This window comes from Candidatus Omnitrophota bacterium (genome assembly GCA_014728045.1).
Classification (GTDB): Bacteria; Omnitrophota; Gorgyraeia; order Tantalellales; family Tantalellaceae; genus WJMH01.
Genome location: WJMH01000015.1, coordinates 1 through 57,671, shown reverse-complemented (window position 1 = coordinate 57,671; position 57,671 = coordinate 1). Strand labels below are relative to the sequence as shown.

The window sequence follows — 57,671 nt, the reverse complement described above, 5'->3', positions numbered from 1 at the left end:
CAATAACATATACCTCTTCAACGCCAAGGTGGAAGGCGAAGAGAATTATCTGTTGGGATTCAATACGGGCGACGACCCCGGGCTTGATCCGGCCATCGCAGGGAACATCGGCCTTTCAGCCGAACTTGTCGAGACGCTTGATGAGATGGAGCTGGCAGAATTCATCTTTCATGAGATGTATGAGATGGATTACGGTCACGAGGAGATCTACGGTAAGACCGACAGGGCAAATTCTCTTCAGGGCAAGATCTTCGGAAGGAACACCCTGAAGGACAAGTTCCGCAACTTCATAAACATGGAAGCGCGTAAATTCCAGCTTGCAAGTCTCACCGAAATAGGCATGATGCCGGGCGAAGCCGCCGAGATGGTAGCGTCCGGCGAGACCGGTGAAGCCCCTCAAGGGGACAATGCCGCAACGCGCCAGGTGTTAGCGATAGGCGCGGGAGAAGAGATCGAAAGAAGGAGCGACCCGGTGCGGATGGTCGTTGGGGTGGTGTACAACCTGGAAGACCACCAGACGTACCAGAGCGTTGAGAGCGGCGTGCGTGAAATGAACTCCGAACTCAAGGCAAAGTTCGGTGAAAAACCCGATAACCAGCAGATAATAACCTATAAGATAATACCCGGTGACACTGACGCGACGGCCAAGGAATACCTTAAGGCACTTGAGAGGGCGACCCGGACACTGCCCGAAGGCGGCAGGATAGTTTCATACACACCCCAGATGGAAGGCCTCGAGATGGCAGAGGTGGTGAACGAAAACGATCTCTTCAAGGAATACAGAGCCAACGAGAACGTAACCTTCGTAAAAGATGCCTATACCGACGGTCTGGACCCGGAGACGGGGAGAATGAGGCCCCCGGACATAGCGGTGCGGTTCGTTCTCGCCAGGCAGATAGCATTCTGTCTTAACGCTACCAACCCGGATGCCAGGCGTATGGGTATTGATTATATCAAGGACCTTCTTACACGTATCTCCGGAAAAGAGGCTGCCGATCAGCTTGCCGGGGTAGAGGATATCAATACTTTACTGGACAAGCTCTTTCTGAAGATACGCGCTGTAGATTACGAGCAGATACGCGACTGGCAGATGATGCAGGAAGCGGTCGCGGTATCGCTCTAATATAATAATAATTCCTATTTTATCTCACCTTTCTTACCAGGGGTATTTTCCGCTCATCGAGCAAAACACGCCTTCATATCCTCGTTAAAATTAAAAAAGCCAGTTATTTGTATTGAATAATTCAGCTATAAATGTTATTATCTTTCATGTCAACATAAAGTTAAGAAATCAAAAAGCATAATACGACTACTTTGTTAAAGCTTACAAAAGGCTACGGGGGGGTAGGTGTAGGTATTGTCGATATGAGGGAATTATCAAAAAATAAATCTGTAAGATCAATAGCGTTCGTTCTTTGCATCCTCCTGGTATGGCAGGGGGTGGTGTGGGCCAATCCGGATATAACTCGGAAAAGCGATCTTCAGCCGCAGACATTCTTTGATCCTTCCAAGCAGGGTGAAAGTTATTTCATGGTGATGACCAGGTATGTCATCGACGCGCTTATTGCATTCGAGGCCGATCCGGCCAACCGGAACCTGTTCAGTATAAAGGATTGCGCGCAGCTGGCGCTTGATCAGGTAAAAAACACCAAGAACATCCCGGCGGGATTCCTTCAGCGGTGGCCGCTCGTTACCGGTTCAGAGGCCTCCGGTGAGGTATCGATCGGGATCGGTCCTTACAGGATAAGATATTTCAACCCTAAAATACCCGGGTCCAGTGACCCGGGTTCTTCTTGCCAAGTCCAGAGCCAGGAGAAAGTAGGCGAATACCTGATGCGGCAGCTGGTACTCGAGCCTCCTGACGAACGCGGGTTCGTCACCAGGGTCGAGAACAAGAATGAAGCCCACCGGATACATGAAGCTCTGGTCGAGAACGTCAATCCGCCGGCGGATCTGAGGCACCGCCTGATCAAACGGGTCAAAGGGATTGAGAAGAAGCTCGACAAAAGGATACAGAAAGCTCAGATAGACGCGTGGACCAGAAAGAAACTGCAGCAGGTCGTGGAACTTTCCGCATCTTCAAAGTTCCTTGAGTTCAGCGCGGTGGTCCTGACCGACAGGCAGGAGCCGACCAGGCCCCATAACTGGCTTCTCGGGTTCAATACCACTTCAGGGTCCGGCGTCGAACTGACGGGGTTTACTGCCCACACCGGACCGATCGATACGCTTTTCTCGAAACTGAAAGATGATTATCCCGATACAATAGGACTCTGCACGCAGGTACTGGACCTCATAGAGATGGACGAACCCCTGCTGCAGGAATATATTTTTCACGAAATGATATGTCCTTATTTCGGGCATGAAAGGGCGCGTGCCATACAGGTGAAGCTTTTCCCGGAGAATTACGAGGCGATCGAAGGCGACCGCATCGCGGGACACCGGGACGGGGAACTCTCCATCGTGCTCAAAAACGTCCTCTGGGACAGGTGTGACCCGTTCCCGGACCAGGCCAGAAGCAGCACCGAGATCGGCGAACAGCTCGAGAAGTTCAAGCAGCAGGATTTCCTCAAGAAGACGGGACCTCAGGATGCCTCGCATTTCTTTACCTTATATAAGCAGTATTTCGAATGGATCAAGCGCCAGTACATGCTCAAGCAGTCGCGTCTTTTCCCGGGTAGCCGCAAGATGGCTATGAAGACGCTCCGAGCGCTCGCGGAAGAGTACCGGTATATTTTCGCAAGGCTCAGCTGGATCTGGGAGATGGAAGTCGCCTGGGAAAAGGGCACGAAGATACTCGGACAGAAAGGCATGGACGATAAGCTCACGCCGGATGAGATGGAGAAGCTGAGGGAGGTTATACAGCAGCTTCTCGCAAAGCATGAAAGCTTCATGAAAAAGAACTCCGCCTCTGACCTTTTGAAGGAGGATGAAGGCATAAGGGCCGTTATCAGCAAGCTGCGTGCCATACTCGGCACCGAAGAAAGCCCCGCTGAAGAGAAACCGTCCTCGGAAAGCGCTAAGGCGCCTGAGAAAGAAAAGGCCCCCGAAGAAGATAGCCCCGAAAAGAAAGAGGCCTCCTTGAGGATAAGACTTTCCTTCTGGGACAGGGTCAGAGCGATAAACTGGAAGAGCGTCCTGATCACTTTCACGAGCGCTCTTCTTCTTTCAGGTATACTTTACATGGTGATGCCGGTAAATATCATCACCGTGGGTATAGCTATCGTCGTTCCGGTCACGCTTTTCGCGGCGCTTCTTATAAAGAACTGGACGGGATGGAAGAATTTCTTGCTGGTCGCGGGACTTACTGTCATAATATCTGTAGGGCTTTCCATGTTCCTGCCGATACCGTGGTTCGGCCTTTCTCTGGCAGTGGTCGTAATGGTAAGGCTCATCGCTAACAGGAAAAAGATGAGCTCCCGCGCGAGGGCGGCAGAAGAGGTCAAAAAGCCTGATGAGCCAGAGAAAGAGAAAAAACCCGAGGAAAAAGATATGGACGATCCGAAAAAGCGGGAAGAAGCGATAAAGGCCATGAAATACGCCTACCGGGCCGTGCATATATCGTTCGATCTATTGCAGTACATAATGAGGATGATCAAGCTCATGTTCGGGGTCCGCCAGAAGGACGCCGGGAAGGAAACCGGCAGTTCCGGAGAAAAGGACAAAAAGAAAAAAGACAGGATCCTCGCCGCAGAACCTCCCCTTGATACCCGTAACGTGCTGGACGCGGTCTTCAGGCTTGATTCAAGGAATTACACCGGTGACATCTCAAAGATCAAGGAAGAACTTCGTCCCATAGTTTTCAGCATCCTGCGCGAACTTGAATGGGGTTTCAGCCTCAATTTCGAGATACAGAGGCTGAAGAATTGGGTCTCGGAAGATTACGAGGAACTGGCCCGGGCCCTGCAGGAGATAGCTCAGGAGGTTTCCCAGAGGATAGCTTCCCGCTCCACCGGCGAGGAGAGCAGGAAAGAGATGCTCGCCATAAACCAGCTTATCGCGGAGTTCTGCCAGATCGCTCCCGGCAGCTTCCTTAAAGTCAGGCAGTACCTTACGCTGCTGATAGTCAGGGATGATGTCAAGAGCAAACAGATGAACGGAAGCGACGTGGCCGCCGATCATTATACGCTCGCCAGGGCCGAATTCTTCTGGCATTTTCACGATGCAGCCCTGGAGGCTTTCCAGCAGGCCGTGAACATGCTGCCCGAGGGTGACCCCAGGGTCAAGGAATACTACCTGAGCTACGGAATAGCGGAACATTACGTCAAGAACTTTGATTCGGCTCTGGAAAAGTACAAGACCTCTCTTAAGCTGAGAGAACAGGACATGAAGGCCCGAAAGCCCATAGAGGAGATCCTGCCCCGGGAGATGGTCGGCGTAGGGGAGCTTACCAATACCGATCGCAGGAGGTTCAAGGAGATAAACAGCCTCAGGTACAAGCTTACCCAGGAACTGATCTTTAAAGCCACCCAGAGAAGGACGCTCAAGGGTGATATCTTCAACCCCGAGGGCGAGAAGGGTGCCGGTAACGCACCATCGGCCGTTTATCTTATCAAGAGGATCGTCGACCCGGATTCCTCTTTCTGGCAGTACGCGATAGGGGCCGGACCGAGGACCGAGGAGAAGATCTTCACTCTAATTCCCTTTGCCGTTCTTTCCTCGCTGGTATCCGCCAGCGTGATAGGAATAGGCACCCTGATAATCGGCATGGCTGCTGTTTACTCGCTCTTCGTGGCCATGCATACGCCCAATATCTTCAGGGCCCACAAAGGCAGCAGCCTTTGGGAGAGGATCAGGTACGCCTTCAAGGCGCCTGTATATGTCACCGGTTTCAACCTGATGATCGTCTCCATGCTCGGTGGAGGACTTGCGCATTCCGCGCACGCCCAGTGGCCGACGGGAGCACTGATATTCACGACGGTGCTTTTTAACATTATATCCTACGCGATGGCGCTTCTGCGCCACGAGAACGTCAATAACGATGCCGTGGCCGCCGGACCCATCAGTTCGGATGAGAAACCCGGCACTTTTAACAGCGCGGCCCCGGCGACGGTCAGGCTGCTTAAGAGGATAGTCGATCCTGACCTTGCCATGTGGGAATATTCCCTTGAGGTCGGGCCGAGGGTGGAGGAGAGGATCTTCACGCTTCTTCCATTTGCCGTACTTTCTTCGCTCGTATCGGCCAGCGTCATAGGCATATTCACCCTTATAGCCGGCATGTCGGGAATGTATGCTCTGTTCGTAGCGCTTCATACCCCGAACCTTTTCAGGGCGCCGAAGGGCAAGACCTTATGGGGCCGGCTCAAGTACGCTTACAAAGCGCCTGTTTACGTTGCCGGCTTCAACCTGATGATCGTTTCCATGCTCGGTGGCGGACTTGCGCATTCCGCGCACGTCCAGTGGCCTGCGGGGGCGCTTGTAGTCACGACGGTGCTTTTTAACATTATTTCCTACGCTATGGCACGTTTGCGTCACGAGAACATCAACCAGGATGTATACGGGGATACCCCCACGGTAGATAATCCCGATTACGCGCCCGCCTCTCTGGCCGATGCCGGTAAAGACAGATCACCGCAAGATGATCCCGGGAAGACCAGGCACATACCCATAAAGTTCGAAGTATCCGAGAGCGAGGACATACCCGTGAAAAAATTCGAGGACCTTTCTATCAGGTCCGCCAGGAACGCGGCACGGCTTAAAGAGAAGCTCGCTAACGGGGAAGGGGCGGATATCCTTTTTACCTGCGTGCTTAACGCTCAGAGAAGCTTCCTCATGGAGGTCATAGCCAAGGATATCATATCCCGTAATCCCGTCTTCAGCAATGTAAACGCCTTATCCTGCGGATTGCGCGTGGCCGATCCTTCTTCGGGTAAACCCCACAGGCAGCTGGTCACAGCCTGCATCCGGAAGGGGATGGCCCCCGGATTCGTCGAAGATTTCCTCACCAGGCAGATAACGGCCGGGACCGCCGAGGGTTCCGAATTCATCGTGGCTCCTTCCGGCTTCATCGCCGAGACTCTCGAAAAGGAATTCCCTGAGCACGCGGGCAAGATCGTCTTTTTATCGGACATCTCGCCGTCCCTTGCAGAAGGACTTAAGAAACATATACCAGATCCTTCTGACAAATATCCAAGATATGTTCCCGATTACGAACACATAAAAGATGCGCTGGCGCCGGGTGAGTATATAGACACTTTACACGAGGCACTCAGCAGGGACCTTTTCGGTATCGAAGAGGGTATAAGTAGCGGCACGGGTTCGGTGCCGGACCTCGAGAAGCTTATCCCCTCCTTCGTGAACGCGCTCATAGCCGCTATCAGCAAAAAGGAAAGGGTCGTGCTGGCCCTTGATCTCGACCTGGGAAGCGGCGAGATAAACGACTGCCTGAGGGATCTGGCTAAATTCCTGCCGACGATAGTGGATAACAACGAGGACCTGGAAAGGTTCTTCAAGAATCTGGAGATCATAAAGGGAGAGGGCCGCAACCTGGCCCGCCGGGTTTCGAACATAACCGATCCTTCCAAAGGAGCGGTGGACCCGGACAACCTCATTGTCATTACCAGCAATAAGAACACCGCCTACTACAGCTCCTTTCAGGGGAGGTCAGTGATAGCGGGGATAGACGATAGTGAATTCCCGGAGGCGGCATACCTGCCTCTCCTGGACATAATGCTCTTCGCGATCGGCAAGTACCTGCAGTGGGATCCGGAGACCCTCAAGCGCAATTACCGGATGATACCCAATGTCGTCTCCTCCAGGGACCTTTCCGCGGAGGAGTGCCGCATGCTTTTCGGAAGTGACAGGATGGTGGTCATAAAGCTCGTCCCGGATGCCGAGGAGCTGGACAAGGAAAGGCTCAGGGATCTGATGGACAGCATCAAGACCATGCTGGCCAGAGCATGATGAGTTCTTCTTACTGTTTACCGAATATCTCCATCATAGCGCGCGCTTTGTGAAGTGTTTCTTCGTATTCCTCCTCAGGATCTGAATCGGCTACTATGCCGCCCCCTGTCTGGAAATAAACCCGCCCCTGTTTAAGCAACATCGTTCTAATGGCCATATTGAGGTCCATGGTCCCGTGAAAGCTCATGTAACCTATAGACCCGGTGTACACGCTCCTCGCGGTGGGTTCGAGCTCGTCTATTATTTCCATGGCGCGCACCTTCGGGCACCCGCTGATCGAGCCCCCCGGGAAAGAGGCTTTCACGATCTGGCCAAGGCTTGTATCTTTAGCCAGCAGACCCCTTACCACCGAGATCGTCTGGAATACCGTGGGATAGGTCTCGACCCTGCGGTGCTCTGTCACCCTGATCGATCCGGGCACGCAGACCTTTCCCAGGTCGTTCCTTTCAAGGTCCACTATCATCGCAAGTTCCGCGGCGTCCTTGGAGCTATTGACGAGGTCTTCCCTCATTTTCCTGTCGCTCGCTTCACAGGATCCGCGGCTTCGCGTGCCTTTCATGGGCCTGGTCTCCACCTGTCCGTCCGCCACGCGGAGGAACCTTTCCGGGGAGGAGGAGAGGACCTTCGCTTCGGGAAGGTTAAGATACGCGCTGAAGGGCGCGGGATTTTTCCTGTTAAGTCTCTGGTAGAGGGAATAACCCCCCAGAGGCCACCGTGCCGTAAAGCGCTGTGAAAGGCATGCCTGGTAGATATCACCAGCGCGTATGTAATCCAGCACTTTTTCAACTTTCTTCAGGTAATCCTTCCGGGAGATATCGGCGCACAGGCCGGGGAAAGCCTTTGAGCTATCTATCAGGGTAGATCCTTCTTTCCGCGTTCCATTCATGATGGCCTTGTAATTCTCGAGCAACTGGCGGGTTTCACCGCCGTCGGAGGTTATCGAGATATGTATGCATCCAGGGTCCTTCCTGTCATGAATAAGTATCGTCCTAAAGAAGCAAAAACAGCTTTCCGGCAGAGCCAGGTCATCCACAGCCCTTCTTGGCAGATCCTCGATCAGGTCTTTGAGGTCGTAGGAGAAATAACCCATCCCTCCGGAGATGAGCGGGAAAGAGGTGGGGTTATCCACCCGGTATGTGTTCAGGATTCTCTTAAGGCATTCAAAGACATCGCCTTCGCCGATCCGGGTCTTCCTGCCGGTCTCAACCGTTATCTTACGTCCTTTACTGCGCATGACCAGAAAAGGGTCGATACCGAGAAAAGAGTATCTTCCCGCGTCCGTCCGGAGAGAACTGTGAAGGAGAGACGTGTAGGGGCGCTCCGCGAAATACGAAAAGACCTCTTCCACCGGACGCCAGAGGGGTATCCTTTCGATAAGGCAGCTTCTATTTATCGGTGGCAAGTATTTTTCCATTATTATAACTCGATGAAGTTCTTAACTATTACTGATCCTTCCTCCGTGAGAAAGGACTCGGGGTGGAATTGTAACCCCACCAGGGGCAGCTCCAGGTGTTCAACTCCCATTACGATATCATCCTGAGTGCGGGCGGTGACCCTGAGGCAATCGGGTATCCGCTCGGCGTGAAGGGAGTGGTACCTAGCTCCCCGGAAAGGGGAGGGCACCCCTTTGAATATACCCTTTCGGTCATGTTCTATGAGCGAGGTCTTCCCGTGTACGATCTTTTTAACCCGGTCTATCCTGCCGCCGCAGGCTTGAACTATGCACTGAAGCCCTAGGCATACGCCCAGTATCGGTTTCAGGGACGAGAAGCTTCTTATGACCTCAACGGATATTCCCGCGCTTTCGGGAGTTTTGGGCCCGGGCGAGATTATTATCTTCTCAGGGGCAAGCTTCTCGATCTCGCCAAGGCTTATTCGGTCGTTCCTTCTGACCAGAAGGTCCACCCCCTGTTCAGCGAAAGCCTGGTAAAGGTTGTAGGTAAAGGAATCGTAATTGTCGATAAGTAGGTACATTCTCTCAGGTCCAGCTTCTGAGTTTTTTCACGATAGAGCGGGTTACTTCATCCGGCGTGGATGCCCCCGCCATTATGCCCACTTTCCGGGCGCCCCGGAACCATTCTTTTTTGAGGTCCTTTGATGACGATATCCAGTGAGTACGTTTTTTTATTTTCCGGGCTATCTGGTAGAGCCTCTTGGTATTGGCGCTGGTTCGGGATCCCACGATGAGCACTACGTCATTCTCCCGGGGCAGTTTCTTTATCTGCTGCTGTTTTACCACCGTGGTGCGGCAGGTCGTGTCATGCAGCTGCACCCGGGGGATGATACTCTTGAGCTTTTCCATGATCGCCTGTATGTTCTCTTTCGTCTGGGTGGACTGGGTTATTACGGCAGCTTTGCGGACCCCGGAAAATGCTTTGGCCGGAACGGCTTCCGGGGACTCTATGATCACAGGTTCATTATCGAGCTGCCCGGCTATACCCTTGACCTCGTCGTGCCCCGCGTCCCCTATGATGATTATCTTGTGGGTCTTCTCGAGCTTCCTGCCTATCTTGTAGATATCCTTCACCATGGGGCAGGTAGCGTCCACGATCCTGAAACCGGCTTTCCCGGCCTCAAGGAAGGTCTGCCGTGGAGCGCCGTGCGCCCTGATGACAAGCACGGAGCCTTCGGGAGGCCTTTTTATTTTCCGCAGCTTCTTTATGCCTTTTTTGGCGAGGGTTTCAACCACATGCTCGTTATGTACTATGTCGCCGAGTATGTAGACCGCCTCGTCCCCGCCAGCAAGCTCCATGCACATGTCGATGGCGCGCTTTACCCCGAAACAGAAACCAGAACTTTTTGCTATGTTTATCTCCATGGTTCAGTCCTGCTTATTTTGAGAAAGTGACGGTTTTGGAATAGAAAGACCTGATGAACTGCCTCAGGGTTTTTTTCGGGCCGGACCTCATCTTAAGGCCGGCGCAGACGGTGCCAGCCTCCAGCAGCAGAGAAAGCACCTTGTTCGCGCAGTACCTGTCGCTTCCGGAGGAGGTGATGAGTCTGCGGAACTTAAGAAGGTCCGAGCGCGTCTTTTTGTCCTTTTCAAGGAGTTCTTTAAGGAGACGCCTGTCTTTTCCTTTCAGCGTGTTGTAGGTTTTCCAGACCATGAGGGTCTTCTTGGATTCGGCAAGATCTGAGAGCACGGGTTTACCGATCTTTTCGCTGGTGGAGAAGGTGTCCAGGAGGTCATCATATATCTGGAACGCCTGCCCGAGCGTAACCCCAAGGCCTGAAAGCTTCTTCCGCTCACTTTCCGGCGCGCCTGCGAGTATGGCCCCGATGAGAAGGGGCGCCTCGAAAGTATACCGCGCCGTCTTGAGCTCGTAGGCCCTCAGTATATCCTCTTTTTTCATGGAGCAGATGCTTCTGGTGTCGTTCACCACGTCGATGAACTCGCCTATACCTGTAAGGCGGGCGGCTTCAGTGAACTTTTCAAGCGCCTTCTGCTTCCTGAGTGGGGTCTCATCCACCGTCATGAGAGCGTCAACGGCCAGGGCGAATATTATGTCCCCGGCAACTATACTGAGGTCGGAGCCGATCTTATCCCCGGCGCTTCTTGAAAGTTCTTTATTGAAGAAGCGGTGAAGGGAAGGCTTGCCGCGCCTTACAGCAGAATTATCTATTACATCGTCATGCACCAGCAAAAAATCATGCAATAGTTCCACCGAAAGAGCGCTTCTGGCGAGTTTCCCGGCGGGGATGCGTTTCTTTTTCGTGTAGCCCCTGTAAGCTGTCATGAAAAGAACCGGGCGTATCCTTTTGCCGGGCCTGAGCATGAAATCCTTAATGCCTTTATAGAGGAGGCGATAGCCTTCCGAGCCCTTGAGCTGTCCGGAGAGGTCCAAAAGCGCTTTATCTATGTCTTTGGCGAGTTTACTGAACATGCGATTTAATTTATCATAACTGGTCCCGGTCAGCAACAGAAATTCTTTTTGTATATGGAAAGTAATGTAGTATATTACTTTTAACAGGGTTTTTCGGATAAATTTTCACTTTAAGCAAGGAGAATCGATATGTTCTCTGGAATGAAACTTGTTATGGCTTTCCCGCGCGGGATAGTAGCCGGGCTCATGGTGCTTTCGCTATGCGCCGGGCGTGCGTGGACACAGTCTGAGACCGATCTTATTGAAGGTGATTTCCCTTGGGTCAGCATGGTGCTGCCCGAAAGGGACCTTATTTACCATCCCGAGGAGGCGGTAGATCTGATGGGCTTGAAAAAAGGGGACCGGGTGGCTGATGTAGGCGCTGGAGCCGGTTACTGGACTTTTCCCCTGGCTAAAGCGGTAGGGCCCACAGGGAAGGTCTATGCGATCGATATCGACGCCGATTATTTCCCGGAGCTTTATGAATATTTCGGCAAAAAGGTCCTGAACGACACGATGAACGTCCACGACAACATAAGGATAATGAGGACGCTCGAGGACGATATAGGTATGCCTCCGGAGACGCTGGACGCGGCGTTCCTCTGCCAGATGGGGATACTGCGCGCCGCGGAAGAGGACGCCTATTCCAGTAACATGGATACCTATTCGTACAATGTGACCAAAATGCGGATATCCCGGAGGGTTGTTGAAAGCATTTTTAGAGCCCTTAAACCCGGGGGCGAACTTATCGTCATAGATATGTTCGATTCTCCTCTTATCCGGTCGAACAGGTTTTATTCGAAGAGCCTGGGCCAATACAGGGCTTTTGTAGCGGCAAAGAGCAAGAGCCTGGTGAAAGAGAACTTCGAGCGCATGGGTTTTATCTTCGAGAAGGAGTACGACCTATATTCTGATGAGGAACACAAACAGGATGTTCGCGAGTTCCAAAGTCTTCCGGTATACAGGAAGTTGTCACCGAAGGCCAGATTGTTCTACGTCAACGACATGTTCTTCTTTATCTTCAAGAAACCTGTGAAGGCGTCAGTTCCAGCCCGAGTAACGATCTCTGCCGACAGGGGGACCTACCGGGCGGGAGAGACCATAAGGATAAAAGCTGAGTACCGTAACCTGCCGGAAGAGGGGATAAGGCTGACCCTGGAGGACAGGTACCGGAGACTTACTTATGGTGAGGAAAGGGGAAGGTTCTTGAACGTATCGGTCGTGCCACGGGTCTATCACGCAGATGGAGAGCCGGTTGAATCGATCGCTCTGGGTGATGCCTCCGGGGGAAACAAGTTCTTCCCGGTAGGGCCCGAAGGTGAACAGCCCGAATGGAAGATACGCTCGGGTGAATGGAAGGACCCTGTTACCGGAAAGATCGTTTACAGGGGCGCGGGGTTCACCGCGCAGATCGGGCCATCTGGTTCCACCCTGTACTGCCTTGACCGGGTACCGGGGGAATATACCGTGACCCTCACCAGGGAAATGAAGACCTATTTCAATGGTGGCGAACCCATTATCAAAAAAGTGGTATCCAATCCTGTTTCTTTCAGGATAATTCCCGGGGAAGATTGACGTAGGATTAAAGGAGAGCCGAATGACACGACACATAAAGAGAACATTGGTCCTCGCCGGCCTGGTTTATTGCATTTTCGTCTGCTCTTTTTCCCATTCGCTCCAGCAGAATGACCGCCCTGAGAGGGGATCGTATGTTTTCGGCTGGGAAGAGCTTATCCGCCCGGAGAGGGACTTATTGCATTATCCGGAGAAAGTGATCAGGCTTTTAGATATCTCCCGGGTGAAAAGATCCTCGATCTTGACCCCGGCCCGGGGTACTGGACCTTCAAACTGGCAAAAGCGGCGGGGCCGGAGGGCCATGTTTACGGCATCCAGGTATACCCCGAGACAAGCCGTAGCATGGATGAGTACATGCAATCAGCCCTCAAGGACGATGAGCTTAACCCGTATGATAATGTTACCCTCATGAAAAAAAGCTACAAGGAGCAGCTCCTTCCGCCACACACCGCGGACATGGCCTTTCTCAGCCTTTGCGGTTACTTTCTGGGAGATCCGGACGCGCAGAGGAGGTACCACGACAGATTCTACCGGAGGGACAGAGTTCTCGTTGAGAATATATACAGATCCCTCAAGCCGGGGGGGAAGGGCGGTCGTCATCGATATCATCAACACGCCGTTCGTCCATTCGTTCATGCGCAAATATAACAGGAAAAACCTGCCTTTTGTGTCCATGGCCCTAGAGGTCGATACCGTTGTGGATAATTACGAGTCAGTGGGGTTCCGCCTGAAAGAGAGTTTTGACATATTCATGACCGCATCTCACCGGGAGGACGTGGAGGATTTCAGCAGTTCGGCGTTTTTCAGGTCGATCCCGCGCCGTGAACGGCAGGTATTCGCCAACGAGATGTTCTTTCTGGTGTTCGAAAAACCTGTATCGGACCGAGGCGGGAAATAAGCCTTTAGGGCTGCCAGTCATCATAGGGATAGAGCTGCCCCCGGGCGTAGTTCTCCCTGGGGAAGGGTATATAGTCGGGGTGGTGGAACTGTTCGCAGACCTCGTCCGCGAAAAAAGCCCCCAGTTCGGTCAACCTGAGGAGCTTTTCGTTTTCGTACAACAGGCCGAACCTTTTGAGTTTCTCTATTTTCTTCCGGAAGACCTCATCCAGACTTGCGCCTGTTCTCATTTCGTAAAGGCTCTTGTAGATCTCCCGGTTCTTAAGAGGCAGGACCAGGGCCCACCTGAGCTGGTCGTCCCTTGTCCTTACCAGGCCGCGGTTAACGGGAAGGCGCTCCCGCGAGACCATGTCGTAATATTCCTTGAAGTTCTGCGTGTTGAGCGCGAACCTGTCCCGGAGGCTGCTGAAGGCGGTAAGGCCGAAGCCGACTTCGTCACGCAGTTTACAGCACTGGTTGTCCGCGTAATGGGAGTAATCATCTCTTTTTTTCGTGAACACCCTTCTGAGGTTCTCGCTGTAACCGTTCTCGTTGAGTATGGAAATGGCTATCTGCTTCATCATTATAGCTTCCTCGGGGCTGGGGAAGCTTTCGGTGTTCTGTATGTATTTGCGCTTGACCGGACCCTCGAAATCACCGTAGGGAACGACCTTGAGCCGGTAGAGCTGCACTTCTTCAGTATCCAGCCCGACAGCCCGCTCCATCATCTCGGTCCAGTTCTCCAGGCTCTGGCCTTCGTAGCCGAAGATGAATTCTATGTTGTTGGTGAATCCGGCCCTGCGGGAGGCTTCGACCGATTCGACGGCTTCCTTCGCGGTGTGGGGGCGGTTCATTTTATCCAGCACCTCATCATCAAGCGACTGTAGACCTATGGTCAGCCTGCTCACTCCGAAATCACGCATCAGCTTGAGCCGCTGGGCTCCTTCCTCCCCGAGCAGAGTGGGAGGGTCCACGTCGTAAGTGAACTGGGTGAGTGAGCTGGTGTCCAGACGGGAAGTAAAGAACTCCAGGAACCTCTCAAGCTGGGCGGGGCTCAGGTAGGTCGGTGTCCCCCCGCCGACGAGTATGGACCTGGCCTTTATTTTCTCGAGGCCCAGAAGGCGCATGTAGATATCCATTTCCTTCTCCAGCGCGTCGAGGTACCTGTCCTTCTCTTCTTCGAGTTCGCCCACTTTCACCGGGTAGTGGCAGAACGTGCAGTGCTGTATGCAGAAGGGCAGGTGAGCGTAAAGGTCGAACAGACCGTCGGGAGGGTTTGTATAGGTCCTGAAAAGATCCTTCTCGCTTATCGGAGGATACATTGTTATGGGAGGGTAGTGCACAGAAGGGAAAAAGTCCCCGTCAAGGGGGATAAGCCCCTCTTGCTGGAAGCGCTTAAAGTCCTCCCGGCGCTGCCGGGCCATTTTCATGATATCTTCTCGTATTTGCGCCATGCTTTAGAATATACTCAACTATAAAGGAAAATCAAGATTATTCCCGCGACCGCGACCGCGGCGCCGAGCACCGCGCGTAGTGAGACCTTTTCCCTGAAGAAGAAAGCGACCAAGGGCAGCACGAAAAGGGGGCTGGTGGAATTAAGGGGTACCGCTATCGTCGCGTTGGCGTATTTAAGGGCGATCACCGAGAAAAGAAGGCCTATGCCTATCGCCACGAATACCGCGTATGAGAGGTTGAACGCGAGCCGGGGGTTTTCCCGGAAGGGTGCGATCCATTTCTTTATCCGCAGGCCCGCAAAGCCCCATATGAGAAGACCAATGCTCCCGAAAAAGAGTTTGACCATCGTAGCTTCTACGGGCGAGGCTTCGACCAGTCCTATCTTCGCGAATATTATGCCCACCGAGGTGCATGTTACAGAGAGAGCGCCGAACTTGATGCCCGCCAGCCAGTTATGTTTGAGCTTTTCACGAGGGGTCCTTTCCCAGAGGACCCACTGGACTCCGCCTATCGTCAATACGATACCGGTCCATACCGGCAGGGAAGGGCGTTCGCCGAGGAACACTACAGCAAGCAGGACCGTCATTACCGGGCAGAGGGTCTCCATAAGAACGGCAAGCCTCGGACCGAGCCTGACCAGCCCCATCAGGAAGAAGGTGTCCCCCAGGGCGATACCCAGGATGCCGCTTACCCCCAGATAAAGCAGGGACTTCGCCGGCATCGTCTCGATCCCGATGAAAGAGACCAAAAGCAACAGGTATACCATCCCCACCAGCGCCCTGCCCAGGTTCATGGCCGCGGGAAGGACCTTTTCGCCGAGCTTCTTGAAGAGTATCGGGTCGAAAGCCCACGCGGCGGCAGAGATAAGAGCGGCCGTGCATCCTATTATGGTATGACTCAGATCCATGATTTTCCTGAAACCTTTTTCTTAAGTATAGTTGCTTATGCCCGCCTGAGTCAACCTGAGCCGACGAAATTTGTTGAAGCGGCACCTGTTATATGCTATTTTCATATTATATGAAAAGCTTCTTTTCGGGGGAAAGGTCAGTCGCGGAGAAACTGCTGAACATGGAACGGTTAAGGTCTATCAGGGACATACCCGGCAAATACCTTCCCGGCTTCATCCATGAACAGACATCTCTTATCAGGTCCAGGGTCAACCTTTTCTGCGCCCTGGTGGTTTTCCTTTACTTTTTCACGGTCGCGGCAAGCCTGGTGATGTATCCGGAGCAGGTGATTATCCTGGATATCCTCCTCGGGGTACTGCTTCTTCTGGCCGCAGCGGTCATTTTTTATTTCAACCAGAAGGCTACCAGCCTTACCTCCGCCAGGTTCAACGCTTATATTTTTACCGCGCTCATGCTGGCGGTCCTGGTCAAACTGAGCGTGGTCTACAGGGATGACCCTGTAGTGGCCGCGGCCACCTTCGTCTTCACGGTCTTTTTCGTATCTGTGACCATCCCCTGGAAACCGCTGGAAGTTATCGCAATAGGTCTTATGCACCTGGTGGCCTACTCGGCTTCTTTTCTGAGGATAAGGAGCCTGGCGGGGACCGACCTTGAACAGTTCGGGCTTATGCCTTACCTCGACGGGTTCATTTTCATAATAATGGCGGTCTTTCTGTGCGTGGTGGTGCGCAGGGCCGAGATGGCACGGGACGTTCAGAATTACGTGCTCTTCAAGGAGGTCGAGGAGAAAAGCGACCAGATGCGCAGGGAACTGGAGCTGGCAACCCGCATACACAAGACGCTCGTTCCGCCTTCGGTGACCTCCCCCAGGGTCGATATAGCCGTCAGCTATCTGCCGGTCTATTACATGGGAGGCGACTACGCCAAGTACAAGTTCCTTGACGAGGACCGGTTCATTTTCATTATCTGCGATGTTACCGGTCACGGCGTGTCGGCCGCCCTTCTGGTCAACAGGGTCCACGCGGAGTTCGAGCGCCTGGCCCAGGAAGGCAAGAGTCCCGGGGTGCTGCTCAGGGACCTCAACAGTTTCATCGAGGAGGATTTCGAAGGTACGGAGATGTACCTGAGCGCTTTCTGCGGCATGGTCGACCTTGACCGGATGCGCCTAACCTATTCAAGTTACGGCCACCCCCCGCAGTACGTCTATCACGCCAGGCAGGGGAACATAGTAGCACTTAAGGCGCAGGCAAGTCTACTGGGAGTGCCTTTCGAGGAAGACCTCCTGCACGAGAAGGATCTCGCACTGGAGAGAGGCGACAGGGTGCTGCTGTTTACCGACGGGCTCACCGAGACCGCCGGAGGAGGAGGGGAGCAGTACGGCGACGGCAGGCTCGAGGCGTTCATCGCCGAGAACAAGTACGTTCCCGCCGAGGAGTTCAACAGGGCCCTTTTGAAGGACGTTGAGCTTTACCGTTCGGGCAAGTCCACTGACGACATATTCATACTGGATATAGGAATAAAAGGCCTTGAAAAGACCGCGTAATCGTGTATAATACTCAGCTCAGAGAGAAGTGTTCGTAAATGAAGGAGAAAGACCATGAAACCACGTAAGAATTACCGCCAGAGACCCAAGAAAAGCGGTGCCAGGAAAAAGCAGAGGGTGCTGGCTCAGAAAAAAAGGCTGCTCGCGGCCGGATACACTGAAGACGAACTCCACAGCATGACCACCGTCGAAATAAGGGAGAACCTGAAAAAAGCGGCTAAAAAGAAAGCCGGCAAGAAGGAATCCGCCAAACCGAAGAAAAGGCCGAAAAAGAAGACCGCCGCGAAGAAGCCCGCTAAAAAGACCCCTAAAAAGAAGTAAGGTAAAGATTATTACGGACAGGAGCCCGGGGAAATCATCTTTCCCGGGCTTTTTCTATTCTGAGGACCTCGACCACTTGGCCCCACATGTGGAATCCCGCCATCTCGTCGCGTGGTTTGAGCCTTACATTCACCCTGAGGCCGTCCTTCTTGAATTCATCGGGAAGGTTGAGCGGGTCGAACTTTCTTCCGTCATCGGTCTTTATGCCCCAGAAGCCGCCTTCAAGCTCGATCCGGGTGACAATGCCTTCGGCCCGGATATATTCAGAGTGCGTGTTACACGCCCCGGCAAGTATGGCCGCAAGCGCCAGTATAAGGATAACAGTTCGCGTTTTCATGGCTTTTGAAGTTTCTTTTCGTTCTCCCTGATGAGCTTATTGTAGAACCTGAGGCTCTTTTCGGAGATATTGGACCAGCTGAACTTGGAACGGGCGATCTTAAGGCCGCCCCGGGCGATCTTCTTGCGGAAGGAAGAGTTCCTGTCCAGCACCCTGAAGGCCCATCCCAGATCCTTCTTGTTCGCGGCGTTCACCACCAGGCAGTTCTCGCCGTTCTTAAGGTAGCGCCGTATCCCGGCGCGGCGGCTTACCACAAGAGGCGTCCCGCAGGCCATCGCTTCCGCCGCGGTCATGCCGAAAGGCTCGAATTTCGACGGGAGCACGAAGAACTTGGCCCTGCGGTAGTAAGTGGGCATGTATTTATCCCTTATGTGCCGGGTAAAGAAGACCCTGTTACTCAATTCGTATTTTCTTATGATCCTGTTTATCTCTTTCCTCAGAGCTTTCTCTATGGGCTTGGGATGGGTCGAGCCGCCCCCTATCACCAGGAAAAGGTCCTTGGCCTTGGTGACTACCTCGGAGAACCCCCTGAGCAGGTAATCGAGACCCTTGTTGGTGTCGAACCTGCCCACCCAGAATATGTAGTTCTGCGGCACGTCTATTTTAAGTTCTTTCTCGCCCTTTTTGAGGGGGCGGAACATCTTGAGGTTGACTCCTGCGGGGATAACGATGTGCTTTTTGCCGCTGTAACCGTAATATTTCCTCGAACTGTGTATCATGTCCGCGCTTGTCATGACCAGCGCGCGGCTCTTACGGAAGATCTGCTTCTCGTGCTCGATGCGCTGCTTGAACTTGTATTTTTTCTCCATCTCGAGGGGGTCGCCTCCCATGTGTTCCCTTTTCCAGGCGCCCAGGGAATGAAAGGTGTGTACGAAAAGGCCGCCCATTTTTTCTGTCAGCCTCATGGCTATATAGCCGGCGTCCCAGTAATGCGAATGGTACAAATCGTACTCAAGGTCTTCTCTTGAGATGAACTTCTCCATGTTCCTGGTGAATGTGTTGAGATAGGGGAAGAGGTTCTCCTTGCGGATGAACTTGTTGCCGCCGCAGGGGATGCGTATTATCCTCACACCCCTTGAGACCTTTTCTGTTTTTGGATATTTGCCGAAACGGCGGGTGTATATATCGACCTTGACGCCCAGTTTGGCAAGGGCCTTCGAAAGTTCAAGTACATAGGTTACCTGTCCGCCGGTATCGGTCTTGCCCAGGGTGGGGTTCCTGGAAACATACCCGTGAAGGGTAAGCATGCATATTCGGTTTACTCTGTTCTTCATGGCCTGCTGCCGCCGCTCCCGGGAGTTTTCCCGAAAGAGGTAAGAGCCCCGTGGAGGGGACGAGGCATAAATAGTTCGTTACTAGCACTTGCGAACATACTATATAATACATATAATATACCTGATAGCAAGATTTTTTTGCACGTGGTATCCCGTATCATGCGGTGTCAAAAAGGAGGGGTGGATGAAGATCGCCTTGATGGGTGCGTGGAACACTGATTCGGGTGCGTCGATACACGCCGAGCTTATCGGCAGGGCCTGGGTGGAAAAAGGGATAGACCTCAAAGTGTTCTCCTTTTACAGGCACAGTTTTCATGGTACGGCCCTTACGAAGAAAGCCTCCGAAGAGGAGAATTACGTAACAAGGTGCTTTACCGTTTACGGTGTGCCCAACCCCGAGATGAACACGGCTCCCGTACTGGATGCGGATTTTGATGTTTTCGTGGTCGAGGACTTGGGCATGCTGCCCATGGCGAATCTCCTTCAGATATTCCCCCAGATAAAGAAAAAGGCCAAGACCGTCAACATAGTCCATGACGGCAAGCTTTCGACAAAACCGGAATATTTCAAGTTCGACTGGGACCATGTGGTCTGTTTTGACGACAGGTATTACCGTTTTCTGGAGGACGCATATCCGGAAGGCAAGGTGTCCATAATACCGTATCCTTCATGCCCCCTGGTAAGGGGCGACCAGAAAAAGGCGCGCAAGGAGCTGGGCCTTCCGCCGGACAAGAAGATAGTCCTTCTTTTCGGGCAGGCCTCCGATTACGCTCTTAATACGTCGGTGGTCCTGGACAGGCTGACAAAGAAGTACGATGTCATGCTGGTCCTCGTCACCGAAGCGGAGAAAGCCCTGGCCGGTTTCAAGCGCATCAAACCCAAGGTCGCCTTCGACCTCAAGATCGTGGAGAGGTCGCCCGATCAGGATCTTTTGTACAAATATCTCTACGCGGCCGACTGCATGATATACAACAAGCCCTCGATGCCGATAGCAGTGGTGGGGAGCACCGTTTTCCAGTGCATGGGCTCAGGCTGCCCGATAATCGCGCTTGAATCCAATTTCGTCTATCCCTTCAACAGGGAGGTCTTCAAGTACCGTGATTTCTACGAGCTGGAAGAATGCCTTGTTGAGGTCTTTGAAAAAGGGCCGAGGTACCAGGCCCAGCAGAAAGCCATCGAGGAATATTTGGCTGATAAGTCCGCCGAACCCACGGCGGAGAAGTTCCTGGAACTTTTTGAGATCCTTTTGGGTCGTGTAAGTTAGTCAATGAAAGGAGTAGAGATGGTTTTGAAAAGGTACGGTAATAATCCCATTCTGGCACCGCGCGAGGACAGCCCCTGGGAATCTATCATGGTCTACAACTGCGCGGCGATCCGCGAAGGCGGTAAGGTCCACATACTTTACCGGGCGCAGGGTTCGAAGATGGGCGTATCCAGGATAGGATACGCTTCCAGCAAGGACGGCTACAATATCGACGAGCGGCTGGACTACCCGGTGTTCGGGCCGGACCCGGCGAGTGACCTGGAATGCCTGGGAATAGAGGACCCGCGCCTTACCAGGATAGATGACAGGATCTACCTGAACTATTCCGCTTACGGGATGAACATGGGAATGGTCTTTCCCCTTAAAAGGGTCCAGATCGGCATCAGCTCCATTTCGGTGGATGACTTCCTCAACAAGAAATGGAACTGGAGCGAAAGGCAGTATCCCTTTTACATGGTGGACAACAAGAACTCGTTCCTTTTCCCGGAGAAGGTGAACGGCAAGTACGTTTTCGTTCACAGGATACCCCCGCACATGTGGATCGCCTATTCCAGTGACATGGAGAATTGGGAGAACCAGAAGATCCTGATGAGCCCTCAGTTCGAGTGGGAATATTTCAAGATAGGAGGAGGCGCTCCCCCGATAAAGACCGATAAAGGCTGGATAATCATCTACCACGGGGTGGACAGGAAGATGCAGTACCGCTTGGGACTTGCGCTTCTTGACCTTAAGGACCCGGGTAAGGTGATAGGCCGTTACGAGAAGCCTTTCCTCGAACCGGAGGCCAAGTACGAGAAGGAAGGGGTGGTTCCCAACGTTACTTTTTCCTGCGGCGCGGTCACAATAGGGGATGAACTCTTTCTGTATTACGGCGGGGCCGACACCGTTGTCTGCGTGGCGACCGCCAAGATCAAGGACGTTCTGGGCCTTCTGGGCGTGTAAAAGAGTGAATTACCGGTGACATATTCCCTCCCGCCGGAGTTTTATCCGGCGGGAGGGTCGGGTTACCGGACAGATCATATGAAGGGACCATATGGAGGATAAAAAGACAAAAAAGACGCAGGGGCCGTCTTCGGTGGTTAACAGCCTTAAGGAAAGTTTCGTGCACAACCGGAGATATTCTCTGGCGAAGGACCTCTATACCGCCACCGATTACGATAATTTCATGTCCATGGCCATAGCCATCCGCGACAGGCTGATAGAGAAATGGATACTGACCCAGCAGAGGTACCACGATGAGAACTGTAAAAGGGTTTATTACCTTTCCCTTGAGTTCCTTACCGGGCGTCTTCTGGGAAGTAATATACTCAACCTGGGGATACAGGATGAGTGCAGGAAGGCCCTTGAGGAGCTGGGCTACAGCCTGGAGGATATCTACGAGCAGGAGATAGACCCCGGTCTGGGTAACGGCGGCCTGGGGCGCCTCGCCGCGTGTTTTCTGGACTCGATGGCGACCCTCGCCATACCCGCCACCGGTTACGGCATACGCTACGATTACGGCATCTTCAACCAGAGGATAATAAACGGCTACCAGGTGGAGTACCCCGATGAGTGGCTGAAGCTGGGAAACCCCTGGGAGTTCGAGCGTCCCGAATTCACCCTCAAGGTTCATTTTTACGGCAAGACCGTTAAGCGCGTGGACAGGAAAGGGAGATTCTGCGTCGACTGGGTGAACACGCGGGACGTGCTGGCTATCGCCTACGACACGCCGATACCGGGTTACGGTAACAGCGTGGTGAATAACCTCAGGCTGTGGTCTGCAAAGAGCACGGACGAATTCGATTTCGAGTATTTCAATACGGGCGACTATATCCGCGCCTGCGAGGACAAGATAATCTCCGAGAACATATCGCGCGTCCTTTACCCGAGCGACAGCGTCTACAAGGGCCAGGAGCTGCGCCTCAAGCAGGAGTATTTCTTCACCTCGGCCTCCATGCAGGACATTATCCGCAGGTTCAAGATGCATAATTCGGACTTCCGGCAATTCCCGGATAAGGTCGCCATACAGCTAAATGACACGCACCCCACGGTGGCGATAGTTGAGCTGATGAGGATACTCATAGACGAGGAGGAACTTGACTGGGACTTGGCGTGGAAGATAACGGTCGCGACCTTCGGTTTCACGAACCATACCATGATGCCCGAGGCTCTGGAGAACTGGCCGGTATCCCTTTTCCAGAAGCTCCTGCCGCGGCACATGGAGCTGATCTACGAGATAAACATGAGGTTCCTGGCCGATGTCTCAAAGCGATTCCCCCACGATACCCAGAGGCTGAGGAGGATGTCCATCATAGAAGAGGCGCCGGATAAGAAGATCAGGATGAGCCACCTGGCGATAGTGGGAAGCCACTCGGTAAACGGGGTATCAAGATTGCACACGGAGCTTCTGGAGAAGACGCTTTTCCGCGATTTCTACGAGTACTCCCCGGAGAAGTTCAATTCCAAGACGAACGGCATCACCCAGCGCAGGTGGCTGCTGAAGGCGAATACCGCCCAGTCGGACCTGGTGACCAGCTCCATCGGGGGAGGGTGGGTTACCGACCTCAGCAAGCTGACGCAGCTTAAGGACCTTGCCGGAGACGGCGCTTTCCGCCAGAAGTGGCGCGAGGTCAAAAGGCGGAACAAGGAGATCTTCGCCGAATACGTAAAAGGTTCGACCGGCATCACCATAGACCCGGGTTCGCTTTTCGATGTGCAGGTCAAAAGGATCCACGAATACAAAAGACAGCTTCTTTTCGCGCTTTACCTTATCGGTCAGTATATAGACATAAAGAACAGCCCCGGTGCGGAAAGGGTTCCCAGAACCGCGGTCATCGCCGGTAAGGCCGCGCCTTCCTACGCGATGGCGAAGCTCACGATCAAGTTCATAAACAATATCGCTTCGGTCATAAACAGGGACGCCGATGTGAAGGACCTGCTGAAGGTCGTCTTCCTTGAGAACTACGGGGTCACCGTCGCCGAAAGGGTCTTCCCGGCGAGCGAGCTTTCCGAACAGATCTCCACAGCCGGCAAGGAAGCCTCCGGCACCGGGAACATGAAGTTCATGCTCAACGGCGCTGTCACCATAGGCACCTGGGACGGGGCGAACATAGAGATAGCCGAGCAGGTGGGGCGGGACAATATCTTCATCTTCGGCCTCAGTGCCGAGGAGGTCTCCGCTCTCAAGAAGGACAAATACAAACCGAGGTCATACCTTAAGAACAGCCCCCTTCTTGAGGAAGCGCTGCGCCTGGTAAAGGAGGACTATTTTTCACAGTTCGAGCCGGGCATATTCAAGCCCATCTATGACTCTCTGATCTGGCATGACGAATACATGGTTCTGGCGGATTTCGAGGATTACTGCCTCAAGCAGCAGGAAGCGTCCAGGGCCTACCGGGACACCGAAAGGTGGAGCTCAATGTCTATAATGAACACCGCCTGCAGCGGAAGGTTCTCGAGCGACAGGACCGTCGCCGAATACGCGCGCGAGATCTGGAAGGTGGAGATATAGATGGAGAGGAGCAAGGGGGTCAGGATATACGGCGTTCTGCTGATAGCGTTCGGGATATACAACCTTCTGGGGGTGGGCGCGTATAAACAGTTCTCCGTGCTTTTCAAGACGATCCCGCAGGCGGTCACGGTCGCGATGTACGTTTTCACGATACTTTACGGTATATCGGCCGCCTACTGCGGCAACCGCATACTGCATCTTGAGAACTGGGCCCGGAAGCTCATCGTGGGGATGACGTCCATAAGCGTGATAACGGGTTTCCTCTTGAACAAGACAGTTCTTTCCAATTTCAAGGAGTACATAATGACCGAACAGGCCAAGGTCCCGCCGGAGATGGCCGGTTCGGTCTACACATATGCCGTTTTCATGACAGCGGCCATAACGATTTTCGAGCTTTCGGTGATATATTTTTTCACCCGTCCCAGCGTGGTCGAACAGTTCCATCAGCCCTGAGCAGCCCGGCTGAAGCCTTTCCGGGGCGATTTGCATTTAGCTTACGCTTACGTTATAATACCCCAATCATGAAAAAGTACGTACTTCACGAACCCACCGGCAAGGTGGAGACCCATATAGATTTCAAGGGCAACCTCAACCAGCAGCAATACGAGGTGGTTACCCGGGCGGAGGGGCCTTCACTCGTTCTGGCCGGCGCGGGAAGCGGCAAGACGCGCACGCTAATATACCGCCTGGCATACCTGTTGGAGAGGGGCGTCCCTCCGCAGAACATACTGCTTATGACGTTCACCAACAAGGCCTCGCGTGAGATGCGCGACCGCACGGAGATGCTTCTTAAATACAGGCCGAAGGGGCTCTGGAGCGGTACGTTCCACCACGTGGGCAACAGGTCGCTTCGCATGTACGCCTCCCACCTGGGGTATAAGCGAGATTTCGGGATACTCGACCAGCATGACTCAAAGGACCTTATCAAGGCCTGCATGAAGAAAATAGGCACAAGGGCCAAGGAGGAGCGCTTCCCGAAACCCTCGGTCATACAGTCGATAATAAGTTTTTCGGTGAACACCAAGATGAGCCTGGACGACGTCCTGGAGGAGAAATACCCGTATTTCGAGAAATTCTCCAAGGAGATACGGGCTATAAGCGATCTTTACGAAAAGAAGAAGAAGGAATCCAACAACATGGATTATGACGACCTTCTCTCCAAGTGGAAATGGCTTCTTGAGAACGTCCCCTCCGCCAGGAAGAGGTTCACCGAACAGTTCCGGTACATCATGGTCGACGAGTACCAGGACACCAACTACCTGCAGGCGGAGATAATAGATATGCTGGCAGCCCACCACAAGAACGTTCTCGTGGTGGGCGACGACGCCCAGAGCATATATTCGTTCAGGGGCGCGAGAGTTGACAATATACTCAACTTCCCGAAGAAGTTCCCGGACGCCAACATATACAAGCTTGAGACCAACTACCGCTCGAGCCCGGAGATACTGGACCTTGCCAACGACTCGCTCGTTAACAACCGGAACCAGTTCGAGAAGACCCTCAGGGCGGTCAACCCTTCTCTGGAGAAACCCGCCCTGGTGGAGGTAAAGGACCTTTATTCACAGGCCGCTTTCATAGCCCAGAGGGTTCTGGAGTTGCGCGAGGAAGAGATGGAACTGAAGGACATGGCGGTGCTTTTCAGGGCCCATTACCAGTCGGCGGAACTTCAGATGGAGCTGGTCAAGCGCGGGATACCCTACATAGTCCGGGGAGGGATAAGGTTCTTTGAGCAGGCGCATATAAAGGACGTTCTCGCCTACATGAAGATCACGGTGAACCCGACCGATGAGATCGCCTGGATGAGGGTTCTCACCCTGTGCCCGGGTATAGGCCCCGGTTACGCCGAGAGGATCTACGAAAACTTCCGCAAGACCGGCATGGAGCTTTCCGATTTCGTGAAAAAGGACATAACCGGGGTGGTCCCCAAGAGGGCCCAGAACGGTTACTCCCGGTTCAGCAGGATAATGCGGCATATAACGGCCCACGAAGGGGAGATGACCCCGGGTGAGATCATAAGCTCGATCCTCGATGCGGGATACCAGACCCACATACTCGCCAATTACGAGAACGCAAAGGACAGGGTGGACGATATACACGAACTTATCAATTTCTCGCACGATTACGCCTCTGCGAACGAATTCCTCAACGACATAACGCTGAGGGAGAGTTTCAGGGGGGAGACGGTCACCACCACCGGCGAGGACGACGAGCACCTGGTGCTTTCGACCATACACCAGGCGAAGGGTCTGGAGTGGGACGCTGTCATGATAATAGGTCTCTGCGAGGGACAGTTCCCGCATCCCAAGGCCATGGGCGAAGAAAGCGAGATGGAGGAGGAAAGGCGCTTGTTTTATGTGGCGGCGACCAGGGCGAGGAAATACCTTTACATGATACACCCGGTGACAAGGTACGATTACCAGATGGGCACCGTCGTTGCAAGGCGCAGCAGGTTCCTCGAGGAGCTTTCACCGGGAGATTACGAGGTCTGGGAGGTTGACTCTTCCTCCGTTAACGGCGGGACGGACCATGAGAGGCCGAAGAGTTTTGAGTACGAGGACCACGACTCGGGCTACGGCGGGGAGACGGTCATCGACCTTTAAAAGGAGCAGAGGGATGGAACTTCATTTTGCCGCGGGAGGCGTGGTCGTCAGGGAAAGGGACGGTTCCGTGCAGGTACTTCTTATCAGGGACAGCTACGGCCACTGGACCTGGCCCAAAGGCCACCTGGAAGACAGAGAAACCGCCGAGGAAGCGGCCGTAAGGGAGGTCTCCGAGGAGACGGGGCTTGAGCGGCTGAAGCTGCTTGGCCTGGTCGGCAAACAGCAGTACCATTATGTTCTTAAGGGCGTCAAGGTCTTTAAGACCGTGCAGGTTTTCCTCATGGAGAGCGAGGGTGATGAAACGCTCAGGCCGCAGGAAGAGGAAGTCGAAGAGGCCAGGTGGATGAGCGCGGAGGAGGCGCTCGGCACCATAGAGTACGAAGGCTCCCGCGACATACTCAAAGAGGCGCTGGATAAATACCGGGAAAGATGGGAAAAAAGAACATAAAAGCCATACTTTTCGACCTGGGTAACGTCATCGTGGACGTTGACGAGGTAAAGCTCGAGAGGAGCTATTCTCCCCACGGGAAAGTGTCCGAGGGAGAGCTCGTCAGTTACGTCAAGGCTTCCCAGGATGCCAACAGGTACATGGAAGGCAAACTTTCCACGAGCCAGTTCTATTACAGGGCAAGGCGCAGGTTCAGGCTGGACATGAAGTTCGGTGACTTCTACCGGGTGTGGAACAGCATCTTCCTCGCCAAGAGCGACATGGAGGATCTTATAAGGAACCTGAAGAGTTCTTATCCGGATGTAAAGCTCATACTTATCTCCAATACCAACGAGGCGCATTACAGGTATATACGGGATAATTATAAGATCCTGGATGAGCTGGACGGCCACGTTGTCTCATACGAGGCCGGATGCCAGAAGCCCGACAGAAGGATATTCGCCGAGGCTATGCGCAAGGCGGGCTCCATACCTCCTGAGACGATCTATGTGGATGACAGGCTTGACCTCATCCGGGCGGCGAGGGTGATGGGCATACACGCTTTCCATTTCACTTCTTCAGAGCAGTTGCGCGCCGATCTGGCCAGGTTCGGCCTTTCCGTCTAGCCGGTATAACCCATGTCCCTGAGGCCCCGCGGGTCCTTTTTCCATTTTTCGTAGACCTTGACCCACAGGTCCAGGTGCACGCGCATCGAGAGCAGTTTCTCTATTTCGCTGCGCGCGGCGCGCCCGATCTTTTTTATCATCGAGCCTGACTTACCGATTATGATGGACCTCTGGGAGGCGCGTTCGACGTAGATGGTTGCGTATACGTTCATCCGCCCGTCCTCCTCGGTCATTTCGTCCACCACAACCGCCACCGAGTGGGGCACCTCATGGTAGGTGTTGGAGAATACCTTCTCGCGTATGATCTCGCTGACGGCGAATTCCTCGCCCCTGTCGGTGAGCTGCTCCTCCGGGTAAAGGAACGGGCCTTCCGGCACGTAGGACCTCACTACCTGCAGAAGTCTGTCCAGGTCCGCCTGTTTAAGGGCGCAGACAGGAACGATCTCGGCGAACGGGTAGAACTTGCTGGCTTTGTCGATGACGGGCAGGAGGAGCTTCTTGTCCTTCACCTTGTCCACCTTGTTTATGACGAGGATGACCTTTCTGTTTTCCTGGGGCTTTGGAAGTCGGCTCAGTATCAGCTGGTCCTCACTGTTAAAGGCGAGCTTTTTCTCTGTTATGAAAAGAATGATATCCGCTTCCATCAGGGTGGACTGGGCCCTGGAGAGCATGAGCTTGCCCAGAAGGTCGTGGGGTTTGTGGATGCCGGGAGTATCCACGAACACGATCTGCATCCCGTCTTCGGAAAGGATGCCCCTTATATTGTCCCTTGTCGTCTCGGGTTTCCTGCTGGTTATGGCTACCTTTTCTCCCAGGAACCCGTTGAGTATGGTGGACTTGCCCACGTTGGGCTGCCCCGATATGGCTACAAAACCCGATCTGGTCATAATGGTGAGATTATAACATATTTTCGTATTATCTCTATAATAATAAAAACATTTTGGAAATAAAGCTCATAGACCGTATAATAATATCAGTAGAATCCTTAACACGCGGATAGATCCAGCGGATATTCGATCATGGAAGAGAACACAAGAGAAAAAGAACACGCCGAGGTGCAGACCTGGGAAGAGAGGATAACGACTCTCCGCGGCTTACTCGAGGAAGGTTCCGGGCAGGAGCTCGCCGAGTTCCTCCGGGGACAGGAACCCGAGGACATAGCAGATGTCCTCGCCGAATTCGAGGTCGAGGAGAAGCTGCGGATATTCACTCTTCTGGAATCCGAGGAAGCGGCGGTAGTACTTGATGACACCGACCCGCAGACCCGCCTTCAAATACTGCAGAAGGTGGACGACGCCAAGCTCGCCCAGATACTGGACGCGATGCCTGTGGACGAAGCCGCCGACATAGTCGAGGAGATACCCGAAGACGAGCGCGAAAGCATCCTCGAGCTCATGGAAGAGAAGGACGTCGAGGAGGTCGAGGAGATACTCAGTTACCCCAAGGACAGCGCCGCGCGCGTGATGAACCCAGAGTTCGTGCACGTCTCCGAGGAGAACGACATAGAAGACGCCATAAGGTACATAAGGAGCCTCGAGGTCGACGAGGATATTTTTTACGTCTATGTCATCGACAAGGACATGAAACTCAAGGGTATCGTCCCCATAAGGAAGCTGCTGACCGCGAGAAAAGGAGCCCTGATAAAGGACATCATGGAGGAGGACGTGCACTCGGCCATTGTCGACGAGGACCAGGAGAGGGTCGCCCAGATCATGAAGAAGTATGACCTCACGGCTCTTCCGGTGGTCGACAGTAAGGGCGTACTGGTGGGGAGGGTGACCATCGACGACATCCTCGATGTCGTCGACGAGGAGCACGGCGAGGACATAAGCCGCATGACCGGTACCATAGAGGAGGAGCAGGGCACCGAGAGCACGGTCCAGGCCACGCAGAACCGCCTGCCGTGGCTTGTTACCTGTATGCTCGGGAGTATCGTGACCGGGCTTGTCATACAGTTCTTCGAGGTCACTCTGGCGGAGATGATAGCGCTGGTCTCGTTCATACCCGTCATAACCGCCACCGGAGGCAATAGCGGCGTCCAGGCCTCTACCGTCGTCGTCAGGGAGATAGCCCTGGACAGGATGGATTTCCCGAGGGTGTGGGAAGAGATCTGGCGCCAGCTCAAGATAGCCCTGATCCTGGGAGCGGTCTGCGCGATGATCCTTTCAGTCCTGGCCAATTACTGGAAGGGCAACAGCGTCGTCGGGATCATCGTGGGTCTTTCGATATTCCTTGTCGTCGTATGGTCGAACTTTGTCGGGGTCCTGATACCGGTTGTGTTCAAGAAAATAGGGGTGGACCCGGCGATAGCTTCCGGGCCCCTTATAACGACGCTCAACGACGTTATAGGCGTTTTTATTTACCTGAGCGTTGCGACAACTTTTCTGGGTTAGAGCAACCCGTATTGACACCGTAAAAAAAACTGTGTTATACTCATTTTCCCGTATCCAAGTAACCATAAAATGGAGGTAATAAAATGGGTAAATTGCTGAGCCTTCTTATAGGCGCGATAGTGATGGTGGTGGGACTGATACTGCTCATTTCCTGGTGGTATGAACTTATTTTCGTTCTGCGCGGCGTGCTTCCTCTTGTTCTTATTTTCGCGGGCATTATAGCCGTGCTTTCAGGTTTCAGCGAACTGAAGGACGTTCTCAAGATGAAGGGCAAATGATGAGGCGGATGCTTTACGCGACAGGGTTGATCGCACCGGCGCTGCTATTGTGCCTGAGCCTGGCCGGGTGCGCCCCGAAACCTGCCGAAGCGGAAAAAAAGATACTTGCATATGACCCCGCTTTCCAGAAGGTCCTGGATAACCGCAACCGCCTGCGCCAGGAGCTTCAACAGAACAAGACCAGCTACCTGCGCAAGGTCGAGACCATCGACAGCCAGATAAACGCTCTTAAGGAGCAGAAAGAGCAGGCCCGCAAAGAGTACCGGACCAGCGCGGAGAAGATAAAGAGGCAGATACAGCCTGAGAAAAGAGAGCTGGAAAGGGAACTTGCCGAACTTAAAAGAGAGTACGGCAGACTGACCCACCGGGTGAGGGACATACAGAAGGACATAAACGAGATCAATTCACTGATCGACAAGAAAGAGGATCTCGCGCTCACCCAGGAGGAGATACGCACATGGAACGACCGCCTGGCGTCCCTCATCAAGAAGAAGACCGAGCTTAACGCGAAAAGAGAGAAGGTCCAGACCCAGATAGAGATAACAAAGCTCAAGGACAGCGTCCTGAATCTATAATAAGGAAGGAACACCGCCAGCGTGAAAGTACAAAGAGCACTGATAAGCGTATCGGACAAGACCGGACTCAGTGATATGGTCGCGACCCTCACCCGCCTGGGGGTCAAGATCTTGTCAACGGGGGGCACCTACAAAAAGATCGCCGGTATGGGGGCTGATGTCGAGGAAGTCTCCGAATACACGGGGTTCCCCGAGATGATGGACGGCAGGGTGAAGACCCTGCACCCCAAGGTGCACGGCGGCCTTCTCGGCTTAAGGGATAATAAAAGCCATATGGAACAGGCCGCTCAGGCCGGTATAGATATGATAGACATGGTCGTGGTGAACCTTTATCCTTTCGAGAAGACCGTATCGCGAGAAGGCGTAACGCTGGAGGAGGCCATAGAGAACATAGATATCGGCGGGCCTTCCATGCTCAGAAGCGCGGCCAAGAACTACCGCTCGGTGGCCGTGGTAAGTTCTCCCGGCCAGTACGCCCGGGTGATAGAAGAACTTGAGCGGACCGGCGGCAGTCTGGGTGAGGAAACCCTGAAAGAGCTTGCCGTTGAGGTCTACAGGAGGACCAGCTCCTACGACAGGGCCATATACGAATATCTTTCCGGGGGGATCCAGGAAGAGGACGAAGGACCTCTTTCCGATAAGATCGACCTTTCTCTTTCAAAGGCGATGAGCCTGAGGTACGGGGAGAACCCTCACCAGAAGGCATCCTATTACAGCTGCGGTAAACACGGCGGGGCGGGATTCGCCTCTGCCAGGCAGTACCAGGGCAAGGAGCTTTCCTTCAACAACATAATGGACCTGGATTCGGCGCTTGAGATGGTAAGCTCTTTCGCTTCCGCCGCCGTCAGCATAGTCAAGCACAATAATCCCTGCGGCCTGGCAACTTCCGGGACGCTCCCGGAAGCCTTCATCCAGGCGCTTGACTGCGACAGGATGAGCGCCTTCGGCAGCATAATGGGTTTTAACGGGAAGATAGACCGCGAGCTCGCGGAGATGATCATTAAGGAAGCCGGGTTCTTTGAATGCGTGGTTGCCCCCGACTACGGGGAGGATGCGCTTGAAGTATTCAGTTCAAAAAAGAACCTGAGAGTCCTCAAAAAAGCGCTCGCGCCCTACCGCGACAGGGCGAGTAAGGATTACAAGAAGGTCACCGGAGGTTTCCTGGTGCAGGATAAGGACAACGTGGAGATCTCAAAAAAGGACCTTGATGCGGTCACCGAAAAGAAGCCCGGCCCCGGACAGATCGAATCGATGCTCTTCGCCTGGAAGGCGGTGGGTTTTGTGAAAAGTAACGCCATAGTGCTCTCCCAGGGCACCAAGACCGTCGGTATAGGCGCCGGCCAGATGTCGCGGGTGGATTCGGTCGTGATCGCCATACGCAAGGCAGCCGGAAGGGCGAAGGGGGCCGTACTTGCAAGCGACGCCTTCTTCCCGATGGCCGACTCTGTGGAGGAAGCCCATAAAGCTGGCATTTCAGCGATAATCCAGCCTGGCGGTTCGATCCGGGATAAAGAGGTTATCGATGCCTGTAACAGGCTGGGCATTCCCATGGTCTTTACCGGGAAGCGCCATTTCCGCCACTGATCAACCTGATAGATTGTTTACCCATGCAGAAACTCCCGACAGACACTGAAAGATTCCTGGCCTCCCTGGTAAATTACGAGAAGAGGGGGCTTGAGGGGGTGGGCGCGGAGAGCCTCGATCCGGGAAAACTCACCGGGGTTCTCAAGAAGCTCAACGATCCGCACCTGGCCTACGAAAGCGTCCACGTCGCCGGCACCAAAGGCAAGGGGTCTGTCTGCCAGTTCACTTCATCGATCCTTTCCAGTTCGGGGTACCGTACCGGGCTTTACACCTCGCCTCATCTTTTGAGGGTGAACGAGAGGATAAGGATAAACTCAAAAGAGATAGAAGATGGCGAACTGGCGGATGTGATATCCGTTATACGCGAGAGGCTCGAAGGCGCCGGGGACTTTACGTATTTCGAGGTGATGACGCTTGCGGCCATGCTGCATTTCGCCAGAAGCGGGGTCGATTACGCTGTTTTCGAGACCGGCCTCGGCGGGAGGTTCGACGCGACGAACGTCCTTGAAAGCTCGGTTTGCGGGATAACCCCGGTAAGCTACGACCATACGCATGTACTGGGGAAGACCCTCGGCGAGATCGCCGCCGAAAAGGCGGCGATAATAAAGCGCGCCTCACGGTGCGTATCATCTCCCCAGCAAGAGGAGGCCCTCTCTGTCATAAAAAAAAGATGCGCGGAGGTCGGTTCTCCCCTGACTCTGGCCGGTGAGGAGATAACCTGGCGGGTGAGAGAGGCCGGCGCCGAAGGAAGCAGGTTCGATCTTTTCACCAAGTGGGACGAATACACCTTGTGCAGAACGCGCATGCCGGGCTTTTTCCAGGTCTCCAACTGCGCGACGGCGGCAGGTATCTGCGAGGAACTTTTAGGCGATAACAGGGATAAGGAGGCTTTTAGACGGGGCATCGCCAGGGCTTATGTTCCCGGCAGGATGGAGATCCTCTCCAAAAAGCCCATGGTCTTGATAGACGGCGCCCAGAACGGCGCGAGCGCCCGCGCCCTGGCAGTTTCGGTAAGGGGACTATTCCCCGGAAGAAGGGTCGTGCTCGTTTTGGGGATCTGCCGGGACAAGGAGATCAAGAGCGTGTGCGATGAGCTCATGCCCCTTGCCGATGAGGTCGTCCTGACCAGGGCCACCAGCGAAAGGGCGGCGGATCCGGAGATCATCCGCGGGTTCATCCGCCGAAGGAGCGCGATGATCACAAGGGATGTCCCCGAGGCTCTCGGCGGCGCTTTCAAACTCGCCGAGGAAAGCGACCTCATACTCGTAACCGGTTCTTTTTATGTGATCGCGGAAGTAAGGGATATCATATTAAGGGATCTTGCATGCAGAAAATAGAACACGACACCATAGCGGCCATATCGACCCCGCCCGGTGAAGGCGGTATAGGTATAGTGCGCGTGAGCGGGAAGGATGCCATCGCGATAGCCCGGAAGGTCTTCCGCCCCGCCAGGGGAGCGAGTCCCAGTTTTTCAGAGAGCCACCGGGTGCATTACGGGCGCGTCTTCTCCCCGGCGACGGAAGAAGTGGCTGATGAGGTGCTTCTTACGGTAATGATATCGCCCAGGACCTATACCAAAGAGGACATGGTCGAGATCAGCTGCCACGGAGGGGCGATGCCTTTATCCAGGGTTCTTGATATCTGCCTGGCCGAAGGCGCGCGTCTGGCCGAACCTGGCGAATTCACCAAAAGGGCTTTCCTCAACGGCAGGCTCGACCTTACCCAGGCCGAGGCCGTCCTGGACATAATCAGGTCGAAGACCGATACCGCAAGGCGCGTCGCTCTCAGGCAGCTGGAGGGTGATTTTTCCGGGGAGGTCACAAGTCTCAGGGAAGCCTTTTTAGAGACGCTTGCCCAGATAGAGCTTACGATAGATTTTTCGCAGGAGGATGTTGATTTTCCTTCCGGCGGCGAGATCTCCGGACGCGTTGAACGTATCAGGGATAAACTCAAGAGCCTTATAGGAACATCCGAAAAAGGGATGATACTCAGAGAAGGCGCGAGCGTCGTGATCTGCGGAAAGCCCAATGTCGGAAAGTCCAGCCTCATGAACGCTCTTTTAAGGCACGAGCGGGTCATCGTGACCTCCGTTGCCGGCACGACAAGGGACGTTATAGAGGAAGCGGTGGATATATCGGGGATAAAGGTGCGCATCTCCGACACCGCTGGCATAATAGAAACGCAGGACCGCGTGGAGATAGAAGGGATAAAGCGCTCGCGCGAGAAACTCGAAGAAAGTGACGTTGTCCTCTTTGTTATGGACGCAAGCCGTCCTCTTTCGGAGAAGGACATCGGTATATACCAGACCATAAAGCATAAGAGGCACGTCCCGGTTCTGAATAAATGCGATCTTCCGCTCGCCGTTAAAAGCGCTGAAGTTGAGGGCGTTTGCGCGGGGCAAAAGCCCGTTGAAGTCTCCGCTCTTAAAAAAGAAGGCCTTGAGAAGCTTGAGAAGAGGCTTGAAGAAAAACTCTTCAAGGGGGATGCGCAGATCCCCGAAGGCGTTCTGGTCACCAATGCCAGGCACCGTAACGCGCTGAAGGAGGCCCTCAAGAGCGTCGAAAGGTCGCTCGGCCTCCTGGCGGACACCTTCAACGCGGAACTGCTCGCCAGCGACCTCAATGAGGCGCTGAGCCAGCTCGGCCGAATAACCGGCGAGACTGTTCCGGGCGACATACTGGACAGGATATTTTCACAGTTCTGTATAGGCAAATAACGCGTCAAGTTGTGTTATAATGTAACGGACCGGAGGTACAGATGGACAAGGAAAAGATAAAAAAAGCCGTGAGGGACATACTTGAAGCCGTGGGAGAGGATCCGGCCAGGGAAGGCCTGCAGGGAACGCCCCAGCGGGTGGCCAACATGTACGAGGAGGTCTTAAGCGGCTACAAGCAGGACGCCGAGGACGTCCTGAACGTCATATTCGAGGAAGAGGACCATGACGAGATAATACTGCTCAAGGATATACCGCTTTATTCGGTATGCGAGCACCACCTGGTCCCTTTCGTGGGGAAAGCGCATGTAGCTTACCTGCCCGAGGGCAAGAGGATAACCGGCCTCAGCAAGATAGCAAGGGTGGTCAATATGCTCGCCAGGAAACTGCAGGTCCAGGAGAGGCTCACCACTTCCATTGCCGACACCATCATGCGCAAGCTGAAACCCAAGGGCGTGCTGGTCGTGATAGAGGCCGAACACCTCTGCATGAGCATGCGCGGGGTGAACAAGCCGGGCATAATCACGACGACCAGCGCGGTGAGGGGGATATTCCGTTCCGATGAAAGGACGCGCTCTGAGGCCCTCTCGCTCATACGCCAGATAAGGCCCTGAGAGGATAGAGGACTGCAAGGCGCGGTTTAAGCGTTGATTTTTACGGCTCCTTATAATATAATTATCCGATAAGCGCAGCGTCCGCGCTGTAAATAGTAATATTACTTAAGGTTACGATATTTATATGGAAGAACATTCAGCATTCTGGTATTTCGTGCACAATCAGGTCGCGATGACAACTCTTCTGGCCTGGTTCGTCGCCCAGACGATCAAGGTGGCCGCGGGAGTCATCCGGGAGAAGAAGTTCAATTTCAAATGGTTCGTCGGTACAGGCGGCATGCCAAGTTCCCACGTCGCGGGGGTTACCGCGCTTACGACCAGTGTCGGCATGCAGGAGGGCATTGGAACGGCTCTTTTCGCGGTGACTCTCATGTTCGCCATAGTGGTCATATGCGACGCGCAGGGGGTAAGGTGGTCAACGGGTAAACAGGCCGAGATACTGAACAAGATACTTGACGACATCTACTGGGAGAAGAAGATCCAGGAGGACAGGCTCAAGGAGTTCATCGGACATACGCCGATCCAGGTCTGGGCGGGTATTGCGGTGGGCCTTTTTGTCGCTTTCTTAGCATACGCGGTCTAACAGTAAAAGAGGTGGACAGTGTCTAAAAGCAGGATATTACTACTCATAGCCGTGATATTCGGTGTCGCCGTCACGGCAGCCTCCTTTGCCTGGCTCGGTACGGTGGGCGATTCGGCCACCGGTCCGGTAGGCCCCTTCAAGGCTGAACTCATCTACGAAAGGGGCAGGGAGTACCTGGACGAGGCCGAGATAGGCAAGGCCGAGAACGCATTTCTCATCATAATAAGCAAGTATCCCTCATCGCATTACGCGGAAAGATCCCTCAGGCACATGGCTTCTATCTATTCAAAAAGCAAGGATTACGACAAGGCGGCGTATTATTACAGGCGGCTTCTCAAGGCGTTCCCCCATGTCGCTGACGCCGGAGAGATAAAAAAGACCATAGATGAGCTCAACATGAAGCACATGGCCAGTGGCCTCAGGACCGAGGACAGCGTCGAATACGTTGTACAGCCCGGGGACAGCCTTTACGCGATAGCGAAGAAGTTCAACACGACGGTGCCTCTTATAAAGAAGCTGAACGGGCTTGAGAGCGACCTTATCAGGGTGGGCCAGAAACTGAAACTGAACGTGGCCAAGTTCTCTATACTTGTCGACAAGGCCAGGAACGAGCTTATCCTGAAAAAGGACGGCGAGCCCTTCAAGAGCTATACCGTGGCGACCGGAAAGAACAATTCGACCCCCGAGGGGGAGTTCCTTATCGTGGACAAGATGATAGAGCCCGCTTGGACCAAGCCAGGGGTGGGGGTCATACTCCCTGGGGATGAGAGATACGAGCTGGGTGCCAGATGGATGCCCATATCCAAGCCCGGTTACGGCATACACGGCACGAACGATGAGTCCACCATCGGCAAGCAGTGCACTTCCGGCTGCGTGAGGATGCGTAACGCCGATGTCGTCGAGCTCTACGAAATAGTGCCCAAGGGCACCGAAGTTGTGATAATCGATTCAGCGAAAAAAGAGAAGGACGCCGGCGGCGGCTCTTCCGTGGAAGGACCCGTTACGGCGTCGGAAATACCCAATAAAACGGAGAGATAATGGCGATAGTACTTGATTTCGAAAAACCCATAGTCGAACTTGAGAACAAGATAGCGGAACTCAAGAAGTTCACCAAGGACGAGGATATAGACCTTTCCAAGGAGATAAAGGACCTTAACCAGAGGCTGGACAAGCTAAAGAGCGAGATCTTCAGCAACTTGAGCCCGTGGCAGAAGGTTCTGCTTTCGCGGCATCCGGACAGGCCTTACACGATGGATTACGTTAAGATGATCGCCGATGATTTCCTGGAGATACACGGTGACCGTCATTTCGCCGACGACAGGGCCCTGGTAGCAGGTCTTGCCCGCATAGGCGAGGTTAAGTTCCTCGTTCTGGGGCACCAGAAGGGCCGGGACATGAAGGAGAACCTCGAGCGCAACTTCGGTTGCGCACATCCGGAAGGTTACCGCAAGGCCATGCGCCTGATGAAACTGGCCGAGAAGTACGATATCCCGGTCGTCGCACTGGTGGATACGCCCGGGGCCTACCCCGGTATAGGCGCCGAGGAAAGGGGCCAGGCGGAGGCGATCGCCTACAATCTTCGTGAAATGGCAGGTCTTAAAGTGCCGATCGTTGTTTTCGTCATCGGCGAAGGCGGCTCTGGCGGCGCTCTTGGAATAGGCATGGGTGACCGGGTCTATGTTCTCGAGAACGCTTATTATTCGGTCATATCCCCGGAGGGCTGCGCGGCGATACTCTGGAGGGACCGCTCGAAAGCGCCGAGCGCGGCGACGGCGCTGAAACTCACCGCGCCTGAACTGCTGGAACTGGGGATTATCGACGGGGTCATACCCGAACATCTAGGCGGGGCGCACAGGAACCCGGATAAGACGGCCGGTGAGATCAAGAAGACGATACTCGAATCGATAGCCAAGCTCAGGACGCTGCCGGCGGATGAGCTTCTCAAGAGACGTTACGATAAGTTCAGGGCGATGGGTGTGTACAGGGAATAGTTATCATGAAAAAGCGCATAGGTAATGACAGCCAGATGGTGAAAAAGCTCGGGCAGTCCCTGGCGGAAGAACTGAAAGAGCGCGGGGTCAGCGAGGAAGTGGTTTTCGATATTTACGTGGGCTTCGAGGAAGCTTTGCGTAACGCGATAGTCCACGGCAACAAGCAGGACCCCGATAAAATGGTGACCGTGGAGACCGACATACAGGATGAGAAGGTGATTATAACCATCGAGGACGAAGGCGAAGGCTTTGACCCGGCGAGCCTGCCGGACCCCACGCTTGATGAGAACCTGCTCAAGGAAAGCGGCAGGGGCGTTTATCTGATAAACCACCTCATGGACGAGGTGACTTACCAGAGGGGCGGTAAAAAGGTCCGGATGGTCAAGTATTTCGAGAAGAATACCTGCAAATAAATGAACGGAGGGGGAGCATGCAGATCAATCATGAGGATACAGGCGGGATATCGATCTTCCGGATAGAAGGCGACATTGACATAAACACGTCGCCCGACATCAAAAGATCTTTCGACCAGGTGGCGGCCCAGAAAAAGAACAAGATAGTTATAAACCTCAAGGATGTTAATTACGTTGACAGTTCAGGCCTGGCCACGCTGGTAGAAATACTTAAGAACCTGCGCGCCTACGGCGGCAAGCTGAAGTTGACCAACCTTTCATCGAAGGTGAAGGGGCTTTTTGAGATAACCAAGCTGGATAAACTTTTCGATATAGTCGACAGCGAACAGGACGCTGTTTCTTCGTTCTAGCCACATTGCGGAAAGGCGGATCATGCAGAAAATAGAGAACCTTCTCGCTTCCATAGGCAATGCCACCATAGAGCTCGGTCAGAGCATTACGGGCGTGGTATCGCTTCTCGTGGACACCCTGAACTGGGTATTCACCGGCCCCTTCCGTAAAAAAGCCCCCCGCAGGGAGAGCATCTTCTACCAGATGGTCTTCGCGGGAGTTCAGTCTATAGTCATAGTTTTCTTTATTTCTCTTTTTACCGGAATAGTGATAGCCATGCAGAGCGCCTACCAGCTGAAGCAGCTGGGAGCGACCATATACGTCGCCCCCATGGTGGCGATAAGCATGGCCAGAGAGCTCGGCCCGGTCTTCACCGCTCTCATAGTGGCCGGCAGGGTGGGGTCGGCCATCTCCGCGGAGCTCGGGACGATGAAGGTTTCCGAGCAGATAGAGGCTCTTGAGACCCTGGCACTGGACCCGGTGAGGTTTCTGGTGGTTCCCAGGTTCCTGGCGCTTCTGGTCATGCTGCCGTGCCTTACCATCATAAGCGATATTGTCGGAATAATCGGGGGCCTGATCGTGGGTGTTTTCAACCTCCAGCTTGATTTCTACAGGTACATGTCGTTCTCTTTCGACATGCTCACCTGGAAGGACGTCTGGACGGGGCTCATCAAGAGCGTCGCATTCGCCGGGCTCATATCGATGATATCATGCTACGTGGGCCTTTCCACGCGAGGCGGTGCCGAGGGAGTGGGTAAATCAACCACCCTCAGCGTGGTGGCGAGTTTCATAATGATAGTCATCTTTGACTGCATACTTACGGGAATATTCTTTTTCGCTAACGTATAGAAAGGCGAGCGTCTCATGGGAGAAAGAGAAGTCGTAGTAGAAGTAAAGGACCTTGTAAAGAAGTTCGGCGACAGGCCCGTTCTTAACGGGGTGGACCTCAAGGTCTACAGGGGTGAGACCTTCGTCATTATGGGCGGCTCCGGTTGCGGCAAGAGCACGCTCCTCAGGCACATGATCGGCAGCCTGAAACCCACTTCCGGCAGGGTGTATCTTCTGGGAGATGACATAACCGACAAGTACGGCGAAGAGCTCGACGAGGTGCGCAAGAAGATAGGCATGTCCTTCCAGTCCTCGGCGCTTTTTGATTCGATGACGGTCGGCGAGAACGTGAGCCTGCCGCTTTTCGAGCATACAAAGCTGGAGAAGAGCGTCATAGACATAATGATAAAGATGAAGCTTGAGCTTGTGGGGCTTCGCGGGTTCGAGGACCTCATGCCCAGCGAGCTCTCCGGAGGCATGAGAAAAAGGGTTGGCCTCGCCAGAGCGATAGCTATGGATCCGCAGATAATATTCTATGACGAGCCTACCGCCGGGCTCGACCCGATCGTAGCGGCGGTCATAGACAAGCTCATCATAGACCTGTCCAAGAAGCTGTCCATAACCAGCGTGGTAGTGACGCACGACATGAAGAGCGTCATGTCCATAGCTGACAGGATAGCCATGCTTTACGAGGGGAAGGTGCTCCAGACGGGGACGCCGGATGAAATAAAGAATTCGGACAACGAGATGGTCCAGCAGTTCATAAAAGGGGATTTTGACGGGCCGATAAGGTTCTTCCAGCAGAAGGACGATTATCTTGAAAGTCTGACGGCATAATAAAAGCTATATTTCAATGAAAAGGAGCAAGTCATGAGGTTTACCAACGAGATAAAAACGGGATTGGTCGTAGTGGTGGCAATAGCCATCGGTATATTTTATTTCGGTAAGACAACGAGTTTCCGGCACAAGAAATACGAGCTCAAGACGCATTTCGTCTACGCGGGTAACCTCAAGCCAGACGCCATCGTGAAGCTCTCCGGCATAGACGTCGGAAGAGTGAAGGACATGAGATTCATCTACAAGGACGGGACGAAGGTCGAATGCCTGCTTGAGATAGACCAGGCGGCCAAGGTGAGGACCGATTCCATCGCCTACATAGACGCGGCCGGTTTCGTCGGTGACGCCTTCGTCGGCATAACCCCGGGGACCGAGGATAACTTCGTAAGGCCAGGTGCGGTCCTCAAAAGCGAAGACCCGGTCCAGATGAGGCTGCTCATGAAAAAAGCCGACCAGATAGCGAACAACCTCGACAGCATCCTCGCCGACATCAAGTCGGTGGTCTCAGATAACAAGGACAACCTGGATAACATAATCGTGAACCTGGAGGCGACCAGCCAGAATTTCAAGGAGTTCAGCGAGAACGTCAAGCGAAACCCCTGGAAGCTCCTTTTCAGGCAGAAGGAAGATTAACCCGTGTTTTTGATGGAGGTCGGACCTGTGAAAAAACTTATTACATTCATGTTCATCGCGGCTTTTGTAAGCTGCTCAGTGCCGCTGGTATGTTTTTCATCCTCTGTGGTAGAGGTCGTCTCGGTGGACGGTGACGTCAAGGTCGTACCCAGTAATACCGTCAAGTCCGTGCACTGCCGGGTCGGGATGGAACTTGCCGAAGGCACGCGCATAGTTACCGACGCGGGTTCTTCCGTCAAGCTTTCCTTCGACCCGCACAGGAAGAACATCATCAGGATAATGGGCAAAAGCGACGTTGTCCTCAAGCTGACAAACGGTGACAAGGTGGAGCTCATTGACGGCGAGGTCTACGCGATGATAAAAGAGCTTAAAAGAGGCGAGAAGTTCCGGATTCGCACTCCCGACGCGGTCTGCGGCGCAAGGGGCACTGGCTGGAGGACCAAAAAACGCGGCGGAGTCTCCGAAGTCGCTGTTTTCGACGGCAGGGTCTATGTAAGGGGCCTCACTAGGGACGGTTCGGTCATGGACGGGGTAAGCTGGGTCTCCCGCGGCGAGAAGGTCAAGGTGAAGAAGGGTTCGAAACCGGGCGAGAAGGAGAAGCTCACCCCGGAAGAGCTGGCCCTCATGGAACAGCAGGCGGGTCTCGCCAAGCAGAAAAAGAAGGAGCGCGTCAAAGGCCTGGGCGTCGCCAACGGCAAGAGGGAAGAGCATAGGAAGAACATTATCGAGAGAAAGACCGAAAGCCTGAGGCGCGAGAAGGACAGGCCCACCGGGCGGACCGGAGGGGGCAGTGAGCTGAAAAAGGTACGCGAAGTGCGGCCGTAAGCACAGGGAGGTATCCGATGAAAAGGGTATTGGTAGGACTGGTCAGTTTTATGGTCATAGCCGGGATGTGCGCCATGTCTCAGGCTGCCGGGGAGGATATTGACGTCATTTCGCTCGCCGGGGATGTCAGGGTCATACCTCGCGGTGAAAAGCAGAGCGTGCCGTGCCGCCCCGGGATGAAGCTCGGGGAGGGCGCCCGGATAATGACGGGGGATGAGTCCTACGCGGAGATCGCCCTGGACACATCCGGGATGAACATGATGAAGGTAAAGGCCAACACGACGGTCGTTCTCGTCCTGGAAGGCGAGGATAAGATCCATCTGGTGGACGGTGAGATCTACACCGTGCTTGATAAGATCGAACCGGGCGAGACCTTCCGCGTTCGCACCCCCTGCGCGACCTGCGGGGCCAGAGGTACCGGCTGGAGGACCGTGACGACGGAAGAGGAGTCAGAGGTCTCCGTATTCGACGGCAGGGTTTTCGTCAGAGGTGTTCGCAAGGACGGCACCGCCATGGAGAGGCAGTACTGGGTAAGGGACGGTTACGAAAGAAAGGTCAAGCGCTTCGAGAAACCCTCCCGCCTTTCCAGGATATCAGCCAGGAGGCTTGATGCGATGCGCCGGGAAGTGCGCCGCCGGTCTGCCGAGCAGAGACCGGCGAAACCGGAGAAAAAAGCAAAACCCGAGGTATCCGCCGAAAAGTCCGAACGCTCCCTGAGAAGCGATCCCGGCAAGAGGATGATCCGGCGCCAGGAGAGGATCGAAAGGCGCATCGAGAAGAAAGAGGACGTGCGCGAGCAGAGGCGCGAAAGCATAATGATACGCAAGGATGACAGCAAGGTTGAGAGTAACATCGATGATCGCAGGACGATCCAGAGCACGGACAGTTCAGATTCCAGGAGCATAGGGCCCTGATCGCTCTCAGAGAAAGAGAAAGGAGAAAGAGATTTGCGCGTTTTATCCCGGAACAGTTATGTAAAGGTCTTTTATATTTTGGCTGTTTTCACTTTCTTTTGCGCGAACGGCTTTGCGGCCGTTGACCAGGACATAACGGACGCTATCCCCAGCGCCCAGCCGGCGCCGCAGAAAGAGCTCAAGGAAGCGGAATATCTGCCGGAGCCCTCCGCGGAGAAACTTGAGGTCTCCGGTTACGCGGACCTCCAGCAGGGTTACGATAACAATGTTGAGCTGGACTCCCAGAGGCTCGATGACGGTTTCCTGCAGTTCACCGGCAACCTGGAGGCAAGTTACCCGGTTACCGGGCAGGCCGACTTCGAGGTGGGGACGGACCTTTTCTCTTTGGTATACTACACCCACAACAGGAACAATATCTTTGACCTTGCCCCCTACGCGCAGCTCGTCTACAGGGTAACCCCCGACCTTATCTGGAGGAACACGATAACGTTCGACCACTTCGAGTACCCCAACGAGAAGGAAAGCACCTATAACGGTATATACCTTACGACCAACCTCAGGCATTTTTTTCTTCCTGACGTCTACCAGGAGGCCAGGTTCGAATACCTGAAGAGGTGGTATCCCGACAGGAAGACCTTCAATTCCGCGGGTTTCGTCTCTGACGTCGACCGGACGGATGACCGCATCAGGATGCAGTACAATATCGGAGCGTATTTCAACAAGTTCTTCATAGGCGTGAGCAACCAGATCAGCCACAACGATTCAAACGACGACTTCCAGCAGTATTACGACTACTGGCTCTACAGGCTGAGCCCGTCGATGCTCTACTTCATCACCGACCACCTTTACCTCGACGTGAGCCTTGTCTACAGGTATACCCGCTACAAGGACAGGAGGAGCACCGAGGACACCGGCAGGCGCCAGAGGGACAATACTTACATTTTCTATTCTTCGCTGTATTACGACATAACCAAAAACCTCACGCTGGGAGTGACCTATTCATACAGCGAGAACGCATCCAACGATCCTTTCCAGGATTACTCCGGCAGCATTGTTTCGGGCGGGCTTTATTATTATTTTTAAACTTTTCCGGTCTGGTTCCGGGACCGTTCCCTTATGGTTTTGAAGAATATCTCAGGCAGAATACGATTGATAAAGCGCTACATCCGTAAAGCGCCCGCAAGGCTGAAGAAGGTGGATACCGCGCGCCTGGCCTCCTATCTTTTCGCGGCGGCCCTGGTCGGGCTTTTGCTTTTTTTCTCATATTCCAGGGTATTCGACGAGTTCGAGTACAGCGTGCTGGATTTCTGGTACAGGGCAAGGCCCCCCATTGCCGTTGACCGGGACATAGTCATCATCGAGGTGGGGGATGACTCGATAGAGAAGATCGGCAAGTGGCCCTTTCCGAGGAAGTATCACGCTCTACTTACCAGAGCGCTCAAGTCCGCCGGTGCGGAGACCATAGTCTTCGATATATTCTTCAGCGAGCACAAGGAGGGTGACGAGGCCTTCGCCGAAGCCATAAAAGAGGCGGGTAACGTGTACGTGCCTTATGTCTTCGAGCTTGCGCCTTCCGCCAGGGGAAGGACCCACGTCAAGGCCACCAAGTTCGCCGCGCCCCTTGTGGAAGTGATCGCCCGGGTGGTCAAGGGCTCGGGCTTCGTCAATGTTGAGCCGGACATCGACGGCAAGGTGCGAAGGGTGCCTCTTTTTATCGAGTACGAGGGCGAGTATTACCCGCACCTTACCTTCAATGTCGCTCTGGATAAGTTGGGTTACGCCTTTGGGGATATCGATATAGAGCCCGGCGAGAGGATCACTGCGGGCGAGGATCTTGTAATACCCCTTTACGAGGACTCATCGGTCCTTGTCAATTATCCGGCAAGATGGGGAAGGGCTTTCCGGCATTATTCCTACGTGGACATACTCCAGTCCTACCTCGCGGACGTGACGGGCCAGAAGCCAGCGGTGAACCTTAAAGAGCTCGCGGGCACGGTATGCTTCATAGGTCTTACGGCTACCGCTTCTCCCGATGCGCATCCCTCCCCGATGGAGCCCATTTACCCGGGTATAGGCGTGCACACCAGCCTTTACAACAGCATAATGAAGGGGCTTTTCCTAAGGAGGCTGGGCAGGGGCTGGAACCTCCTTATACTCGTATTGATGTGGATCATAACCGGTTACGTGACGCTGAAAAGCCCGAGGAAGATAGCCATTCTTTCGATAATCCTCATCATGGCGGCCTATCTTCTGGCGGCGATGATATGTTTCTGGCCTTTCGGGGTTTGGGTCGATGTTTTTTATCCCCTTGTCACTATTGCCGCCATCTACGTGATGGTAACCCTCAAGAAATATTTCACGGAGATACAGAAGAGGGAGCTTATCGAGAAGGAGCTTGATATCGCAAAGGGCATTCAGAGAAGCTTCCTGCCGCGGGAGATACCCGAAGCGGGAGGTCTCGATATATGCGCGAGGATGCTCACTGCCCGCCAGGTGGGCGGAGACCTTTACGACGTGGTCGAGCTTCCCGGGGGCAGGATCGGCGTCATGCTCGGGGATGTATCCGGCAAGGGCGTTCCGGCGGCGCTTTACATGGCGAGGGTGGTGAGCGTTTTCAAGGCCTTCGCCAAGAAGGGGGAGCCCGGGGAGGTAGTAAGCCAGGTGAACGATAACCTCGTGCTGGAGGCGGACAGCGGGCTTTTCGTGACGATGACATACAACGTGTTCGATACCTCCGCGGGAAAGATCTCTTTCGCGATCGGCGGCCACAACCCCACTATCCTGATCGACCCCGACGGCAGAATCGAGCTTCTGGACGTTGAGGCGGGCATACCACTGGGCATGATGCAGTCGGTTTTCACCCAGAACAGTCGCCAGTACGCCCCCGGAAGCATTTTCGTCTTCTATACCGACGGCGTTACCGAGGCCATGGGCCCTGACGATGAGATGTTCGGCATGGAAAGACTTACCGAACTTGCCTCTCTGCTTAAGGGGGCTACCGCCGAGGAAGTGGTGGATGCCATTCTGGCGGCGGTGACGGATTTCGAGGGTCCGGACCGCCAGCATGACGATATCACGGTCGTAGCGGTCCGTACCTGATACTCTGGTTGATTTTTCCCGGGTATAACGTATAATACTCTCTTGAACATTTCATATATCCCGGCAACAAGAAGGGCGATCCGTATGCAGCTTAAACTCGAAAAACTCGATGGTTTCACTCCCCGTAAGGGCCCGCTCGTTCTTATCATTATGGACGGGGTAGGCATGGGCAGGGAGGATGAGACCAACGCCGTTTATATGGCGAAGACGCCCTGTCTGGACAGGCTTTTCAACAGCGAGCTTTTCACGACGCTCCAGGCCCACGGTACCGCCGTGGGACTACCTACCGATGATGACATGGGTAACAGCGAGGTGGGGCACAACGCTCTCGGTGCGGGAAGGGTCTTTGCCCAGGGAGCGAAACTGGTGAATAATTCCATAGAGAATGAATCCATTTTTAACAGCCCGACCTGGCAGGACCTTGTCTCTAACGTCAAGGGTACCTCCGGAAGGACCTTCCACTTCATAGGGCTTCTTTCCGACGGTAATGTCCACTCGCATATAGACCAGCTTTTCAGCATGATAAAACGCCTGGCCAAGACGGGGATCGAACGGGTCCGCGTTCACGCGCTTCTCGACGGGCGCGATGTGGACGAGAGGTCTGCTCTTAGGTACATAGACAAGACCGAGGAGCTTTTACGCGCTATCCGCGGGGAAAAGGGATTTGATTACCGGATAGCCTCCGGCGGAGGCCGGATGGTTACCACCATGGACCGTTACAACGCCGACTGGAGCGTGGTCAAGCGGGGCTGGGACGCGCATGTGCTTGGAAAGGCGAGGAACTTCGCATCTGCCAAAGAAGCGGTTGAGACTTACTACAGGGAGGATCCGGGAATAACGGACCAGTACATGGATCCCTTCGTCGTGGTCGAGGACGGTAAGCCCGTGGGCACGATCGAGGACGGCGACTCGGTGGTGTTCTTTAACTTCCGGGGAGACCGCGCGATAGAGATATCCCGCGCATTTGACGAAGAGGACTTCAGCGAGTTCGACAGGGTGAGGCGCCCCAGCGTGAAATTCGCCGGGATGATGGAATATGACGGGGACCTGCATATACCGAAACGCTTTCTCGTGGCCCCTCCAGAGATAGACAGGACTGTATGCGAGTACCTTTGCACCGCAAATGTCAGGATGATGGCGATCTCCGAGACCCAGAAGTTCGGGCACGTCACGTATTTCTGGAACGGTAATAAATCCGGGTATGTCTGCAAGGAGCTTGAGGATTATCTGGAGATACCTTCTGACAAGATACAGTTCGACAAGGCCCCCGACATGAAGGCTCCTGAGATAACGCAGAAGGTCGTGGACAGCCTGAAATCCGGCCAGTACAGGTTCATAAGGCTGAATTTCGCCAACGGGGACATGGTGGGCCACACCGCTGTTCCGGACGCGGTGGTGCAGGCGGTGGAGACTGTCGACAAGTGCGTCGGGAGGATACTCGATAAGGTCAAAGAGCTCGGAGGCGTAGCCATAGTCACCGCCGACCACGGCAATTCCGATGAGATGTTCGAACTCAAGAAGGGCGAGCGGGTCATGAAGACCGCTCACACGTTGAACCCGGTTCCTTTCGCGATATACGACCCGCTTTACGCGGGGGAATACCGCATGGCGAACCTGGAGAAAAGAGGGCTTTCCAACGTGGCCGGGACCATACTGAACCTGTTGGGGTACAGGAACGTTGCCGATTACGATCCGCCTCTTATCGAGTTTAATTGACTTGACTAAGAAAAAGCCAGGTAATAAAATTAGTTCTCTGAAAAAGAAGTGCCGGAGTGGTGGAATTGGCAGACGCGATGGACTCAAAATCCATTGGGGGAAACTCCGTGTGGGTTCGACTCCCACCTCCGGCACCAGATTTTGCGGCAGCGCTGTAAGCATTTGACATTAATTGTCGGGAATGATATATTAATTGAACCCGTGGGGCTGTAGCTCAGCTGGAAGAGCGCGTGCATGGCATGCATGAGGTCAGGGGTTCGATCCCCCTCAGCTCCACCACCTTTTTACGGCAAAAGCCCGCCCGGGAGGCGGGCTTTTTAATTATTATTTTTCTGTTGACAAACCGCTCAATAAAAAATATACTTTATCCCTGTAAAAATAGCGTAAGCTATTGAATATAGATAGTGTTACATGGATTTCAGGGTGTTTTTTGCTCTGTTTTTTTGAGCCCATAAAACGGGAAAACAAAAATGGAGGATGAGGATGAGGGAAAGAAGAAAGGAATCTTTCGGTCCGCATCTTATGCTGGATCTGAGGAAGTGCGCGGCGGGAAAACTCAGCGATTACAAGCTGATATTCGATATACTGCACGAACTTCCCGAGAAGATCGGCATGACCAGGATAACACAGCCGTACGTATTCCCCTACGCGGGGCTCGTTCCCGAGGACAAGGGGATAACCGGCACGGTGATCATAGCGGAAAGCCATATATCGATACATACCTTCCAGGAGAAGGATTACTGCTTTGTCGATGTTTTCTCCTGCAAGGATTTCGATGTGGAGCTTGCCGCAAAATACATAATAGATGCTTTTGAATCAAAGGATTACGACAAGTACGTTGTAAACAGGGGCAAGGATTTCGTAAGGTATTCCGACTCAAGGGAAGCAGTACTTGTTTAGAGGGAAGGGTCCGGTACGGTTCATGGAAGAATACACCCGATTCACGGGGCCGGACGGGGCATCTACCGATCTTGACCGATCAAGCATAGTTATCCTGCCAGTACCTTATGACAGGACCAGCACATGGATCAAAGGGGCCGACAAGGGCCCTTTTGCTCTTTTAGAGGCCTCGCCGGAACTGGAATTATACGATATAGAGACCGACCATGAGGTTTACACGCGGGGGATCTATACCTCTGCGCCTCTTGAAGTGGGGCAGATGGAGCCCGAGAGGATGTGCCGGGTGGTCGAAAATGAGGTCTCGTCTCTCCTTGACGGGGGCAAGTTCGTCGTCACCCTGGGGGGCGAGCACTCGGTGAGCATAGGCGCTGTAAGGGCCCACGCCTCGAAAGAGGAACCTCTTTCGGTGCTCAGCCTTGACGCACACGCGGACCTCAGGGACGAATATCATTCAAGCCGGTTCAATCACGCCTGCGTGGGCGCGCGGATAAAAGAACTTGCGCACCTCGTCGAGGTGGGCGTTAGAAGCATGTCCCGGGAAGAAAAGGGCGTTCTTCCCGAGGGAGACATCTTCTTCGCGAGGGATATAGCCTCAAGCGGCACCTGGATAGATGAGGTCCTCTCAAGGCTTTCCGATAAGGTTTATGTCACTATAGACCTGGATGTTTTCGATCCGGCCCTCATGCCTTCGACGGGAACTCCCCAGCCGGGGGGTCTCGACTGGTACCAGGTCACGGCGCTTCTGGCGGCGGTTTCGGCGCAAAAGAGCGTCACCGGGTTCGATATCGTTGAGCTCTGTCCCTCCGGGAACAACAGGGCTCCGGACTTCCTGGCGGCAAAACTTGTTTACAAATTCCTCAGCTATGTGTATAAAAGAAAAAGGTGATAGATCGACATGGACAGGTATAATTTCAGCGAAATAGAGAAAAAGTGGCAGAAGGCCTGGCGCGAAGAGGACCTTTTCAGGGTGGATGTCAAGGACGCCAAGGACAAGTATTACTGCCTGATGATGTTCCCTTACCCCTCGGCGGCCCTTCACGTGGGCCACGGCCGTAATTATGTAATAGGGGACGTCGTCGCCCGCTACAAGATGATGCGCGGAAGGAACGTTTTAACCCCCATGGGCTGGGACGCTTTCGGGCTTCCCGCGGAGAACGCCGCCATCAAGAAGGGGATACACCCCAAGGAATCCACCATGAGCAATATCTCCATGATGAAAAGGCAGCTTGATTCATGGGGGGTCGAGTACGACTGGAGCAGGGAGGTCACCTCCTGCAAGGCCGATTACTACAAGTGGACCCAGTGGATATTCTTGAAGCTCATGGAAAAGGGCCTCGCCTACCGGAAGAAGGCCTTCGTCAACTGGTGCCCCTCGTGTAACACGGTGCTCGCCAACGAACAGGTGATAGAAGGCGCCTGCGAAAGGTGCGACTCCCGGGTCGAGCAGAAGGACCTTGAGCAGTGGTTTTTCCGTATAACCGACTACGCCCAGAAACTCCTCGATGACATAGACAAGCTCACAGAGTGGCCCGAGAAGGTGAAGACCATGCAGCGCAACTGGATAGGCCGCTCCGAAGGCGTGAACATAGATTTTCCCGTGGTGGATTCGGACATCACCTTGAGCTGCTTCACGACGCGCGTTGACACGATCTTCGGCTGCACTTACATGGTGCTTGCCGCCGAGCACCCCCTGGTCGAGGAACTTATCAAGGATTCTGCCAGTAAGGAGAAAATAACAGAGTTCATTCGCAAGGTGAGGAACGAGTCCGCCGTCGAGAGGGTCCAGGCCGGCACCGAGAAAAAGGGCATCTTTACCGGCAGGTACGTCATAAACAAGATCAACGGCAGGAAGATACCGCTGTGGATAGCAGACTATGTTCTTATGGAGTACGGCACCGGCGCGGTCATGGCGGTCCCCGCGCACGACCAGAGGGATTTCGAGTTCGCAAAAAAATACGATCTTCCTATAGAGGTAGTTATAGATGACCCGGATGAACCTCTCCGGGCCGGGGAACTGACCCAGGCCTATGAGGAGGAAGGTGTCCTCGTTAACTCGGATAAGTTCGACGGCATGAAGAATACCGACGCCATGGAGGCCATAGCCGACCACATGGAGAAAGAGGATATCGGCGAAAGGGCGGTGCACTTCAAGCTCAGGGACTGGCTGATATCCCGCCAGAGGTACTGGGGAGCGCCCATCCCGGTGGTCTACTGCGATAAATGCGGCATGGTGCCGGTACCGGAGGAGGACCTTCCGGTAGTGCTTCCCGAGAGCACCGAGTTCAAGCCGACCGGCGAGTCGCCTCTTAAAAGTGCGGAGGATTTCGTCAACACCGCCTGTCCCGAGTGCGGGGGGCGGGCCAAGCGCGAGATAGACACCATGGACACTTTCGTCGACTCCAGCTGGTACTATCTGAGGTACATATCCCCGAATCTTGAGGATAGGCCCTTTGACACCGAAGACGTCAACAGGTGGCTGCCCGTTGACCAGTACATAGGAGGGGTAGAGCACGCCATACTGCATCTTTTATATTCAAGGTTCATCACCAAGGTCCTATGCGACATGGGTTATGTGGGGTTCGACGAACCCTTCAAGAGGCTCTTCACCCAGGGGATGATCATAAAGGACGGGGCGAAGATGTCCAAGTCCAAGGGTAACGTGGTAAGCCCGGACTCTCTCATAGAGAGATACGGCGCGGACACGGTGAGGCTCTACACGCTTTTTATAGGTCCCCCGGAGAAGGATGCCGAGTGGTCCGACAGGGGAGTTGAAGGAGCCTTCAGGTTCCTTAAAAGGTTATGGAACCTCCTGGATATTCTGGAGAATTCGGGCGATACCGCAGATGAGGACGCCCGGGAGGAACTTCTCAGAAAGATGCACCAGACCATCAAGAAGGTCACCGATGACATCGACGGGGAGTTCCATTTCAATACAGCGATAAGCGCCGTCATGGAGCTGGTTAACCACGTTTACTCGGGTATCAGTTCAAAAGGCGCATCCACTTATGACAGGGCGACCCTTGAAGAGCTCATGCGTAACCTCGTGCAGCTTCTGGGGCCCTTCGTCCCGCATATCTCCGAAGAGATCTGGCAGAGGCTCGGCGTCTCCGGAAGCGTTTTCCGGAGCAGGTGGCCTTCGTACGACGAGAATATGCTTCTAGCCGATACGGTCACGATTCCCGTTCAGATAAAGGGGAAGCTCAGGTCTACCCTGCAGATGCCCAGGGGCCTTGACGAGGAGAAGATCAAGGAACTTGTCCTTGCCGATGATAAGATCAAGAACCATGTCGAAGGCAAGCAGATACGCAAGTGGATAATTCTCAAGGATAAACTTGTCAATCTGGTCGTCCAGTAAAAGTGAGAAAGATACGCACGATCATACCGGTCATGTTGACCATGCTGATTCTGGGGATACGCTCCGCGGCCCTCTACGCATTAGATGATGATATTTCCAGGGGGGACGATTACAAAAAGGACATCCAGACCCGCATCGTCGACAGGATAGCCCTCCCGAAGGGTTACCACGAGGGCCTCTTTTACGACGGCGAGTATATCTGGGTGACCAACGGCAAGGGCATCAATACCTGGATAATCGATCCTTCATCCGGTTCCATTCTTTCTATGATAAAGCCGGTCGGCAGCTTCACCGAAGGCCTCGCCGAGGCGGGGGAGGGATACCTCTACCTGGCCGACTGGGACGAGAAAAAACTTTTCAAGGTGAGCATAAAAAAAGAGACCATGTCGCGATCCGGCCAGATCGACTTCGCCCCCGCGAGGCCGACGGGCGTTGTCAGGATCGGCGGGGATACTTACGTTATAACCTGGACGAGGGGGCTGGGGACCAAGTATCACCTGCTTAAGCTGGATAGCTCCGGCAATATCCTCGGTAAGGTACGTATCAAGGACATCCATGAACCCGCGCACATGGCCTGGGACGGGGAACATCTCTGGATAACCAGCTGGTACAGCCAGCGGGTGTACAAGGTCGACCTGGAAAGCCTGAGAATAATCGGCGAGTTCAGGTCCCCTGTGTCCAAGACCACCGGAATCACCTGGGACGGGAAATACTTCTGGCTGACGGGGACCTACTCGGACCTTTACCGTGTGGAAGTCATAGAATAGCCTTTTAGAGTGTTTTTTTGAGGATACCTTTGATATAATATAAAATATATTTTAATAAAAGACAAAAGGATTTACCGTGAAATATAACCATTATGAGAAGGCGCTGCTTGTTTTTCTTTCTGCGGCGCTTTTGACGGGAGCTTTCGTTCTGGGCCGGAGAAATTCGCGCACTTATAGCGAGATCACCGTGACAAGAGATGCCGTCAAGGCGCGCCTTACGATAGAAGAAGTGGAGTCTCTGCTCCGCAAGAAGCGAAAGGTCAACATAAACTCGGCGACGGAAGAAGAGCTCACCTCCATCCCGGGCATAGGCCCCGCCCTGGCCGGGAGGATAGCCGCTTTCCGGGAGGAGAAAGGATCTTTCTGCGCGGAAAAGGACCTTCTTAAAGTCCGGGGCATAGGCCCCAAGAAACTTGCCAAGATGAAAGAGTTCATTAAGTTTGATGAATAGGCCTCTTGCACTTTTTATATTATCATTCCTTGCGGGTGTTTTCCTGGCGGGTGCTTTTCCGTATCTCACCGCGCCGGGCGCGGCGAGAGCGCTACCGGTTCTGCTCGCGCTTTTGGTGTTTCTAGCCGCGATATCGGTTAAGAAAAGCGTTCTGTTCCGGTCTTTTCTCTGCGTGTTCTTCCTTCTATTGGGGGTCTATCGCTACGCTTCTTTCACCGAACCCGGAGCAAACGACATAAGTAGATCCGTCTCTCCTGCCGGGAGCGAGGCGCTCATTACAGGGGTTATTACATCAGACCCCGAATGGAAAGGGCAGGCTCACGCAAGGCACCTTTCATTCGTTATGAGGGCGCGCCAGCTCCTTAGAGGGCATGAGAAGAGCCAGGTCACCGGTCTTGTGAAGGTCAATATGTACCGGCCCGGGGCCGATCCCCGAGTAGGCGATGTCATAGCCCTGAGCGGCAGTATCAGGCTGCCCGGGGAGATGGCCAATCCCGCGGGGTTCGATTACAGAAGATATCTTTCGCATTCCGGGGTGAGCGCAATTTTATCGAGCTCCAAAAGCGACCACTACATGAGGGCGGGAACGGAAAAAACCCCGGTCATACTCATCAGAAGGTGGATCTCTAACCTGAGAAGAAAGTCCGGAGAGATGCTTTCAGAATACCTCTCCGGCCGGAGAAAAGAGCTCGCCCGCTCGGTTCTTCTCGGCGAGAGGGGCGGTATAAGCGAAAAGACCAAAGAGGTCTTCGTCAAGACTGGCACTATGCACATTCTCGCGGTGAGCGGGCTTCATATAGGCGTTCTGGGTTTTGTCGTTCTGGGGATTCTGCGTTTTGCCGGGCTTGCCAGGAACACCTCCTACCTTCTTACGATGCTTTCAATAATCCTCTTCGCGGTATTCGCTGGATGCCGCCCGTCATCTATGAGGGCCGCTATCATGGGCTCGTTTCTCCTGGCGGGGTTGATACTGGGCAGGAAGACCGATATTGTGTATTCACTTCTGCTTTCGGCGTTCTTGATAACCTTCTTCAAGCCGGGGCAGCTATTCATGCCGGGCTTTCTCTTATCATACCTCGCGGTTCTCTGCATAGTGTATATAACCCCGGTAACGGATCCTTTTTTGGGGCTTGGGCCGAGACCCACCTCTTTAAGAGCGTCCCGGGCACTTGGCAGATATTTCCTTAAAGGGATATCGGTCTCCCTCGCCGTGTGGATAGGGATGATGCCGGTAACGGCGTATTATTTCCGTATAGTGACCCCTTCGGTCGTCATCGCCAATCTGGTCGCCATACCTCTTTTAACCGTAATGATCGCTCTGGGATTCCCGCTTCTTCTCGCGGGGAGCGTTCCCGCGATCGGGAAAGCCCTTTCGGTCCTTCTGGGCGGGGTGATATCGTCTCTAGTTTCAGCTCTTGAGATCTTTTCCCGGATGCCACTCGCTTTCGTGAGGGTGCCTTCTCCGGGCACGGCTTTTATCCTTGTTTTTTACTCGGCCCTTGCGCTTCTTATCTTTATGCAAAAGAGGACGCATAAGAAGAGGTTCCTTTTCGCGCTTTTTCTCATTTTCAGTGCCAACCTCTTCGTGTGGAACGAAGTTTTGATAACGCCTCCTGATTCCAACAGGATAACTTTTTTCGACGCGGGCAAGGCAGATGCCATGCTAATCGAAATGCCCGACGGCCGGGTCGCTCTCATTGACGGAGGCAGGGGAGGGACCGGAAGGGGCGTTGACGCGGGAAGGGATATTATAGCGCCTTACCTCTGGCAGAGGGGAAAGCGCGGGATAGACGCGGTATTCCTTACCCACGCGCACGAGGACCACATAGGAGGCCTTCTTTACCTTTTAAGGGAGTTCGAGATAGGCGCAGTGATAGACGGCGGGGAGGTTCGCCGGGACCTCCCTGAAAAAGCCCTTTACGATCGATATATTTCGATCATACGAAAAAAGAACACCAGGCGCCTTGTCATCAAGCGCTCTAGTGCGGTAGAAGGCTTCGCCGGGATGGAGCTGTTTGTCCTCAACCCGCCCGAAGGCGCCTCTTACGGCGACCTGAATAACGACGGGGTTGTCATGAAGGCCGTAACCGCTAGGGGTAATAGCGTTCTTTTCACAGCTGACAGCGGATCAAAGGCCATGAAGGATATGCTTTTATTCGGTACTTTTCTCAAGAGCGATCTGGTGAAAGTGCCTCATCACGGCCAGGGGCTGGGTGATGATATTGTGGGCAGGCTCTTCATCGAGTCGACCGGCTGCGAAAGCGCCGTTATAACCAATAAAGCCACCGGCAAACTCAACAAGCGCCTTCTGGGGATTTTGGAAGAGATGAAAGCCGAGGTATTTATCACCGGGCGTGACGGGGCGGTTATCGCCGAAGAAAAAGAAAAAGGCTTCGCGGTGAAAGCTTTTAAAAAAGAGCCAGCCGGCCCGTCAAGCCCTCTAAAACATACAAAATAAATCTTGCTTTCATTGATATTTACGAATAAAAAATAACCAGTTCCTTGTTGACTTTGGTATATATATATGCTAATTTTTCACTAACGATGTATAATAGATTTTTAATAATAGGTTTAATAAACAGGAGAGCCTTATGAAAAAGATTTTATTTATATCTCTTGCCGTACTGTTCGTACTTTCTCTGGCAACGACATCTTTTGCCAGTGTGAGCAAGCTTTATGAAGCTGCTGTTGTCGATGTCAAGGGTGACGTCAAGGTCGACCCCAACGCTGACGGCGGCTGGTTCACGCCCTGGATAGGGATGAAGCTCAAGGAAGGGGCGCTCATCAAGACCGGTAAGGATGCTTCGGCTGAGATAGTTTTTGACGCCCAGGGGCTCAACATACTCAAGATCGCCTCGAATTCCGAGATCACCGTTAAAAAATCCATGGTCGAGATGCCCGAGGGTTCCGTTCTCGCGGATTTCGCGAACCTTAAGGAAGGTTCGAGCTTTACCGTGAAAACACCTACGGCCGCCTGCGCCATCAGGGGTTCGGGTATGGGGGTAGACCACATAAACAACATGACCGTGGTCATGGCCTTCGAGGACAATGTATACGTGCAGGGCCTCGACAGGAACGGTAATCCCGTCGGCAAGCAAGTGGTGATACCGGAAGGCTGGAAATCCCAGGTGTCCGCAGGCAAGACCGAACCGCCCGAAGAGCTCTCCGAGAACGAGCAGCAGATCTGGAATGCATGGATAGAGGTCGTCGCGCCCACGGATGAAGACGTCCAAGATAAGGTTGACCAGGTCCAGGGCGATTTGATGGACACTGATACTGATACCGACACGAAAGACCTTGATAGCGTCAAGGAGGAAGAATCGGAATCACCTGTAAGTCCCAGTGAATAAAATAAAATAAGGAAGGTCAAAAAGGGGAGACCATTATTATGAGATCCAAATTCACCGTATTGTTTACTCTGGCAGTTTTTGTTCTGGCGTCTTTTTCCGTAACCGCTTCGGCGTGGGAGAAGGGGCACATGAAGATATCTCCCATGTTCGAGTTCGAGGAGAAGTGGGATAGTAATGTCTTCTACGATTCGAGCGATGAGAAGAGCGATATGATAAGCGTCTTCACGCCCGGAATAAAGAGCGAGTTCGGCTTCGGCGCCAACGGCAAACACAAGCTGAGAGCCGACTACAAGGTGGACCTTGGTGCTTTCGCAGAGTACAATGACCAGAACTACGCCAACCACGACATGTTCGGTGAACTCTACCTGGACTTCAACGATTATAACCTGCGCATCAACGACCGCTTCGAGATCACCTCTGACCGTGCCGGGACGGAGTTCGAGAACAGGAACCTCAGGAAAGTGAATACCCTGAACAGCATAGTCGGCATGAACTTCAACAAGTTCAGCGCAGATATCGGTTACGAACATTATTTCGTGGAATACCACAGCGATCTTCTCCAGTCTCTTGACAGGTACGAGAACGCGGTCTGGGCGACCGGCTACGTTGACATTCCCAATACCGAGAAGACAAAAGGCCTTCTTGAGTTCGAGTACCGTAATATCGAGTATAAGAATACAGGCGGAAGGAATGCTGATGCTTATAGTATTCTTGCCGGTATCAAGAACCAGATAACCGCCAAGATCACGGGTATCGCGAAAGCCGGTTTTAAGGTAAAGGATTACAGGAATTCAACGGCAAATGATTTTTCAAGCGCGATAGCACATATTGATCTATTGTATGATCTTAACGACAGGACCGATGTCCTTTTTTCGTATCACAGAGAAGCGTACGAGTCGACCGACCCCAATAATAACTATTACACGGGCGACCATTTTCTGGGTAACATCAGCTACAGGTTCGGCGGTAAGTTCATAGCCAGGCTGGACGGCATGTTTTACCATAACGCTTATCCGAATGTTACCGCCGGTGAGAACAAAAAACGAAAAGATATAGAATGGGC

Annotated in this window: 51 protein-coding genes and 2 tRNA genes (1 of these 53 running past the window's edge); 44 read left to right on the top strand and 9 right to left on the bottom strand. The window is 53.7% G+C overall.

What is annotated here, in order from left to right; all coding sequences use genetic code 11:
• Together GF409_05435 and GF409_05430 are read left to right on the top strand one after the other, a co-directional pair.
• A protein-coding gene (locus GF409_05435) for a cyclic nucleotide-binding domain-containing protein (GenBank protein ID MBD3426653.1) crosses the window boundary here: on the top strand, positions 1-1,123 show its final stretch. Its footprint begins 9,296 nt before the window's first position; only the last 1,123 of its 10,419 coding nucleotides appear in the window; its start codon lies beyond the left edge, outside the window; it ends in the stop codon at positions 1,121-1,123.
• A gap of 242 nt (positions 1,124-1,365) precedes the next feature.
• A complete protein-coding gene (locus GF409_05430) occupies positions 1,366-6,900 on the top strand; it encodes a hypothetical protein (protein ID MBD3426652.1) in 5,535 nt (1,844 codons plus the stop codon).
• A gap of 10 nt (positions 6,901-6,910) precedes the next feature.
• Here the strand turns inward: GF409_05430 and pabB are convergent, their stop codons facing one another.
• From pabB to GF409_05410, 4 genes are read right to left on the bottom strand one after another with little or no spacing between them, the layout of a single operon-like run.
• The gene (gene pabB / locus GF409_05425; GenBank protein MBD3426651.1) at positions 6,911-8,314 is read right to left on the bottom strand and encodes an aminodeoxychorismate synthase component I; all 1,404 of its coding nucleotides are present in this window, start codon (positions 8,312-8,314) and stop codon (positions 6,911-6,913) included.
• A 2-nt stretch (positions 8,315-8,316) separates the two neighbouring features.
• On the bottom strand, positions 8,317-8,874 hold the full coding sequence (locus tag GF409_05420) for an anthranilate/aminodeoxychorismate synthase component II (protein ID MBD3426650.1): 558 nt from the start codon (positions 8,872-8,874) through the stop codon (positions 8,317-8,319).
• 4 nt (positions 8,875-8,878) lie between these two features.
• Positions 8,879-9,718: a 4-hydroxy-3-methylbut-2-enyl diphosphate reductase gene (ispH, locus tag GF409_05415; protein ID MBD3426649.1), complete on the bottom strand. Its 840-nt coding sequence runs from the start codon at positions 9,716-9,718 to the stop codon at positions 8,879-8,881.
• A gap of 13 nt (positions 9,719-9,731) precedes the next feature.
• A complete protein-coding gene (locus GF409_05410) occupies positions 9,732-10,784 on the bottom strand; it encodes a hypothetical protein (GenBank protein MBD3426648.1) in 1,053 nt (350 codons plus the stop codon).
• Between the two features lie 129 nt (positions 10,785-10,913).
• On the opposite strand from GF409_05410, the gene GF409_05405 reads away from it, so the two are divergent.
• From GF409_05405 to GF409_05395, 3 genes are all read left to right on the top strand, one after another.
• Positions 10,914-12,338, top strand: a complete 1,425-nt coding sequence (locus GF409_05405) for a hypothetical protein (protein ID MBD3426647.1) — start codon at positions 10,914-10,916, stop codon at positions 12,336-12,338.
• A gap of 129 nt (positions 12,339-12,467) precedes the next feature.
• Positions 12,468-12,986, top strand: a complete 519-nt coding sequence (locus tag GF409_05400) for a methyltransferase domain-containing protein (protein MBD3426646.1) — start codon at positions 12,468-12,470, stop codon at positions 12,984-12,986.
• Positions 12,889-13,236, top strand: a complete 348-nt coding sequence (locus tag GF409_05395) for a hypothetical protein (GenBank protein ID MBD3426645.1) — start codon at positions 12,889-12,891, stop codon at positions 13,234-13,236. Before GF409_05400 ends, GF409_05395 begins: the two co-directional genes overlap by 98 nt.
• A 4-nt stretch (positions 13,237-13,240) precedes the next feature.
• Here GF409_05395 and GF409_05390 read toward each other — a convergent pair whose 3' ends face one another.
• The gene (locus GF409_05390) at positions 13,241-14,668 is read right to left on the bottom strand and encodes a radical SAM protein (protein MBD3426644.1); all 1,428 of its coding nucleotides are present in this window, start codon (positions 14,666-14,668) and stop codon (positions 13,241-13,243) included.
• Positions 14,669-14,682: 14 nt separating this feature from the next.
• Complete coding sequence (locus GF409_05385) at positions 14,683-15,576, bottom strand: EamA family transporter (GenBank protein MBD3426643.1); 894 nt, start codon at positions 15,574-15,576, stop codon at positions 14,683-14,685.
• Between the two features lie 92 nt (positions 15,577-15,668).
• On the opposite strand from GF409_05385, the gene GF409_05380 reads away from it, so the two are divergent.
• Together GF409_05380 and GF409_05375 are read left to right on the top strand one after the other, a co-directional pair.
• Complete coding sequence (locus GF409_05380; protein ID MBD3426642.1) at positions 15,669-17,120, top strand: SpoIIE family protein phosphatase; 1,452 nt, start codon at positions 15,669-15,671, stop codon at positions 17,118-17,120.
• A gap of 54 nt (positions 17,121-17,174) precedes the next feature.
• Entirely contained in the window at positions 17,175-17,441 is a 267-nt protein-coding gene (locus GF409_05375) for a hypothetical protein (protein MBD3426641.1), read from the top strand.
• 34 nt (positions 17,442-17,475) lie between these two features.
• On the opposite strand, the gene GF409_05370 is transcribed toward GF409_05375, so the two are convergent.
• Both GF409_05370 and GF409_05365 read right to left on the bottom strand, forming a co-directional pair.
• Positions 17,476-17,778: a hypothetical protein gene (locus GF409_05370; GenBank protein MBD3426640.1), complete on the bottom strand. Its 303-nt coding sequence runs from the start codon at positions 17,776-17,778 to the stop codon at positions 17,476-17,478.
• A complete protein-coding gene (locus GF409_05365; protein ID MBD3426639.1) occupies positions 17,775-19,052 on the bottom strand; it encodes a glycosyltransferase in 1,278 nt (425 codons plus the stop codon). The genes GF409_05370 and GF409_05365 overlap by 4 nt, the downstream gene beginning before the upstream one ends.
• 184 nt (positions 19,053-19,236) lie before the next feature.
• Here GF409_05365 and GF409_05360 point away from each other — a divergent pair, with 184 nt between their 5' ends.
• The 7 genes from GF409_05360 (at position 19,237) to GF409_05330 (ending at position 27,459) form a co-directional block, all read left to right on the top strand.
• Complete coding sequence (locus GF409_05360) at positions 19,237-20,316, top strand: hypothetical protein (GenBank protein MBD3426638.1); 1,080 nt, start codon at positions 19,237-19,239, stop codon at positions 20,314-20,316.
• A gap of 18 nt (positions 20,317-20,334) precedes the next feature.
• Positions 20,335-21,258 (top strand): glycosidase, encoded by a 924-nt coding sequence (locus tag GF409_05355; protein MBD3426637.1) that lies wholly within the window; start codon positions 20,335-20,337, stop codon positions 21,256-21,258.
• Positions 21,259-21,349: 91 nt separating this feature from the next.
• Positions 21,350-23,806, top strand: coding sequence for a glycogen/starch/alpha-glucan family phosphorylase (glgP, locus tag GF409_05350; protein ID MBD3426636.1), 2,457 nt, complete (start codon positions 21,350-21,352; stop codon positions 23,804-23,806).
• On the top strand, positions 23,807-24,259 hold the full coding sequence (locus tag GF409_05345; protein MBD3426635.1) for a hypothetical protein: 453 nt from the start codon (positions 23,807-23,809) through the stop codon (positions 24,257-24,259).
• 68 nt (positions 24,260-24,327) lie between these two features.
• Positions 24,328-26,406 carry an AAA family ATPase gene (locus GF409_05340; GenBank protein MBD3426634.1) on the top strand — a complete coding sequence of 693 codons (2,079 nt, stop codon included), beginning with the start codon at positions 24,328-24,330 and terminating at the stop codon, positions 26,404-26,406.
• Positions 26,333-26,854: an NUDIX domain-containing protein gene (locus GF409_05335; GenBank protein ID MBD3426633.1), complete on the top strand. Its 522-nt coding sequence runs from the start codon at positions 26,333-26,335 to the stop codon at positions 26,852-26,854. The genes GF409_05340 and GF409_05335 overlap by 74 nt, the downstream gene beginning before the upstream one ends.
• Positions 26,836-27,459, top strand: a complete 624-nt coding sequence (locus tag GF409_05330; GenBank protein ID MBD3426632.1) for an HAD-IA family hydrolase — start codon at positions 26,836-26,838, stop codon at positions 27,457-27,459. The genes GF409_05335 and GF409_05330 overlap by 19 nt, the downstream gene beginning before the upstream one ends.
• On the opposite strand, the gene GF409_05325 is transcribed toward GF409_05330, so the two are convergent.
• Complete coding sequence (locus tag GF409_05325) at positions 27,456-28,346, bottom strand: GTPase Era (GenBank protein ID MBD3426631.1); 891 nt, start codon at positions 28,344-28,346, stop codon at positions 27,456-27,458. The two genes, GF409_05330 and GF409_05325, sit on opposite strands and share 4 nt — an antisense overlap.
• Before the next feature lie 132 nt (positions 28,347-28,478).
• Between GF409_05325 and mgtE the strand changes: the two genes are divergently transcribed.
• The 30 genes from mgtE to GF409_05175 form a co-directional block, all read left to right on the top strand.
• Positions 28,479-29,852, top strand: a complete 1,374-nt coding sequence (gene mgtE / locus GF409_05320; GenBank protein ID MBD3426630.1) for a magnesium transporter — start codon at positions 28,479-28,481, stop codon at positions 29,850-29,852.
• A gap of 83 nt (positions 29,853-29,935) precedes the next feature.
• Complete coding sequence (locus tag GF409_05315; GenBank protein ID MBD3426629.1) at positions 29,936-30,130, top strand: hypothetical protein; 195 nt, start codon at positions 29,936-29,938, stop codon at positions 30,128-30,130.
• On the top strand, positions 30,127-30,705 hold the full coding sequence (locus tag GF409_05310; protein MBD3426628.1) for a hypothetical protein: 579 nt from the start codon (positions 30,127-30,129) through the stop codon (positions 30,703-30,705). The genes GF409_05315 and GF409_05310 overlap by 4 nt, the downstream gene beginning before the upstream one ends.
• Positions 30,706-30,726: 21 nt before the next feature.
• On the top strand, positions 30,727-32,289 hold the full coding sequence (purH, locus tag GF409_05305; GenBank protein MBD3426627.1) for a bifunctional phosphoribosylaminoimidazolecarboxamide formyltransferase/IMP cyclohydrolase: 1,563 nt from the start codon (positions 30,727-30,729) through the stop codon (positions 32,287-32,289).
• 23 nt (positions 32,290-32,312) lie between these two features.
• Positions 32,313-33,626 carry a bifunctional folylpolyglutamate synthase/dihydrofolate synthase gene (locus GF409_05300; GenBank protein ID MBD3426626.1) on the top strand — a complete coding sequence of 438 codons (1,314 nt, stop codon included), beginning with the start codon at positions 32,313-32,315 and terminating at the stop codon, positions 33,624-33,626.
• On the top strand, positions 33,614-35,005 hold the full coding sequence (gene mnmE / locus GF409_05295) for a tRNA uridine-5-carboxymethylaminomethyl(34) synthesis GTPase MnmE (protein MBD3426625.1): 1,392 nt from the start codon (positions 33,614-33,616) through the stop codon (positions 35,003-35,005). Before GF409_05300 ends, mnmE begins: the two co-directional genes overlap by 13 nt.
• A gap of 41 nt (positions 35,006-35,046) precedes the next feature.
• Complete coding sequence (folE, locus tag GF409_05290; protein MBD3426624.1) at positions 35,047-35,616, top strand: GTP cyclohydrolase I FolE; 570 nt, start codon at positions 35,047-35,049, stop codon at positions 35,614-35,616.
• A 124-nt stretch (positions 35,617-35,740) separates the two neighbouring features.
• On the top strand, positions 35,741-36,199 hold the full coding sequence (locus GF409_05285; GenBank protein ID MBD3426623.1) for a divergent PAP2 family protein: 459 nt from the start codon (positions 35,741-35,743) through the stop codon (positions 36,197-36,199).
• 18 nt (positions 36,200-36,217) lie between these two features.
• A complete protein-coding gene (locus GF409_05280; GenBank protein MBD3426622.1) occupies positions 36,218-37,237 on the top strand; it encodes a L,D-transpeptidase family protein in 1,020 nt (339 codons plus the stop codon).
• On the top strand, positions 37,237-38,190 hold the full coding sequence (locus GF409_05275) for an acetyl-CoA carboxylase carboxyltransferase subunit alpha (GenBank protein ID MBD3426621.1): 954 nt from the start codon (positions 37,237-37,239) through the stop codon (positions 38,188-38,190). Before GF409_05280 ends, GF409_05275 begins: the two co-directional genes overlap by 1 nt.
• Before the next feature lie 5 nt (positions 38,191-38,195).
• Positions 38,196-38,603 (top strand): ATP-binding protein, encoded by a 408-nt coding sequence (locus tag GF409_05270; protein ID MBD3426620.1) that lies wholly within the window; start codon positions 38,196-38,198, stop codon positions 38,601-38,603.
• A gap of 17 nt (positions 38,604-38,620) precedes the next feature.
• Entirely contained in the window at positions 38,621-38,953 is a 333-nt protein-coding gene (locus tag GF409_05265) for an anti-sigma factor antagonist (protein ID MBD3426619.1), read from the top strand.
• Between the two features lie 22 nt (positions 38,954-38,975).
• Positions 38,976-39,782, top strand: a complete 807-nt coding sequence (locus GF409_05260) for an MlaE family lipid ABC transporter permease subunit (protein MBD3426618.1) — start codon at positions 38,976-38,978, stop codon at positions 39,780-39,782.
• A 15-nt stretch (positions 39,783-39,797) separates the two neighbouring features.
• Positions 39,798-40,598 (top strand): ATP-binding cassette domain-containing protein, encoded by an 801-nt coding sequence (locus GF409_05255; GenBank protein MBD3426617.1) that lies wholly within the window; start codon positions 39,798-39,800, stop codon positions 40,596-40,598.
• Between the two features lie 33 nt (positions 40,599-40,631).
• On the top strand, positions 40,632-41,231 hold the full coding sequence (locus GF409_05250; GenBank protein ID MBD3426616.1) for an MCE family protein: 600 nt from the start codon (positions 40,632-40,634) through the stop codon (positions 41,229-41,231).
• A 3-nt stretch (positions 41,232-41,234) separates the two neighbouring features.
• Entirely contained in the window at positions 41,235-42,056 is an 822-nt protein-coding gene (locus tag GF409_05245; GenBank protein ID MBD3426615.1) for a hypothetical protein, read from the top strand.
• Between the two features lie 17 nt (positions 42,057-42,073).
• Entirely contained in the window at positions 42,074-42,970 is an 897-nt protein-coding gene (locus tag GF409_05240; GenBank protein ID MBD3426614.1) for a hypothetical protein, read from the top strand.
• 78 nt (positions 42,971-43,048) lie between these two features.
• The gene (locus tag GF409_05235; GenBank protein ID MBD3426613.1) at positions 43,049-44,053 is read left to right on the top strand and encodes a hypothetical protein; all 1,005 of its coding nucleotides are present in this window, start codon (positions 43,049-43,051) and stop codon (positions 44,051-44,053) included.
• Between the two features lie 33 nt (positions 44,054-44,086).
• On the top strand, positions 44,087-46,069 hold the full coding sequence (locus GF409_05230) for a CHASE2 domain-containing protein (protein MBD3426612.1): 1,983 nt from the start codon (positions 44,087-44,089) through the stop codon (positions 46,067-46,069).
• A gap of 84 nt (positions 46,070-46,153) precedes the next feature.
• A complete protein-coding gene (locus GF409_05225) occupies positions 46,154-47,785 on the top strand; it encodes a 2,3-bisphosphoglycerate-independent phosphoglycerate mutase (protein ID MBD3426611.1) in 1,632 nt (543 codons plus the stop codon).
• Between the two features lie 50 nt (positions 47,786-47,835).
• Positions 47,836-47,922 (top strand) — tRNA-Leu (locus tag GF409_05220).
• Between the two features lie 66 nt (positions 47,923-47,988).
• Positions 47,989-48,064, top strand: a tRNA-Ala gene (locus GF409_05215).
• 204 nt (positions 48,065-48,268) lie between these two features.
• Complete coding sequence (speD, locus tag GF409_05210) at positions 48,269-48,685, top strand: adenosylmethionine decarboxylase (GenBank protein ID MBD3426610.1); 417 nt, start codon at positions 48,269-48,271, stop codon at positions 48,683-48,685.
• 22 nt (positions 48,686-48,707) lie between these two features.
• Positions 48,708-49,571 (top strand): agmatinase, encoded by an 864-nt coding sequence (gene speB, locus GF409_05205; GenBank protein MBD3426609.1) that lies wholly within the window; start codon positions 48,708-48,710, stop codon positions 49,569-49,571.
• Between the two features lie 9 nt (positions 49,572-49,580).
• Complete coding sequence (locus tag GF409_05200; protein ID MBD3426608.1) at positions 49,581-52,040, top strand: leucine--tRNA ligase; 2,460 nt, start codon at positions 49,581-49,583, stop codon at positions 52,038-52,040.
• Between the two features lie 2 nt (positions 52,041-52,042).
• Entirely contained in the window at positions 52,043-52,807 is a 765-nt protein-coding gene (locus GF409_05195) for a hypothetical protein (protein MBD3426607.1), read from the top strand.
• Between the two features lie 76 nt (positions 52,808-52,883).
• Positions 52,884-53,258, top strand: coding sequence for a hypothetical protein (locus GF409_05190; protein ID MBD3426606.1), 375 nt, complete (start codon positions 52,884-52,886; stop codon positions 53,256-53,258).
• Positions 53,251-55,716: a DUF4131 domain-containing protein gene (locus GF409_05185; GenBank protein MBD3426605.1), complete on the top strand. Its 2,466-nt coding sequence runs from the start codon at positions 53,251-53,253 to the stop codon at positions 55,714-55,716. Before GF409_05190 ends, GF409_05185 begins: the two co-directional genes overlap by 8 nt.
• A gap of 133 nt (positions 55,717-55,849) precedes the next feature.
• On the top strand, positions 55,850-56,608 hold the full coding sequence (locus GF409_05180; GenBank protein ID MBD3426604.1) for a hypothetical protein: 759 nt from the start codon (positions 55,850-55,852) through the stop codon (positions 56,606-56,608).
• 38 nt (positions 56,609-56,646) lie between these two features.
• Positions 56,647-57,671 (top strand): outer membrane beta-barrel protein (locus GF409_05175; protein MBD3426603.1); only part of this gene is annotated, 1,025 nt, incomplete at its 3' end.

What these genes read in the sequence shown, in the direction of transcription:
- glgP (MBD3426636.1), top strand. Translation starts at nt 21,350, where the DNA reads ATGGAGGATAAAAAGACAAAAAAGACGCAGGGGCCGTCTTCGGTGGTT.
- GF409_05275 (MBD3426621.1), top strand. Translation starts at nt 37,237, where the DNA reads ATGGCGATAGTACTTGATTTCGAAAAACCCATAGTCGAACTTGAGAAC.
- pabB (MBD3426651.1), bottom strand. Translation starts at nt 8,314, where the DNA reads ATGGAAAAATACTTGCCACCGATAAATAGAAGCTGCCTTATCGAAAGG.
- GF409_05365 (MBD3426639.1), bottom strand. Translation starts at nt 19,052, where the DNA reads ATGAAGAACAGAGTAAACCGAATATGCATGCTTACCCTTCACGGGTAT.
- folE (MBD3426624.1), top strand. Translation starts at nt 35,047, where the DNA reads ATGGACAAGGAAAAGATAAAAAAAGCCGTGAGGGACATACTTGAAGCC.
- speD (MBD3426610.1), top strand. Translation starts at nt 48,269, where the DNA reads ATGAGGGAAAGAAGAAAGGAATCTTTCGGTCCGCATCTTATGCTGGAT.
- GF409_05315 (MBD3426629.1), top strand. Translation starts at nt 29,936, where the DNA reads ATGGGTAAATTGCTGAGCCTTCTTATAGGCGCGATAGTGATGGTGGTG.
- GF409_05330 (MBD3426632.1), top strand. Translation starts at nt 26,836, where the DNA reads ATGGGAAAAAAGAACATAAAAGCCATACTTTTCGACCTGGGTAACGTC.
- GF409_05360 (MBD3426638.1), top strand. Translation starts at nt 19,237, where the DNA reads ATGAAGATCGCCTTGATGGGTGCGTGGAACACTGATTCGGGTGCGTCG.
- GF409_05430 (MBD3426652.1), top strand. Translation starts at nt 1,366, where the DNA reads ATGAGGGAATTATCAAAAAATAAATCTGTAAGATCAATAGCGTTCGTT.
- GF409_05370 (MBD3426640.1), bottom strand. Translation starts at nt 17,778, where the DNA reads ATGAAAACGCGAACTGTTATCCTTATACTGGCGCTTGCGGCCATACTT.
- GF409_05265 (MBD3426619.1), top strand. Translation starts at nt 38,621, where the DNA reads ATGCAGATCAATCATGAGGATACAGGCGGGATATCGATCTTCCGGATA.
- GF409_05325 (MBD3426631.1), bottom strand. Translation starts at nt 28,346, where the DNA reads ATGACCAGATCGGGTTTTGTAGCCATATCGGGGCAGCCCAACGTGGGC.
- GF409_05225 (MBD3426611.1), top strand. Translation starts at nt 46,154, where the DNA reads ATGCAGCTTAAACTCGAAAAACTCGATGGTTTCACTCCCCGTAAGGGC.
- GF409_05285 (MBD3426623.1), top strand. Translation starts at nt 35,741, where the DNA reads ATGGAAGAACATTCAGCATTCTGGTATTTCGTGCACAATCAGGTCGCG.
- GF409_05410 (MBD3426648.1), bottom strand. Translation starts at nt 10,784, where the DNA reads ATGTTCAGTAAACTCGCCAAAGACATAGATAAAGCGCTTTTGGACCTC.
- mgtE (MBD3426630.1), top strand. Translation starts at nt 28,479, where the DNA reads ATGGAAGAGAACACAAGAGAAAAAGAACACGCCGAGGTGCAGACCTGG.
- GF409_05270 (MBD3426620.1), top strand. Translation starts at nt 38,196, where the DNA reads ATGAAAAAGCGCATAGGTAATGACAGCCAGATGGTGAAAAAGCTCGGG.
- GF409_05405 (MBD3426647.1), top strand. Translation starts at nt 10,914, where the DNA reads ATGTTCTCTGGAATGAAACTTGTTATGGCTTTCCCGCGCGGGATAGTA.
- GF409_05260 (MBD3426618.1), top strand. Translation starts at nt 38,976, where the DNA reads ATGCAGAAAATAGAGAACCTTCTCGCTTCCATAGGCAATGCCACCATA.
- GF409_05355 (MBD3426637.1), top strand. Translation starts at nt 20,335, where the DNA reads ATGGTTTTGAAAAGGTACGGTAATAATCCCATTCTGGCACCGCGCGAG.
- GF409_05420 (MBD3426650.1), bottom strand. Translation starts at nt 8,874, where the DNA reads ATGTACCTACTTATCGACAATTACGATTCCTTTACCTACAACCTTTAC.
- GF409_05390 (MBD3426644.1), bottom strand. Translation starts at nt 14,668, where the DNA reads ATGGCGCAAATACGAGAAGATATCATGAAAATGGCCCGGCAGCGCCGG.
- GF409_05385 (MBD3426643.1), bottom strand. Translation starts at nt 15,576, where the DNA reads ATGGATCTGAGTCATACCATAATAGGATGCACGGCCGCTCTTATCTCT.
- GF409_05185 (MBD3426605.1), top strand. Translation starts at nt 53,251, where the DNA reads ATGAATAGGCCTCTTGCACTTTTTATATTATCATTCCTTGCGGGTGTT.
- speB (MBD3426609.1), top strand. Translation starts at nt 48,708, where the DNA reads ATGGAAGAATACACCCGATTCACGGGGCCGGACGGGGCATCTACCGAT.
- GF409_05300 (MBD3426626.1), top strand. Translation starts at nt 32,313, where the DNA reads ATGCAGAAACTCCCGACAGACACTGAAAGATTCCTGGCCTCCCTGGTA.
- GF409_05240 (MBD3426614.1), top strand. Translation starts at nt 42,074, where the DNA reads ATGAAAAGGGTATTGGTAGGACTGGTCAGTTTTATGGTCATAGCCGGG.
- GF409_05255 (MBD3426617.1), top strand. Translation starts at nt 39,798, where the DNA reads ATGGGAGAAAGAGAAGTCGTAGTAGAAGTAAAGGACCTTGTAAAGAAG.
- GF409_05250 (MBD3426616.1), top strand. Translation starts at nt 40,632, where the DNA reads ATGAGGTTTACCAACGAGATAAAAACGGGATTGGTCGTAGTGGTGGCA.
- GF409_05200 (MBD3426608.1), top strand. Translation starts at nt 49,581, where the DNA reads ATGGACAGGTATAATTTCAGCGAAATAGAGAAAAAGTGGCAGAAGGCC.
- GF409_05180 (MBD3426604.1), top strand. Translation starts at nt 55,850, where the DNA reads ATGAAAAAGATTTTATTTATATCTCTTGCCGTACTGTTCGTACTTTCT.
- GF409_05380 (MBD3426642.1), top strand. Translation starts at nt 15,669, where the DNA reads ATGCTATTTTCATATTATATGAAAAGCTTCTTTTCGGGGGAAAGGTCA.
- GF409_05230 (MBD3426612.1), top strand. Translation starts at nt 44,087, where the DNA reads ATGGTTTTGAAGAATATCTCAGGCAGAATACGATTGATAAAGCGCTAC.
- GF409_05375 (MBD3426641.1), top strand. Translation starts at nt 17,175, where the DNA reads ATGAAACCACGTAAGAATTACCGCCAGAGACCCAAGAAAAGCGGTGCC.
- GF409_05335 (MBD3426633.1), top strand. Translation starts at nt 26,333, where the DNA reads ATGAGAGGCCGAAGAGTTTTGAGTACGAGGACCACGACTCGGGCTACG.
- GF409_05310 (MBD3426628.1), top strand. Translation starts at nt 30,127, where the DNA reads ATGATGAGGCGGATGCTTTACGCGACAGGGTTGATCGCACCGGCGCTG.
- ispH (MBD3426649.1), bottom strand. Translation starts at nt 9,718, where the DNA reads ATGGAGATAAACATAGCAAAAAGTTCTGGTTTCTGTTTCGGGGTAAAG.
- mnmE (MBD3426625.1), top strand. Translation starts at nt 33,614, where the DNA reads ATGCAGAAAATAGAACACGACACCATAGCGGCCATATCGACCCCGCCC.
- GF409_05345 (MBD3426635.1), top strand. Translation starts at nt 23,807, where the DNA reads ATGGAGAGGAGCAAGGGGGTCAGGATATACGGCGTTCTGCTGATAGCG.
- GF409_05340 (MBD3426634.1), top strand. Translation starts at nt 24,328, where the DNA reads ATGAAAAAGTACGTACTTCACGAACCCACCGGCAAGGTGGAGACCCAT.